At 48.5% G+C, this 40,529-nt stretch carries 36 protein-coding genes, 1 tRNA gene, 2 rRNA genes and 1 pseudogene (2 of these 40 only partly in view); 10 read left to right on the forward strand and 30 right to left on the reverse strand.

Annotated elements, in window-relative coordinates; all coding sequences use genetic code 11:
* The 10 genes from pepB to trmJ form a co-directional block, all read right to left on the reverse strand.
* Positions 1 to 1,106, reverse strand: partial view of an aminopeptidase PepB gene (gene pepB / locus R4537_RS15375; protein ID WP_071179605.1) — the 5' portion only. The gene continues 184 nt to the left of window position 1, outside the view; the window shows 1,106 of its 1,290 coding nt (coding positions 1-1,106); its start codon is at positions 1,104 to 1,106; its stop codon lies beyond the left edge, outside the window.
* A 219-nt stretch (positions 1,107 to 1,325) separates the two neighbouring features.
* Complete coding sequence (gene iscX, locus R4537_RS15380; protein ID WP_000872176.1) at positions 1,326 to 1,520, reverse strand: Fe-S cluster assembly protein IscX; 195 nt, start codon at positions 1,518 to 1,520, stop codon at positions 1,326 to 1,328.
* 48 nt (positions 1,521 to 1,568) lie between these two features.
* Positions 1,569 to 1,907: an ISC system 2Fe-2S type ferredoxin gene (gene fdx / locus R4537_RS15385; protein ID WP_001124189.1), complete on the reverse strand. Its 339-nt coding sequence runs from the start codon at positions 1,905 to 1,907 to the stop codon at positions 1,569 to 1,571.
* A 13-nt stretch (positions 1,908 to 1,920) separates the two neighbouring features.
* Positions 1,921 to 3,771, reverse strand: a complete 1,851-nt coding sequence (hscA, locus tag R4537_RS15390; protein ID WP_071179604.1) for a Fe-S protein assembly chaperone HscA — start codon at positions 3,769 to 3,771, stop codon at positions 1,921 to 1,923.
* 23 nt (positions 3,772 to 3,794) lie between these two features.
* Complete coding sequence (gene hscB / locus R4537_RS15395; protein ID WP_071179603.1) at positions 3,795 to 4,310, reverse strand: co-chaperone HscB; 516 nt, start codon at positions 4,308 to 4,310, stop codon at positions 3,795 to 3,797.
* Positions 4,311 to 4,358: 48 nt separating this feature from the next.
* Positions 4,359 to 4,682 (reverse strand): iron-sulfur cluster assembly protein IscA, encoded by a 324-nt coding sequence (iscA, locus tag R4537_RS15400; RefSeq protein ID WP_000301572.1) that lies wholly within the window; start codon positions 4,680 to 4,682, stop codon positions 4,359 to 4,361.
* 60 nt (positions 4,683 to 4,742) lie between these two features.
* On the reverse strand, positions 4,743 to 5,126 hold the full coding sequence (iscU, locus tag R4537_RS15405) for a Fe-S cluster assembly scaffold IscU (RefSeq protein WP_000331703.1): 384 nt from the start codon (positions 5,124 to 5,126) through the stop codon (positions 4,743 to 4,745).
* A 36-nt stretch (positions 5,127 to 5,162) separates the two neighbouring features.
* Positions 5,163 to 6,377 carry an IscS subfamily cysteine desulfurase gene (locus R4537_RS15410; RefSeq protein WP_071179602.1) on the reverse strand — a complete coding sequence of 405 codons (1,215 nt, stop codon included), beginning with the start codon at positions 6,375 to 6,377 and terminating at the stop codon, positions 5,163 to 5,165.
* A 26-nt stretch (positions 6,378 to 6,403) separates the two neighbouring features.
* Positions 6,404 to 6,925, reverse strand: a complete 522-nt coding sequence (gene iscR, locus R4537_RS15415; RefSeq protein ID WP_001918301.1) for a Fe-S cluster assembly transcriptional regulator IscR — start codon at positions 6,923 to 6,925, stop codon at positions 6,404 to 6,406.
* A gap of 114 nt (positions 6,926 to 7,039) precedes the next feature.
* Entirely contained in the window at positions 7,040 to 7,771 is a 732-nt protein-coding gene (trmJ, locus tag R4537_RS15420; protein ID WP_071179667.1) for a tRNA (cytosine(32)/uridine(32)-2'-O)-methyltransferase TrmJ, read from the reverse strand.
* Between the two features lie 181 nt (positions 7,772 to 7,952).
* Between trmJ and suhB the strand changes: the two genes are divergently transcribed.
* The gene (gene suhB / locus R4537_RS15425; RefSeq protein ID WP_000553439.1) at positions 7,953 to 8,756 is read left to right on the forward strand and encodes an inositol-1-monophosphatase; all 804 of its coding nucleotides are present in this window, start codon (positions 7,953 to 7,955) and stop codon (positions 8,754 to 8,756) included.
* Between the two features lie 168 nt (positions 8,757 to 8,924).
* Here suhB and secF read toward each other — a convergent pair whose 3' ends face one another.
* The 5 genes from secF to queA form a co-directional block, all read right to left on the reverse strand.
* Positions 8,925 to 9,872 carry a protein translocase subunit SecF gene (gene secF, locus R4537_RS15430; RefSeq protein WP_001924768.1) on the reverse strand — a complete coding sequence of 316 codons (948 nt, stop codon included), beginning with the start codon at positions 9,870 to 9,872 and terminating at the stop codon, positions 8,925 to 8,927.
* Between the two features lie 14 nt (positions 9,873 to 9,886).
* Complete coding sequence (gene secD / locus R4537_RS15435) at positions 9,887 to 11,740, reverse strand: protein translocase subunit SecD (protein ID WP_080483636.1); 1,854 nt, start codon at positions 11,738 to 11,740, stop codon at positions 9,887 to 9,889.
* Positions 11,741 to 11,761: 21 nt separating this feature from the next.
* Positions 11,762 to 12,094, reverse strand: a complete 333-nt coding sequence (yajC, locus tag R4537_RS15440; protein WP_071179600.1) for a preprotein translocase subunit YajC — start codon at positions 12,092 to 12,094, stop codon at positions 11,762 to 11,764.
* A gap of 104 nt (positions 12,095 to 12,198) precedes the next feature.
* Positions 12,199 to 13,338 carry a tRNA guanosine(34) transglycosylase Tgt gene (tgt, locus tag R4537_RS15445; protein WP_000768200.1) on the reverse strand — a complete coding sequence of 380 codons (1,140 nt, stop codon included), beginning with the start codon at positions 13,336 to 13,338 and terminating at the stop codon, positions 12,199 to 12,201.
* Between the two features lie 228 nt (positions 13,339 to 13,566).
* Positions 13,567 to 14,625 carry a tRNA preQ1(34) S-adenosylmethionine ribosyltransferase-isomerase QueA gene (gene queA / locus R4537_RS15450; protein ID WP_001198120.1) on the reverse strand — a complete coding sequence of 353 codons (1,059 nt, stop codon included), beginning with the start codon at positions 14,623 to 14,625 and terminating at the stop codon, positions 13,567 to 13,569.
* 303 nt (positions 14,626 to 14,928) lie between these two features.
* On the opposite strand from queA, the gene R4537_RS15455 reads away from it, so the two are divergent.
* Positions 14,929 to 15,378 carry a CBS domain-containing protein gene (locus tag R4537_RS15455; RefSeq protein ID WP_000598452.1) on the forward strand — a complete coding sequence of 150 codons (450 nt, stop codon included), beginning with the start codon at positions 14,929 to 14,931 and terminating at the stop codon, positions 15,376 to 15,378.
* Between the two features lie 152 nt (positions 15,379 to 15,530).
* On the opposite strand, the gene aceA is transcribed toward R4537_RS15455, so the two are convergent.
* The 3 genes from aceA to R4537_RS15470 all read right to left on the reverse strand — a co-directional run bounded on the left by aceA (position 15,531) and on the right by R4537_RS15470 (position 20,100).
* The gene (aceA, locus tag R4537_RS15460) at positions 15,531 to 16,844 is read right to left on the reverse strand and encodes an isocitrate lyase (RefSeq protein ID WP_071179599.1); all 1,314 of its coding nucleotides are present in this window, start codon (positions 16,842 to 16,844) and stop codon (positions 15,531 to 15,533) included.
* A gap of 129 nt (positions 16,845 to 16,973) precedes the next feature.
* Positions 16,974 to 18,611 carry a malate synthase A gene (aceB, locus tag R4537_RS15465; RefSeq protein ID WP_000026573.1) on the reverse strand — a complete coding sequence of 546 codons (1,638 nt, stop codon included), beginning with the start codon at positions 18,609 to 18,611 and terminating at the stop codon, positions 16,974 to 16,976.
* Positions 18,612 to 19,194: 583 nt separating this feature from the next.
* Entirely contained in the window at positions 19,195 to 20,100 is a 906-nt protein-coding gene (locus R4537_RS15470) for a hydrogen peroxide-inducible genes activator (protein ID WP_071179598.1), read from the reverse strand.
* A 221-nt stretch (positions 20,101 to 20,321) separates the two neighbouring features.
* Here R4537_RS15470 and R4537_RS15475 point away from each other — a divergent pair, with 221 nt between their 5' ends.
* The 3 genes from R4537_RS15475 to ppk2 all read left to right on the forward strand — a co-directional run bounded on the left by R4537_RS15475 (position 20,322) and on the right by ppk2 (position 23,029).
* Complete coding sequence (locus R4537_RS15475; protein WP_000244647.1) at positions 20,322 to 20,927, forward strand: peroxiredoxin C; 606 nt, start codon at positions 20,322 to 20,324, stop codon at positions 20,925 to 20,927.
* Positions 20,928 to 21,264: 337 nt separating this feature from the next.
* Entirely contained in the window at positions 21,265 to 22,029 is a 765-nt protein-coding gene (locus R4537_RS15480) for a copper homeostasis protein CutC (RefSeq protein ID WP_071179597.1), read from the forward strand.
* 223 nt (positions 22,030 to 22,252) lie between these two features.
* Positions 22,253 to 23,029: a polyphosphate kinase 2 gene (gene ppk2 / locus R4537_RS15485; RefSeq protein ID WP_001086039.1), complete on the forward strand. Its 777-nt coding sequence runs from the start codon at positions 22,253 to 22,255 to the stop codon at positions 23,027 to 23,029.
* 60 nt (positions 23,030 to 23,089) lie between these two features.
* On the opposite strand, the gene phoU is transcribed toward ppk2, so the two are convergent.
* The 4 genes from phoU to R4537_RS15505 are packed head-to-tail and all read right to left on the reverse strand — an operon-like array spanning position 23,090 to position 28,516.
* Positions 23,090 to 23,800, reverse strand: a complete 711-nt coding sequence (phoU, locus tag R4537_RS15490) for a phosphate signaling complex protein PhoU (RefSeq protein WP_000924201.1) — start codon at positions 23,798 to 23,800, stop codon at positions 23,090 to 23,092.
* A gap of 40 nt (positions 23,801 to 23,840) precedes the next feature.
* Positions 23,841 to 24,662 carry a phosphate ABC transporter ATP-binding protein PstB gene (pstB, locus tag R4537_RS15495; RefSeq protein WP_000286626.1) on the reverse strand — a complete coding sequence of 274 codons (822 nt, stop codon included), beginning with the start codon at positions 24,660 to 24,662 and terminating at the stop codon, positions 23,841 to 23,843.
* Between the two features lie 2 nt (positions 24,663 to 24,664).
* Positions 24,665 to 26,311, reverse strand: a complete 1,647-nt coding sequence (gene pstA, locus R4537_RS15500; RefSeq protein WP_071179596.1) for a phosphate ABC transporter permease PstA — start codon at positions 26,309 to 26,311, stop codon at positions 24,665 to 24,667.
* 9 nt (positions 26,312 to 26,320) lie between these two features.
* Positions 26,321 to 28,516 (reverse strand): ABC transporter permease subunit, encoded by a 2,196-nt coding sequence (locus R4537_RS15505; protein ID WP_071179595.1) that lies wholly within the window; start codon positions 28,514 to 28,516, stop codon positions 26,321 to 26,323.
* Between the two features lie 198 nt (positions 28,517 to 28,714).
* Here R4537_RS15505 and ppk1 point away from each other — a divergent pair, with 198 nt between their 5' ends.
* On the forward strand, positions 28,715 to 30,820 hold the full coding sequence (gene ppk1, locus R4537_RS15510; protein ID WP_071179594.1) for a polyphosphate kinase 1: 2,106 nt from the start codon (positions 28,715 to 28,717) through the stop codon (positions 30,818 to 30,820).
* Entirely contained in the window at positions 30,801 to 32,303 is a 1,503-nt protein-coding gene (ppx, locus tag R4537_RS15515) for an exopolyphosphatase (protein WP_071179593.1), read from the forward strand. Before ppk1 ends, ppx begins: the two co-directional genes overlap by 20 nt.
* A gap of 67 nt (positions 32,304 to 32,370) precedes the next feature.
* On the opposite strand, the gene R4537_RS15520 is transcribed toward ppx, so the two are convergent.
* Genes R4537_RS15520 through phoB form a run of 3 tightly spaced genes read right to left on the reverse strand, consistent with a single transcriptional unit; the run spans position 32,371 to position 35,357 of the window.
* The gene (locus R4537_RS15520; protein ID WP_113594488.1) at positions 32,371 to 33,339 is read right to left on the reverse strand and encodes a PstS family phosphate ABC transporter substrate-binding protein; all 969 of its coding nucleotides are present in this window, start codon (positions 33,337 to 33,339) and stop codon (positions 32,371 to 32,373) included.
* Positions 33,340 to 33,344: 5 nt separating this feature from the next.
* Positions 33,345 to 34,646, reverse strand: a complete 1,302-nt coding sequence (gene phoR / locus R4537_RS15525) for a phosphate regulon sensor histidine kinase PhoR (protein ID WP_000230249.1) — start codon at positions 34,644 to 34,646, stop codon at positions 33,345 to 33,347.
* Positions 34,647 to 34,667: 21 nt separating this feature from the next.
* Positions 34,668 to 35,357, reverse strand: coding sequence for a phosphate regulon transcriptional regulator PhoB (gene phoB / locus R4537_RS15530; RefSeq protein ID WP_000091117.1), 690 nt, complete (start codon positions 35,355 to 35,357; stop codon positions 34,668 to 34,670).
* Between the two features lie 235 nt (positions 35,358 to 35,592).
* Between phoB and rdgC the strand changes: the two genes are divergently transcribed.
* The 3 genes from rdgC to R4537_RS15545 all read left to right on the forward strand — a co-directional run bounded on the left by rdgC (position 35,593) and on the right by R4537_RS15545 (position 38,315).
* A complete protein-coding gene (gene rdgC, locus R4537_RS15535; protein ID WP_071179592.1) occupies positions 35,593 to 36,507 on the forward strand; it encodes a recombination-associated protein RdgC in 915 nt (304 codons plus the stop codon).
* Between the two features lie 150 nt (positions 36,508 to 36,657).
* Complete coding sequence (trhP, locus tag R4537_RS15540) at positions 36,658 to 38,058, forward strand: prephenate-dependent tRNA uridine(34) hydroxylase TrhP (RefSeq protein WP_000211022.1); 1,401 nt, start codon at positions 36,658 to 36,660, stop codon at positions 38,056 to 38,058.
* 2 nt (positions 38,059 to 38,060) lie between these two features.
* Entirely contained in the window at positions 38,061 to 38,315 is a 255-nt protein-coding gene (locus tag R4537_RS15545) for a YfhL family 4Fe-4S dicluster ferredoxin (protein WP_001196281.1), read from the forward strand.
* Between the two features lie 34 nt (positions 38,316 to 38,349).
* Here R4537_RS15545 and nfsA read toward each other — a convergent pair whose 3' ends face one another.
* From nfsA to R4537_RS15570, 5 genes and pseudogenes are all read right to left on the reverse strand, one after another.
* Complete coding sequence (gene nfsA, locus R4537_RS15550) at positions 38,350 to 39,072, reverse strand: oxygen-insensitive NADPH nitroreductase (protein WP_001070280.1); 723 nt, start codon at positions 39,070 to 39,072, stop codon at positions 38,350 to 38,352.
* A gap of 2 nt (positions 39,073 to 39,074) precedes the next feature.
* A pseudogene (locus R4537_RS15555) lies at positions 39,075 to 39,332 on the reverse strand (DUF1904 family protein); the annotation flags it as partial.
* A 196-nt stretch (positions 39,333 to 39,528) separates the two neighbouring features.
* Positions 39,529 to 39,605: transfer RNA gene (locus R4537_RS15560), tRNA-Asp, on the reverse strand.
* Between the two features lie 75 nt (positions 39,606 to 39,680).
* Positions 39,681 to 39,796 (reverse strand): 5S ribosomal RNA (rrf, locus tag R4537_RS15565).
* 129 nt (positions 39,797 to 39,925) lie between these two features.
* Positions 39,926 to 40,529, reverse strand: a 23S ribosomal RNA gene (locus R4537_RS15570) (it continues 2,283 nt past the right edge of the window).

A 40,529-nucleotide genomic window follows, 5' to 3' on the forward strand; every position in this document is an offset into this window, starting at 1 on the left:
TCACCATTACTGATGTTTGACAGATCCGCAAAGTTAGAAGGCAGCATTTCACGGTGGAACTCAGCTAAAGGTAGAGCCCACAGCGCTTCATTCTCTTCTTTTGCCGCAGCTAATGCTTGTTGGCTCAGCGACTCATCATAAGAAAGCAGTGCGTGGTAATCATTACCCAGCGCGTTTTTCGCCGCTCCGGTTAAGGTTGCACAGTCGATAATCAATTGCGGTTTCTGCTCACTGGCGTAGATAAGACCATCGGCCAGCACCAAACGACCTTCCGCATCAGTGTTCATGATTTCAACGGTTTTGCCGTTTTTGTAGGTAATGATGTCACCAAGCTTCAACGCACGGCCGGAAACCATGTTTTCCGCGCAGCATAGGATGAGTTTCACGCGCTTGTTGAAGCCGCGCATGATAGCCAACCCGAGCGCGCCAGTAATCATGCCTGAGCCGCCCATGTCCGCTTTCATCGCTGACATCATGTTGGAAGGTTTCAAGCTGTAACCACCCGAGTCAAAAGTGATGCCTTTACCAACCAAACACGCGAATACTGGTGCATTTTCATCGCCCGTTGGGTTGTAGTCGAGTTGCAGCATCGCCGACGTACGCTCAGAGCCACGGCCTACAGCGTAAATCCCTTCCCACCCTTCAGTGAGCAGATCTTTGTCTTTGACGATACGGTAAGAGACATGGTCAGGTGCAAGCGATTTGATGAATTCTGCTGCCATGGTCGCCAGTTGGCGTGGCGCGACTTCTTCCGCGCTTTTGTTGATGATATCGCGTGTCCAATCCGTCGCTTTAATGCGCGCTTCTAGCTCTGCTTGTTCAGCAGCCGCTAACGCTTTCCACTCGACGGTATTGCGCTTTTTCGCATCACGGTAGCCTTGATAGAAAGCCCAAATGCTCTCCAGATCCCAACCTTCTCCAGCCAGGAATGCCGTGCGGATACCTTGATTATCTAACTTACGAGCTGCGCGTTGGATCGCGCTGAAATCTTGTGTTTGTTGCAGGTGAATGGTTGCACCTTGCTCTGCAAAAGAAATGAGCGCTTTATCTCCCCACTGAGGCTGGGCAGTTTGAGTACTCAAAAATACAGACATCTGTGTAGACATGGTTTCTCCTTGTCTTAAATATTGGCTTTGCTTGTGCCATCTCATTAAATCGCCAAGATGTTAGCATTATGTCGAGGCAAAATGTCAACCGAATAAAAAAACGGACCAAGTGGTCCGCATTTTTTGCTAAGAAGTGTTAACTCTGTGGGGTTTCTCCCCCAGCTAAACAAAGCAAGCGTCATATTGACTGACCACTCACTTCATTTTGCATGAGATGAATTATTCGAATTCATCCATCCAGCACAGAATGACGGCTTCAAGGATTTTTTCATTGGAATGATTCGGATCATCTTCAAAATCTTCCAACTCCATGATCCAACGATGCAGATCGGTAAAACGTACGGTTTTGGGATCGACATCGGGAAACTTGTCACACAGCTCAATCGCGATATCGCGTGAATCTGTCCATTTCATGGTTAGCCTTCCTATTGGTTTTACCTCGGCAGCGACCGAGGCTAAGAATTAATGATCTTCGCTTGCGTGGTTTAGCGTGTATTTCGGGATCTCGACGACGAGATCTTCATCTGCGACTCGAGCCTGACAGCTAAGACGAGATTCTGGCTCCAGACCCCAAGCTTTATCCAGCATATCGTCTTCCAGCTCATCACTCTCTTGCAGTGAATCAAACCCTTCTCGAACGATACAGTGGCAAGTAGTACAAGCGCACGATTTCTCACACGCATGCTCAATAGCGATACCGTTTTTGAGTGCCACATCAAGAATCGTTTCCCCGGTTTGCGCTTCTAACACTGCGCCTTCCGGGCAAAGGGTTTCATGAGGCAAAACAATAATCTTAGGCATGTTGGTAATCTCTTCAAATCTCGTCAACGGAGTGGCCAGCCAGTGCGCTACGAATCGATTTATCCATTCGTCTTGACGCAAAGTCCTGGCTCGCTTTGTCTGTGTCTTTTATTCCTTGCTCAATGGCATCAGCATTATCGCCATTACGCAGTTCAATTAAGCGCTCGATCGCCTGTAATAAAGTTTGGCGCTCTTGCTCGCTCAGCAGTTCATCACCATCCGCTTGCAGGGCTGAAACTAAGCCTTCAATCACCCGATCAGCTTCTACACGCTGCTCTGCCAACGCACGCGCCAGCATATCCTCTTTAGCATAGGCCATGGAGTCTTTGAGCATCTGGGTGACTTCGTCATCGCTTAAACCATAAGATGGCTTAACTTGAATCTCTGCTTGTACACCGGTGCTTTTTTCCAAAGCCGTCACGGAAAGTAGACCATCCGCATCCACTTGATAAGTCACGCGAATATGCGCAGCACCTGCCGCCATCGGTGGTATACCTTTGAGTGAGAAGCGTGCCAGAGAGCGACAGTCATCGACCATTTCACGCTCCCCTTGTACCACATGCACACTCATCGCCGTTTGCCCATCTTTGAAAGTGGTAAACTCTTGCGCGCGAGCGACAGGAATGGTGGTGTTGCGTGGGATGATTTTTTCGACTAAACCGCCCATGGTTTCAATACCCAAAGAGAGTGGGATGACATCGAGCAGCAACATTTCTGCATCCGGCTTATTGCCGGCCAGAATGTCCGCCTGAATCGCCGCACCAATCGCGACCACTTCATCCGGGTTAATGCTGGTCAGTGGTGTGCGGCCAAAAAACTCACCCACTTGCTCGCGCACAAACGGTGTACGGGTTGAACCGCCTACCATCACGACTTCGAGCACCTCATCCGCTTCAACACCGGCATCTTTCAATGCGCGGCGGCAAGAAAGCAGCGTCTTTTTCAACAATGGTGCAATCAGGTTTTCCAACTCTTCACGAGTAAGCATACCTTGCCAGCCAAGCACATTCAGCTCAGCTGTCATTTGTTCAGTCAAATCGATTTTGGCTTGTGTCGCGGCGTTAATCAGCGCGCGCTGCTGCTCAGCTGTTAAGCTGGTGAGTCCGATTTGTGCTTGCAGGTGATCGGCGATCAGATGGTCAAAATCATCACCGCCCAGTGCAGAGTCACCACCGGTTGCGAGCACTTCAAACACGCCGCGTGAGAGGCGTAAAATCGAAATATCGAAGGTGCCGCCACCCAGATCATACACCGCGATCACCCCTTCTTGGCCTGAGTCCAAACCATAAGCAATCGCCGCTGCTGTGGGCTCATTGAGTAAACGCAGCACATGCAAGCCTGCTAACGCCGCAGCATCTTTGGTGGCAACCCGCTGCGCATCATCAAAATACGCAGGTACTGTGATGACCACTCCCGCCAATTCGCCACCTAAGGTGGCGGTGGCACGTTCTGCCAAGGCTTGCAAAATATCGGCAGAGATTTGAATGGGATTTTTATCCCCTTGCGCGGTTTGCACAATCGGCAAGCCTTTCTCACTCGCTTTGAAGCGGTAAGGCAGATGAGGATAACGCTGGTTGATGTCTTGCAGTGAACGTCCAAGCAGACGCTTTACCGAAATCACAGTGTTGTGCGGATCGCTTTCTGCTTGTTCACGAGCAGGATAGCCGACGCGAGTCGCATCAGCACCATAGTTCACCACAGAGGGGAGAATACTGCGCCCTTGGCTATCGACGAGTGTGCTTGCGGTTCCGCTCCGCACAGAAGCGACCAGTGAATTGGTGGTACCTAAATCAATACCCGCAGCCAACTTATGCTGGTGTGGTGCCGAACTTTGCCCCGGCTCTGCAATCTGAAGTAATGCCATCAGTTGTTCCTTTGAATCTTGAATTAGCCAAGCAGTTGGTCTTCGACTCGTTCTACTTCATTTTTGAGTTTGGCAATAAATTTGAGCTTTCTGACTTGATCAGCCGCCGCTAGCCACTCACTTTGGGCTAATTGGCCTTGTAGCTGTGCGAGATAATAACGCTGCATCGCGGTTACCTTAGTGTCAAAAGCGACTAAGGCAGCCTCAGGATCTGCACAAGCCGTCACAGACTCTAGCTCTTCACGTAGCTCCATCTGTTCCATCAGAAACATCGGATCTTGCAGCGTCTGCTGCTCAGCGTTCATCTCTATGCCCTGTAACGACAAAAGATATTCCGCGCGGCGGAGTGGATCTTTCAGTGTCTGATACGCATCGTTAATTTGCGCGGCTTGCTGCACTGCCATTAGGCGGTCACGCTCAGAAGCGGTAGCAAAATTATCCGGATGGAATCGTTTCTGCAACGCTCTGAACTGAGAAGAAAGAAGGCTACCATCCAGTTCAAACTGGATCGGCAGCCCAAATAATTCAAAATAATTCATCTTGATAGCGGTCCTGTGATCGAGAACAGTCTCGATGGTCAGTTACCGTTAAACGTTGAAGCTTTCACCACAACCACATTCGCTTTTGACATTTGGGTTGTTGAATTCAAAGCCTTCGTTTAACCCTTCTTTTTTGTAATCGAGTTGAGTGCCATCTAAATAGACCATGCTTTTGGTGTCAATGATCACCTTCACACCATGGCTTTCAAATACGTGGTCTTCTTCGTTGACGTCATCAACGAATTCGAGCACATACGCCATTCCCGAACACCCAGTTGTCTTGACACCAAGACGTAAACCGATGCCTTTTCCACGATTATCCAGAAAAGTTTTTACTCGGCTTGCTGCGGTTTCGCTAAGAGTGACGGCCATACTTCAACCTTATGATTTCAATAAATTAAAGGGTGGGAGCGCTCGACGCTCCCAAACGAATTAGTGTTGATGCTTTTTCTTGTAGTCCGCAACAGCGGCTTTGATGGCATCTTCGGCTAGGATTGAGCAGTGAATTTTCACCGGTGGCAATTCGAGCTCTTCGGCGATTTCGCTGTTCTTGATCGCTGCCGCTTCATCAATGCTCTTGCCTTTCACCCACTCAGTCACTAGCGAGCTAGAAGCAATTGCGCTACCACAGCCGTAAGTTTTGAATTTTGCATCTTCGATGATGCCTTCTGGTGATACTTTGATCTGCAAACGCATTACATCACCACACGCAGGTGCGCCAACCATGCCGCTACCTACAGAAGGATCTTCTTTATCAAATGAACCAACGTTACGTGGGTTCTCGTAATGGTCAATGACCTTTTCGCTGTATGCCATGTTCGTTACCTCGAATCCTTTATAACCTTGGAATGATTAGTGGTGTGCCCACTCAACCGTGTTCAGATCTACGCCGTCTTTGTACATGTCCCAAAGTGGAGACATCGCACGCAGTTTATCCACTGCTACGCGGATCAGTTCGATCGCATAATCAATCTCTGCCTCGGTCGTGAAACGACCAAAAGAGAAGCGAATTGAGCTGTGTGCCAGTTCATCGTTAAGACCCAGAGCACGCAATACGTAAGAAGGCTCAAGGCTGGCTGAAGTACATGCGCTGCCTGACGATACGGCCAGATCTTTCAGTGCCATCAGCAGAGATTCACCTTCTACAAACGCAAAACTGACGTTGAGATTGTGTGGTACACGCTGATCCAGATCACCGTTAATGGTCACAGCTTCCATATCTTTAATGCCATCAAGCAGACGGTTACGCAGCTTCAGTGCGTGATCGTAATCCTGCTGCAGCTCTTCCTTCGCGATACGGAACGCTTCACCCATACCCACAATTTGGTGAGTCGGCAGAGTACCAGAACGGAAACCACGTTCATGACCACCACCGTGCATTTGTGCTTCAAGACGAATACGTGGTTTACGGCGTACATACAAAGCACCAATACCTTTCGGACCGTAGGCTTTGTGCGCAGAAAGAGAAATCAGATCAACCTTCATCTCTTGTACATCAATCGCTACTTTACCCGCGGATTGCGCTGCATCAACATGGAATACCACTTTACGTGAACGGCACAGTTCGCCGATCGCTGCGATATCTTGCACCACGCCGATTTCGTTGTTCACGTGCATGATAGAAACCAAAATAGTGTCATCACGCATCGCGGCTTCAAGTTTAGCCAGATCAATCAAGCCATTGCTTTCTGGATCAAGATAAGTCACTTCAAAGCCTTCACGCTCCAATTGGCGCATGGTATCCAGTACCGCTTTGTGTTCGGTTTTACTGGTGATGATGTGCTTGCCTTGCTTGTTATAGAAGTGAGCAATACCTTTGATCGCGAGGTTGTCAGATTCAGTAGCACCCGAAGTGAACACAATTTCACGTGGGTCTGCATTCAGCAGGGCTGCGATTTGCTCACGCGCAGTGTCTACCGCTTCTTCTGCCTGCCAGCCATAACGGTGCGAGCGCGAAGCTGGGTTACCGAAGGTACCATCCATCGTCATGTACTGAACCATTTTTTCAGCTACGCGCGGATCAACCGGGCATGTCGCTGAATAATCTAGATAAATAGGCAGTTTCATTTTCTACTCCAGTGTAAACCTTGCCGCTATGAGCGAACATTAATACCAAAAGGCGCAGCACCAATGGTGACTGTGTTTGAGTTGTTTTGCGAAACCCTTTGGCTGACCGCAAGATGAAGATCTTGACGATCTGAAACTTCGAGAACTTCGTTATCCATCATCAGCTCACCGAGCGTGATGTTGTTGAGAAAATCCGTAATGCGTGAGCTGAGATCACGCCACAGTGTGTGAGTCAGGCATCGAGTCCCACCCTGACAATCCCCTTTCCCGTTGCATTTGGTCGCATCGACCGATTCATCAACCGCGGCAATCACAGTACCAATAGAAATGGCGTATGAGTCCATTCCTAAGCGATAACCGCCGCCCGGACCGCGCACACTGGCGACTAAGCCCGCTTTACGTAACTTAGAAAAAAGCTGCTCTAAGTACGAGAGAGAAATGCCTTGGCGCTCAGAAATGTCCGCCAACGGTACTGGGTTTTGTTGCGAATGCAGAGCCACATCTAACATGGCTGTTACCGCATATCTTCCTTTAGATGTCAGTCTCATAATCACACCGTATCCACACTGTTTATGTGGCTGGAAGTTTTCCATACTTGACTCTTTTGGTCAAGTATTTATTTGACTAATTTAGTCAGGTATTTAACCCTAAAGCTTATAAGCTTATTCTTTGCGTGAGATTGATCTTTGTACTGACGTTAAGATACCACGCAAGATATTGATTTCTTGAGCTTCTGGCCGAGCGCGCGTAAACACGCGGCGCAGTTTATTCATCACCTGCCCCGGCTGCTGCGCAGAAATAAACTCGGTTTGCATGATCACTTGTTCAAGATGGGCATAAAAACGCTCCAACTCTTGATGACGCGGATACTCTTCCTGCAATGTGCTGCTTTGCGAGCTCTGCTGCAAAGCAAGATAGGCCATCCGCACTTCATAACTCAGCAGTTGTACCGCCATTGCTAAATTGAGTGAGCTGTATTCTGGATTCGCTGGCACGCATACGTGGTAGTGACACAATTGCAGCTCATCATTGGTCAAGCCAGTGCGTTCACGACCAAACACCATAGCAACACTATGTTGGTTGGCTTCACTGATGAGCTTTTCTCCGCACTCGCGTGGCTCAAGCATTGGCCATTCAAGGGTGCGTGAACGCGCACTGGTGCCCACGACTAACCCACAATCGGCAACGGCGGCCTCCAGCGTTGGATAAATTTGCGCGTTGAGTGCAATTTCACTTGCCCCCGCGGCTAACGCGATCGCTTGAGCATCAACCTGACACTGCGGATCGACCAGCACCATCTGGCTCAGCCCCATGACTTTCATCGCCCGAGCGGCCGAACCAATATTTCCAGAGTGAGTTGTGCCGACCAATACGACTTTCACGCGTTCTAACATCATTTGCTAAAATGTACTCCAAACAAAGCCGCGGGATATTAACACAAACCTGACCAAAATGGTCAGACCCTTTACCTTGACGGGTAACTAAGCGAACAAAAAATAACCACTTCCTTTTTTGATTTGTTTTGGTATACTGCCGCCCGCTTTTTCGTTCTTTAACATCCGTTGGGAAACTCGTATGCATCCAATGCTAAATATCGCTATTCGCGCCGCGCGAAAAGCAGGTAACCATATTGCCAAATCTCTAGAAAACGTAGAGAAGATTCAAACTACTCAGAAAGGCAGCAACGACTTTGTGACTAACGTCGACAAAGAAGCAGAAGCGATTATCGTTTCAACCATCAAAAGCTCTTACCCTGAGCACTGCATCATTGCAGAAGAAGGCGGTCTTATCGAAGGTAAAGATAAGGAAGTGCAATGGATCATCGACCCACTGGATGGCACCACTAACTTTGTAAAAGGTTTCCCTCACTTCGCTGTTTCTATCGCGGTACGCTTTAGAGGCAAAACTGAAGTTGCTTGTGTTTACGACCCAATGACTAACGAACTGTTCACTGCCCAACGTGGTTCAGGTGCACAGCTCAACAACGCTCGTATTCGCGTTCAGCCAATCAAAGATCTGCAAGGCGCAGTGTTGGCCACCGCATTCCCATTCAAACAAAAACAGCACTCAGAATCTTTCATGAAGATCCTTTCTGCAATGTTTGTTGAATGCGCAGATTTCCGTCGCACTGGTTCAGCAGCTCTGGATCTGTGCTACCTAGCGGCAAACCGTGTTGATGGCTACTTTGAGCTTGGCCTAAAACCTTGGGATATGGCTGCAGGTGAACTGATTGCTCGTGAAGCTGGTGCCATCGTGACCGATTTTGCTGGCGGCACCGATTACATGCAATCGGGCAACATCGTGGCATCAAGCCCACGTGGTGTGAAAGCGATTCTGCAGCACATCCGTGAAAACGGTAACAGCGCAATTTTGAAATAATATCAGCTCCGTCACAGCTGATATCGCCCTGCCATTATGGCAGGGCTTTTTTTTGTTCTATCAACCGATCGCCTACTGCTTCATGATCAATCAGGTCATAGCTAACCAAGCTTGATAAAAAAACCGCTGACTTAGCAGCGGTTTTTTATTTATGGACGAGAGAGATGCCTACGGCATTTCATCCAACTCTGCGCCTTCTTTCTCTACTTGTGGAGGCAACAAGTGCTCACGGGTGATCCCGAGTTTCAGCGCCAGTGCTGATGCCACATAGATAGAAGAATAAGTACCAACGGTAATACCCAGCAACAAGGCCAGCGCAAAACCGTGGATCATCGCTCCACCTTGAGTGAAGAGGGCAATCACCACAAACAAGGTGGTACCTGAGGTGATCAAGGTACGGCTCAAGGTTTGTGTGATTGAGCTATTCATGATCTCTGCGGGGTCTTCTTTGCGCATCTTACGGAAGTTTTCACGGATCCGGTCAAACACCACGATGGTATCGTTGAGTGAGTAACCCACAACCGTCAGCAATGCCGCAACAATCGTGAGATCCACTTCAATCTGTAAGATAGAGAAGATACCTAAGGTAATGATGACGTCATGTGCCAATGCCAGCACCGCACCTGCGGCCAAACGCCATTCAAAGCGTACTGACACGTAAAGCAAGATACACAGCAAAGAAACCAGAATCGCCAGACCGCCCGCTTCAGTGAGCTCATCACCCACGTTTGGACCGACGAATTCGATACGGCGCATTTCAACGCTTACGCCAGTCTCTTCTTTGATGGCGGAAAGAATCTGATTACCTAGAGCCTCTCCTGCAACCCCTTCGCGTGGCCGCAGGCGAACCATGACATCACGCGCAGAACCAAAGTTTTGCACGGTAGCATCACCAAAGCCTTTCGCTTCAAGGGCGCTACGGATTTGCTCCAGATTGGCAGGCTGCTCAAAGCCCACTTCAATCAATGTACCGCCCGTGAAATCTAGCCCCCAGTTGAGCCATTTGGTAGACAGAGTAAAAATCGATGCGGCAATCATCACCAGCGACAATGCGAAGGCGAATTTCGACCAACGCATAAAGTCGATCATTTTGTCTGCTTTTAGGATTTGAAACATAACTTACCCCAGCCTCAGATCGACAGTTTGTTGATACGTTTGCCGCCATAAATTAGATTCACGATACAACGTGTTCCAATAATGGCAGTAAACATCGAGGTTAAAATACCGATAGACAGCGTCACTGCGAAGCCTTTAATCGCCCCTGTACCAACGGCAAACAGAATGATTGCCGTAATTAAGGTAGTGATGTTGGCATCAGCAATGGTACTGAATGCGTTAGCGTAACCTTGGTGAATCGCTTGCTGCGGATTTTTGCCTTCGCGTAGCTCTTCTCGGATACGCTCGAAAATCAGTACGTTGGCATCGACTGCCATACCGACCGTCAGCACGATACCAGCAATCCCCGGCAAGGTCATGGTTGCGCCCGGAATCATCGACATCACGCCAATGATCAGTACCAAGTTTGCCATCAGAGCGATGTTGGCAATCATACCAAACTTACGATAGTAGAGCAGTGTAAACAGCATTACTGCCACCATGCCCCAAATACAGGCCTTAATACCCATATCGATATTCTGCTGACCCATTGATGGACCAATGGTGCGCTCTTCGACGATAGAAATTGGCGCAATCAAAGCACCTGCACGCAATAGCAGAGCAAGGTTATGCGCTTCCGCCGGTGAATCAATCCCAGTAATACGGAAGTTACGTCCCAATGCCGACTGAATCGTCGCTTGGTTAATGACTTCTTCATGCTTGGTCAGAATGACTTTCCCTTCAGGAGAACGCTTACCGCTGTCTTTGTATTCGGCAAACACCGTCGCCATGAGCTTGCCAATGTTCTTTTTCGAGAACGCTGACATCTTGTTGCCGCCTTCGCTATCGAGCGAAATGTTCACCTGTGGACGACCATATTCGTCAGCACTTGAGCTAGCATCGGTAATGCTTGAACCACCCAGAATCACGCGCTTTTTCAGCACCACAGGACGACCATTACGATCGAACTTGATTTCGCTGCCAGCAGGCGCACGTCCTGCTGCCGCAGCGGCAAGGTCGGCTTTATCGTCCACTTCACGAAACTCAAGGGTTGCGGTCGCACCTAAGATTTCTTTAGCACGAGCTGTGTCTTGTACACCTGGCAGCTCCACCACAATGCGTGTCGCACCTTGACGTTGAACCAGAGGCTCAGCCACACCCAGTTCGTTCACCCGGTTACGCAAAATAGTGATGTTCTGCTCAACGGCGTAGTTGCGAATTTCCTGTAAGCGAGCTTCGGTAAACTTAGCCACGAGCACAAAACGGCCATCGGATTCTGCAGTCGTAAAGGTCATATCACGGTGTTTCGACTCCAGAAGCAGCTTAGTTTGCGCAAGCTGCTCAGCATCACGTAGGGTCACTTCAACCGCATCAGATAATGGACGGATCGCGCGGTAACGAATTTTCTCGTCACGCAAATCACTGCGGAAAGCTTCTTCTTGTTGGCTTACCAATTTTTCCATCGCGGCATCCATATCCACTTCCATCAGGAAGTGCACACCACCACGCAGATCAAGGCCGAGTTTCATTGGCGCACCACCAATTGACTCAAGCCAATTTGGCGTTGAAGGAGCGAGGTTTAACGCGACGATTTTATCCTTACCTAACGCTTCACTGATGATATCTCGGGCGCTGATTTGCGTATCCGTATCATTGAAACGAACAAGGATTGAGCCATTTTCAAGAGCAATGGATTTTTGGGAGAGTTGCGCTTTATTGAGCGCATCGGTGACAGCATCCAGCGTTGACATATCAACAGAGGCGCCGCGCGCCCCTGTTATTTGGATAGCTGGATCTTCACCGTAGATATTTGGAAGTGCATACAAGGCTGCAACGGCGATGGTTAACATCACCATCAGATACTTCCATAACGGATAACGGTTTAGCACAGCGAGGATCCTATGGCTGTTTTAAAGAGATTTCAGCGTACCTTTTGGCAGCACTGCAGTCACGAAGTCCTTCTTAATCACAACTTCGTTGTTAGTGTTCAACTCGATTGTGATGTAAGCGTTGTCTTCGGCAATCTTGGTGATACGACCCACTAGACCACCAGTGGTCAGCACTTCATCACCTTTTGCCATAGCCGCCATCAAATTTTTGTGTTCTTTGACACGTTTAGCTTGTGGACGGTAGATCATGAAATAGAAGATCACTGCGAACATCGCGAGCATGATGATCATTTCAAAACCGCCACCTTGTGGGGTACCTTCGCCTGCGGCATGTGCTACAGAAATTAAACTCATTGAGAAACGTCCTCTAAGTTATTGTTGTTTAATGTTGATTTTATTGGGATGCACAGGGGTGAATTCAAGCGGCTTACCACGCAAATCCAACCCAGTGCACGAAATCAGGCTTTGTCTTTTTGTAGTGGTGGCACTTCGCGGTTACGACGCGCGTAGAACTCAGCTACAAATTGGTCAAAACGGTCTTCATCTATCGCTTTACGAATGCTTTCCATCAAGCGTTGGTAGTAACGCAGGTTATGGATGGTATTCAAGCGTGCACCGAGGATTTCGTTACAGCGATCCAAATGATGCAGGTATGACTTCGAATAATTTTTGCAAGTGTAACAGTCGCAATGCGGATCCAGTGGTGTTGTATCGGTTTTATGTGCTGCATTACGGATCTTGATCACACCTCCCGTCACAAACAGGTGACCGTTACGTGCGTTACGCGTTGGCATCACACAGTCAAACATGTCGATACCACGACGCACACCTTCCACCAAGTCTTCCGGTTTACCGACGCCCATCAGATAACGTGGCTTGTCTTCAGGCAGTTGTGGACAGGTATGTTCCAGTACGCGATGCATATCTTCTTTCGGCTCACCTACCGCAAGACCACCCACAGCATAACCATCAAAACCGATTTCCGTCAGGCCTTTTACCGATACATCACGCAAATCTTCATACACACCACCTTGCACGATACCAAACAAGTTGTTCGGGTTTTCGAGCTTGTCGAAGTGGTCACGCGAGCGTTTTGCCCAACGCAGTGACATTTCCATCGATTTTTTCGCTTCATCGTGGGTCGCCGGGTATGGCGTACACTCGTCGAAAATCATCACGATGTCAGAACCCAAATCTTTTTGGATTTCCATCGACTTCTCGGCATCCATAAAGATTTTGTCGCCGTTTACTGGGTTGCGGAAATGCACGCCTTCTTCGGTGATCTTACGGATATCACCTAAGCTGAATACCTGAAAACCGCCAGAGTCAGTCAGGATAGGACCTTGCCAGTTCATGAAATCGTGCAAGTCACCGTGCATTTTCATCACTTCTTGGCCAGGGCGCAGCCAGAGGTGGAAAGTGTTACCGAGCAGAATTTGCGCGCCGGTTTCTTTCACTTCTTCAGGGGTCATCCCTTTTACCGTGCCGTAAGTACCCACGGGCATAAACGCAGGGGTTTGCACTGTGCCGCGTTCAAAAATCAATTGACCACGACGGGCATTACCGTTTTTCTTTTTCAGTTCAAATTTTAATTTCACGAAGCCTCCAATGTCAGAGAAACAGTCTGACCATTTTTACCCACCTAATCGCGCGAACTTACGCTATCAGCAGGTCGATAATTCAAGCCTTATTGCCAGCAACAAGGCTCTTTGCGGAGCGGTCGCGTTTCCCTGCGAAAAAGGTCTGCACCTTTTCTGGCTACTGCCAGCACTCGTTTTCGTTATCCCTTGCCACCTGAAGTGACCACTCCAAGTGATTAGGGATCATTACGCTTTAGTCGTCTGCTTACGAATAAACATCGCATCGCCGTAACTAAAGAAGCGATATTGCTCTTTGACCGCATGTTCATAAGCGGCCATGGTGTGCTCATAACCTGCAAACGCACTCACCAGCATGATCAAGGTCGATTCAGGCAAGTGGAAATTGGTGATCAAGCAATCCACCAACTGGTATTGATACCCCGGGAAGATGAAGATTTCGGTATCACCAAAAAATGGCTTTAACTCGGTGCCTTTTTGCAGCGCATCTTGCGCCGCACTTTCGAGTGAACGTACTGAGGTGGTACCCACAGCAACCACTCGACCACCACGCGCTTTGGTCGCCGCAATCGCATCCACCACTTCTTGCGGCACTTCAACGTATTCCGCATGCATATGGTGATCGTGAATATTTTCTACCCGCACAGGCTGGAAGGTTCCCGCGCCAACATGCAGTGTCACATACGCCAACTCGACGCCTTTGGCTTGGATCTGCTCAAGCAGCGCTTGGTCAAAATGCAAACCCGCGGTTGGGGCTGCTACCGCACCCGGCTTTTGGTTGTACACCGTTTGATAACGCTCTTTATCCGTCTCTTCATCAGGACGGTCGATGTAAGGTGGCAACGGCATGTGACCAATTTGATTGAGAATATCCAATACCACGGTTTCTGCAGTAAAACGGATTTCAAACAACGCATCGTGACGCGCCTGCATCACGGCATGAAACTCATCGTTCTCGCCTAAATAAAGTTCAGTACCCGGTTTGGGCGGTTTTGATGAACGAACGTGCGCTAAAATCGTGTGCTCATCGAGCATACGCTCTACCAACACTTCTAATTTGCCACCGCTGGCTTTGCGCCCAAACATACGTGCTGGGATCACTCGCGTGTTGTTAAACACCAGCAGATCTCCCGGTTCAACCAGTTCGAGGACATCTTTAAAGGTGCCATCCACCAGTTGACCACTGTTGCCGTCAAGCTGTAGCAAGCGGCTCGCGGTACGTTCTGCTTTTGGGTAGCGAGCAATCAGCTCGTCTGGGAGTTCAAAATGAAAATCTGAAACTTGCATGGCTCTTTCTTGATTAAGTGATCAGTATCGTCGCCCGATTTCGCGGCGCGCCAGTATATACCTAAGTGCGCTCAAGATACAGGAATGCTGCGTGGTGATACACCTCTCGCAAGGTAACCTTTTGTAAAGAGCCATCAGGTTCGCCAACGGATTCAACAATCCGCATATTTCGGTTTCACTTCGCAGAAGTTGCTGGCCAATCACACTATAGTTAAATAAGAAAGAGTTTATGAGAAAGCGTTAATGGGGAAAGGGGTTAGAGACCCCAGATCTGATGATTCTCTGCGCAGAAAGGAGTTGGCTATGATCAAAGTTGAAGACATGATGACGCGTCACCCGCACACCTTATTGCGGACTCACACGCTCAACGATGCGAAACATCTTATGGAGGCGCTGGATATTCGCCACGTACCGATTGTGGATGCGAATAAAAAGCTGCTGGGTATCGTCAGCCAACGCGATTTGTTGGCGGCTCAGGAATCCAGCTTACAGCGCAGTGCCCAAGGCGATTCTCTCGCCTTCGAAACTCCGCTGTTTGAGGTGATGCACACCGATGTTACGAGCGTCGCGCCGCAAGCGGGGCTCAAAGAAAGCGCAATTTACATGCAAAAACACAAAATTGGCTGTTTGCCTGTCGTCGCCAAAGACGTGTTAGTTGGGATCATTACCGACAGTGATTTCGTGACAATTGCGATCAATCTGCTTGAGCTTCAGGAAGAGAGTGAACCCGATGAATTGGATGAGGAGCAATAAGCCAAGCCATCACCCGATTCATTCTCGGCTCGGCTAAGCGATTTGCAGCGGCATGTAGGAATGGGATAGCCATACTCAAACAGAGTAAACGCTCACCCTAAAAAAGGCGGCCATTCGGCCGCCAAGGTTCGCACAGAATGGTGGATTATCGATTAGTGAAATTGATCTTCTTCGGTTGAGCCCTTCAGAGCTGTCACTGAACTGCTACCGCCTTGAATGGTGTTGGTCATCTTATCGAAGTAACCCGTCCCCACTTCTTGTTGGTGCGCCACGAAGGTATAACCTTTGGATGCTGCTTCAAATTCGCGACGCTGTACCATTTCGACATAGTGACGCATACCTTCGCCTTGCGCGTAAGCGTGCGCTAACTCAAACATGTTGAACCACATGTTGTGAATGCCCGCTAACGTGATGAACTGGTACTTGTAACCCATATCCGATAGCGCTTGCTGGAAATGGGCGATGGTTTTCGCATCGAGATTCTTTTCCCAGTTGAACGAAGGTGAGCAGTTGTAAGCCAACAGTTGATCTGGGTATTGTGCATGAATCGCTTCTGCGAATTTACGCGCTTCTTCCAGATCCGGCTTCGCGGTTTCACACCACACCAAATCTGCGTAAGGTGCGTAAGCCAAGCCGCGAGAAATCGCTTGGTCAATGCCCGCGCGTACACGGTAGAAACCTTCGGAAGTACGCTCACCGGTCACGAAATCGGCATCGTACGGATCGCTGTCTGAAGTGAGCAAATCGGCGGCGTTAGCATCGGTGCGAGCAATCACTAACGTAGTCGTGCCTGCAACATCTGCAGCCAAACGTGCTGCAATCAGTTTTTGCACCGCTTCTTGAGTCGGGACTAACACTTTGCCGCCCATGTGGCCACATTTTTTCACCGAAGCCAATTGGTCTTCAAAGTGAACGCCAGCGGCGCCCGCTTCAATCATGGATTTCATCAACTCATAAGCGTTGAGTACGCCACCAAAACCGGCTTCGGCATCCGCCACAATCGGTAGGAAATAATCAATTCCGCCTTCATCTTGTGGTGATTTGCCGTTTGACCACTGAATCTGGTCAGCGCGACGAAACGCATTATTGATGCGGCGTACCACTGAAGGTACTGAATCGACTGGATAGAGAGATTGGTCTGGGTACATGGTGCCTGCGGTGTTGTTATCTGCCGCAACTTGCCAGCCAGAGAGATAAATCGCTTCAATGCCCGCCTTGGCTTGTTGCACCGCTTGGCCGCCAGTGAGTGCGCCCAAACAGTTCACATACCCTTTTTTCGCGGAACCATTCACCAGTTCCCACAGTTTGTCTGCACCACGTTGGGCGATGGTATTGGCTGGTACAACCGAGCCGCGCAAACTCACCACTTCTTCAGCGGTGTAAGTGCGTTTCACATTTTTCCAGCGTGGGTTGGTTGCCCAATCTTTTTCTAGTGCTTCAATTTGTTGGCGACGAGTCAGTGTCATAATCTATCCCTCTTGTATATTGGTTGCCTGTTGGCAGCTCGATTCCTTGTTCGATCAGTACTGCGCTCGCTGATCGTAAAGTGGTTTCACGTTACTGGTGTTTTTTCACCTTACTGGTGTTATAGAGGTCTACGGCAAGTAGTCGTAGCCCGGTATGGTTAAGAAATTCGGTAGCTCTTGGCTGGTCGTTAAGCGCTCCATCAATTCGGCCGCTTCAGTAAAACGCCCTTGTGCAAAACGGGACTCACCCACTTCACTTTTCACCACCTCAATCTCTTGTTTGAGGTAGTCGCGAAACAGTTCGTTAGTGACCACTTGCCCGTTATCTAACGTTTTACCGTGTTGGATCCATTGCCAAATCGAAGCGCGTGAAATCTCCGCTGTCGCCGCATCTTCCATCAAGCCGTAGATCGGCACACAACCGTTACCAGAAATCCATGCTTCGATGTATTGCAACGCAACGCGAATGTTGTGGCGCATGCCATGCTCAGAGCGTGACCCATCGCAAGGTGCCAATAGCTCGGCCGCGGTTATCGGAGCATCGGCCATCCGGCTCACATTGAGTTGGTTTTTGCGCTCACCAAGCACTTCGTTAAACACCGCCATCGCGGTATCCGCTAAACCGGGGTGAGCAACCCAAGTGCCATCGTGGCCATTGGTCGCTTCAAGCATTTTGTCGCCGCGAATTTTTTGTAGCACTTGCTCATTGACCGCAGGATCTTTGGCTGGAATAAACGCCGCCATCCCGCCCATCGCAAACGCGCCGCGTTTATGGCAGGTGTAAATCAACAAACGGGAATATGCATTGAGGAAAGGCTTCTCCATGGTCACCACTTGGCGATCCGGCAATACGCGGTCGGGATGCTTTTTCAAGGTTTTGATGTAGCTGAAAATATAATCCCAGCGTCCACAGTTCAGACCGACAATGTGCTCTTTGAGTGAGAAGAGGATCTCATCCATCTGAAATACCGCAGGCAGAGTTTCAATCAACACCGTTGCTTTGATGGTGCCTGTGTCTAAGCCAAAATAATCTTCCGTGAAATGGAACACGTCACTCCACCACTGCGCCTCTTGATAAGCTTGCAGCTTAGGTAGGTAGAAATAAGGGCCACTGCCTTTTTTCAATAGTGCGCGATGGTTGTTGTAAAAATAGAGCGCAAAATCGAACAGTGAACCGGGAATCGCCAAGCCGTTGTAGGTGACATGTTTTTCTTTGAGATGCAGACCGCGCACGCGGCAGATAAGCACCGCTGGGTTGGCATTGAGCTCATAACGCTTGCCATTGTCTGGATTGGTATAGCTTATGCTCCCCAGAATCGCATCACGCAGGTTGATCTGCCCATCCAGCACCTTATCCCACGCGGGCGACATCGAATCTTCAAAGTCAGCCATAAAGACTTTCACATTCGCGTTCAGTGCATTAATTACCATTTTGCGATCGGTTGGCCCCGTGATCTCTACGCGGCGATCTTGCAGATCGTCTGGAATGCCGAGAATCTTCCAGCTTCCTTCACGGATATCTTTGGTTTCGGGAAGAAAATCAGGTAGCTGGCCTTGGTCGATAAGCGTTTGTTTTTGTTCACGCAAGGTCAGTAATTCATCAACTCGCGGTGCAAAGCGCTCACAGAGTTGCTGTAAAAAAGTTTGGGCTTCGACAGGGAAAATCGCTTGATGTTCGGGTGAAAGGGTACCCACCACAGCAAGCTTGCTTTGGGTGATTTGGGTTTCCGTGGTGTGTTGGGTTAATTCAGCAGTATTGATTGACATAAATTCCTTCCTTGAAACACTCACCAAGAACATTTGTAACTTTAAAACTACAAATTTTCATTATTCAGTTGGCTTATCCGTTGTGATTTAAAGTCACTTAAATTGCGCACTTTTGCAAGACTCCGAGCACTAGACATAAGTCTTAACAACGCCAATAAACCTTAACCTACAAAGCACCAACAAGAAAGGGTAAAAGTTAACCCCAGGTTAAATTCGAAGTTTTATTCGGTTGCCACCTCCATACAAATCACACACCAAAATCCGTAAGTTATTACGTAATTTAATTACACTAAACTTGACATTAAAAATAGCACTTAAACAAGTGTTTAAATTTATCCTTACGGTATAAAAGGTCGGAATGACTGGCTTAGAGCGGAACCCATCGTCTGTAATTAAAACAGCGTTATGGTCAGCATATGTAAAATTCACATTGTGAATATTTGCAATTTTATGAAAGCCCCACCAATTTTGACTTGTGAAATTTCACAATTAAAAAATCACTAACCGCATAAAATGCTAAAAAGCGCATCGTTGACAATGCGCTTTCACTAGTCCATAGCGGAATTATCACTACGACCAATCGCTATAACAGCTCAGCCACTATCTCAGCTAACTGGCGAAAAGTGTGAATTCGGGAAGAACTTGGACGCCACACTAGGCCGATTTCTCGGTAAGCTTTTTGTCCAGGAGGGTCGATCACCACCAGATTTTGGTTATCTAGCAAACCGTGGTCGATGGCCATTTGCGGAATAAAAGTGGTACCTAAGCCATTGGCCACCATTTGCACTAAGGTATGCAAACTGGTCGCGGTAAATGGATTAATCTTCTCTTTATCGGTGAGCTTACAAGCCGATACGGCATGTTCAGTTAAACAGTGCTCGTTTTCGAGTAGGAACACCGACTCGTCGGGCAGATCGGCGTAACGAATCGGCACCCGGATCTGATTGACTTGGTTACGGCTAATCACCATACGAAACGGATCTTGCCCCACCACATAACTCTCCATGTTGCCAATATCGACGGGCAAGGCGAGGATCAACACATCCAACTCACCACTGCGCAAGGCGGAGAGCAGATTTGCCGTAGTATCTTCGCGCAGCAATAAGTGTAATTTGGGATAACGCTGGTTAATCTCTTGGACTAAATCACACAACAAAAAGGGCGCAATGGTTGGAATGCAACCCAAACGCAATTGCCCTTCCATAGTGCCACCTTGGCAAAGTTTGCCAAGTTCCACTAAATCTTGTCCCTTGGCGAGCAATTCTCGTCCCTGCTCAACCACCAACTCTCCGACTCGAGTAAATACCAGAGGACTTTTCTTATCTTGCTTTTCATACAAGGAGCAGCCGATCAACTCTTCAAGGTTTTGAATGCCTTTACTTAAGGTCGATTGACTGACAAAGCAGCGCTCAGCCGCCTCACTAAAATGGCGGGTTTCATAAAGTGTCACCAAATAAGATAACTGCTTGAGGCTTGGCCATTTATTCATACAACTTCCATCCTCTCATCAAAAAATGCGTCTAAAACATCATGCCTCCTAGGCGTGACTGACCTTACCAAGGTTTATCGCTTTTTTCGATTAACTTAATCTAATTAATTCATTTTTTACTTTGTCTATTTTGTACTATACTTTCCCCCGTTATTCACGGACTGAATTATGAACTCAACGCACATAGTTCAGTACTTACAAAATTGCTTAGGAGCAAAAAAATGGTACTAGTTGGTCGCAAAGCCCCTGATTTTACTGCAGCTGCTGTTCTTGGTAACGGTGAAATCGTTGATAACTTCAACTTCGCAGAATTTACAAAAGGTAAGAAAGCGGTTGTTTTCTTCTACCCACTAGACTTCACTTTCGTTTGCCCATCTGAACTGATTGCCTTCGACAACCGTTACGAAGACTTCCTTGCTAAAGGTGTAGAAGTGATCGGTGTTTCTATCGACTCTCAGTTCTCTCACAACGCATGGCGTAACACTGCTGTTGAAAACGGCGGTATCGGTCAAGTGAAATACCCACTGGTTGCAGACGTTAAACACGAAATCTGTAAAGCTTACGATGTAGAGCACCCAGAAGCTGGCGTGGCTTTCCGTGGTTCATTCCTGATCGACGAAGAAGGCATGGTTCGTCACCAAGTAGTGAACGATCTGCCACTGGGTCGTAACATCGACGAAATGCTACGTATGGTTGACGCACTGAACTTCCACCAAACTCACGGTGAAGTGTGCCCAGCACAATGGGAAGCAGGCAAAGCAGGTATGGAAGCATCTCCAAAAGGCGTTGCAGCATTCCTGTCTCAATACTCAGCTGACCTAAAATAAGACTCTTAACCCCGCGCTCAACACGGGTGGTTGGAAATAATAAAGCGAAAACGCTACGCCAATCAGTTAAGAAGTAAAGTCATCAAAAGCCCAAAGCACTGCTTTGGGCTTTTTCTATTCTTCATTTCACCGAATCTGTCACACACTTAAACGAGATGACTTGCTATGTAGTGGCCGCTAAGCAGCAGCAGGAATGGGATATCCCTCCTGCAGCTTCAAGTAGGAAGGGGATAAATAGGTAATCTGGGTCTTAAACTTTACCCCTATTCTTGTGCATTCTGCGCGATGTCTGCTGCTATGATACTGCCATTTCCTTTATCCAACCGGAGTTAACCTGATGAAATATCAAGTTGAAGTCTGTATCGACAATATTGAATCCCTGCATAACGCCATCGCGGGAGGCGCAACCCGTATTGAGCTTTGTTCATCCCTTGCGCTAGGTGGATTAACCCCTAGCGCCGGGTTGATGTACAGCGCAGGTAGAGTGTCACCGATTCCGGTTTACGCCATGATAAGACCAAGAGAAGGGGATTTTTTCTATCATGATGATGAACTCAGCATCATGGCGCAGGATATTCGCATGGCGCATCAAGCAAACTTACAAGGTGTGGTACTAGGGTTACTCAATGCCGATGGTACGATTGATGTGAAACGCAGCAAACCTTTAGTCGAACTTGCCCACTCCCTCGGGTTAGGCGTGACGTTTCACCGCGCATTTGACCACTGTGTAAACCCTGAACACGCGTTAGAAGAGATCATTGCGCTCGGTTGTGAACGCATTTTGACCTCAGGCTTGGCGCGCAACGCTTATCTGGGTATTGAACGTTTAGCGCAACTGGTCAAACAGAGTGCTGGGCGCATTTCAATCATGGCAGGCGCAGGAGTCAATGCGCAGAATGTGGCTGAAATTGCGTTAGCCACCGGGGTCAGTGAGCTGCATTTATCCGCAAAAACCACGCGTCCGAGCGAGATGCAGTTTATTCGCTCGGAGAGCAAAATGGGCGCGGCGGACTGTGATGATTTTATTATCCCTGTTACCAGCCGCGATGCGTTACAGCAAACCGTACACGCTCTGGCGGCACTCAATTCTGTCCTACATTAATGATGTATACCCAAACGACTTGGCGTTGCAGGTAGGCGGCCAAATTTACTGTACCACTACAAAGTGCGTTCCCACCCATAAGCATAGATAAACACTGTGATTGGGGTGAACGAACGTAGCCAACACCGCTGCAGCTTCAACTAGGAAGGGGAAAATACGATCATCCGCCACGGAACTTCGCCGCTCTCACTGCTATGCTTAACCTAGCAAAGGAGAGAATGCGATGGCGAAATTGGATAAGAAAGTCTACGAACGTGAATTAGAGCTGCTGCAAATTGAGCTAGTCAAACTGCAAGAGTGGGTAAAACAAGAAAAGCTCAAACTAGTGGTCATTTTTGAAGGACGCGATGCCGCGGGAAAAGGTGGGGTGATCAAAACCATCACCGAGAAACTCAATCCGCGGGTCTGCCGCATAGCCGCACTGCCAGCGCCAACTGAAAAAGAGAAAACTCAGTGGTATTTTCAGCGCTACGTCGCCCATCTTCCGGCCGCTGGTGAAATAGTCTTGTTTGACCGCAGTTGGTACAACCGTGCCGGAGTCGAAAAGGTGATGGGCTTTTGCAGCGATGAAGAGTATCAAGAATTTCTGCGCTCTTGCCCTGAATTTGAACGCATGCTGCAACGTTCTGGGATCATCTTACTCAAATACTGGTTTTCAGTATCAGATGAAGAGCAAGAGCGACGCTTTATCGAGCGGATCAATACACCACTCAAACGCTGGAAATTCAGCCCAATGGATCTCGAGTCTCGTCAGCGTTGGGCCGCCTATTCGCGAGCTAAAGATGAGATGTTTGCTTACACCGATACCAAGCACTGTCCTTGGTGGGTAGTGCCTTCAGATGATAAAAAGCGCGCTCGCCTCAACTGCATCAGCCACCTACTCAGTAGTGTTGAGTATCAAGAGATTGAGCATGCACCGATCACTCTACCGGAAATCAATAAACAGGGTTACGTACGGCCACCGATTGAAGATCAATCCTTTGTCCCGCAACGTTACTAAGAACCTATATACTCAACGAACTTGCCGCTCTAAGCGGCAAGTTGACGCATAGTGCCGCGTTTACAAACTCGGCTTTTTTAGCACATCGTCGATCCCTTGATCGCCAAGATGGCGCACATCCTTACCTTTAACAAAGTAGATGATGTATTCGCAGATGTTTTGACAGCGATCGCCAACTCGCTCAATCGCACGCGCCGACCAGATAACTTGCAGAATATGTGGAATGTTTTTCGGATCTTCCATCATGTAGGTCATCAGCTGCCGCACTACAGCCTCATACTCTTTATCTAGTCGGTCATCTTGCTTGTAGATATCTGCAGCCGCTTCCACATCCATCCGTGCAAAGGCATCGAGCACTTGATGTAGCATACCGATGGCTTGACGGCACAAAGGCTCAAGCGAGACCTGAAACTGCTGCTGCTTAGCTGGAGGACGCTCAATCGCGATATAAGCCATCTTAGTCGCAGAATCCCCAATCCGTTCCAGATCGGTAATGGTTTTGATGATCGCCATAATTAGGCGCAAGTCTTTAGCGGTTGGTTGGCGCTTGGCGATAATCCGAGTACAGGCTTCATCAATCGAGACTTCCATCGCATTGACTTTGTGATCGTCGGCAATCACACGGCGCGCCAGTTTTTCATCATCTTCATGCAAAGCTTGCATGGCTAAGGTCAGTTGCTGCTCAACTAAGCCGCCCATGGTCAATACTTGATTACGAATTGATTCTAGCTCAACGTTAAATTGACCAGAAATATGTCTGCCTAACAACATGATAAATCCTTATTCCAAAAGGAACAGAAAGCCAAAACGGTTAACCGTAACGCCCTGTAATGTAGTCTTCGGTTTGTTTTTTTAATGGTGAAGTAAAAATAGAATCCGTATCTGCATATTCAATTAGCTTGCCCATATGGATAAAAGCCGTATGGTCACTCACGCGCGCCGCTTGCTGCATGTTATGTGTAACGATAACCACAGTATATTTGGTTTTAAGCTCATGAATCAGCTCTTCAATGGTCAAGGTCGAGATAGGATCAAGCGCTGAGGTTGGCTCATCAAGAAGCAAGACTTCAGGTTCAATCGCAATCGCTCGGGCAATCACCAAACGTTGTTGCTGCCCACCCGATAAACCAAATGCATTTTCGTGCAAACGATGTTTAACTTCATCCCATAACGCTGCTGCACGCAGAGATTGCTCCGCCGCATCATCTAACGCACGACTATTTTTAATCCCCTGCAAACGCAGTCCATACACCACGTTTTCATAAATCGATTTCGGAAAGGGATTCGGGCGCTGAAACACCATCCCGACTCGGCGGCGCAGCGTTGGCACATCCACATCCGGATGATAGATGTTTTTGCCATGCAATTTCACCTCACCTTCAACACGCGTTCCTTCCACCAGATCGTTCATCCGGTTAATGCAGCGCAAAAGCGTCGATTTACCACAGCCGGAGGGGCCGATAAACGCCGTAACCTGACCTTTGGGGATACGCATGGAAATATCACTCAAGGCACGACTTTGCTGGTAATACAGGCTTAAGTGCTCAATCGAAATCGCCGTCTGCTGATCGGTAAGATTATTCACGTCCAGCGGCGGTACATAGTAGCCCAAAGTAGGATTGGCGGAGTACATAACTAGTCTTGCCCCAAAGTTCGGTATTTTTCGCGTAAGTTATTACGAATACTGATCGCAGTTAAGTTGAGCGCCACAATCACAGTGACCAATAAAAATGAAGTGGCGTACACCAGTGGCCGCGCCGCTTCAATATTGTTGGTTTGAAAACCGATATCGTAAATGTGGAAACCCAAGTGCATAAATTTGCGTTCAAGATGGATGAAGGGAAATTCCCCGTCCACAGGCAAACTGGAAGCCAATTTCACCGCACCGACCAGCATCAGCGGAGCCACTTCACCGGCTGCGCGGGCGATCGCCAAAATCAATCCGGTGATGATCGCAGGGCTTGCCATCGGTAGCACAATACGCCAAATGGTTTCAAACTGGGTAGCGCCTAGTGCTAATGATCCATGACGCACCGAAATAGGAATGCGCGATAACCCTTCTTCCGTCGCCACAATCACCACAGGCAGCGTCAACACGGCTAACGTCAGAGCAGACCACAGCAACCCAGGAGTCCCGAAGGTCGGAGTCGGCAAACGCTCAGCATAAAAAAGGTTATCGACTGAAGCGCCTATGGTGTAAACAAAAAAGCCGAGGCCAAACACCCCATATACGATGGAGGGCACGCCCGCCAAGTTGATCACCGCCACCCGAATAATCCGCGTGAACGCGCCCTCTTGTGCGTATTCATGCAGATAGATAGCCGCAATCACGCCTAAAGGCATGACGATGATCGACATGATGATCACCAGAAACACCGTACCAAAAATGGCCGGAAACACGCCCCCTTCCGAGTTTGACTCCCGTGGTGATTCCGATAAAAAACGCCACGCTTGCTTGCCCCACTCCGCGAGTTTTTGAGCAAAATTCATATCATTGGGATACCAGAAATCCAAGATTTCACTCAGCGGGACGGAGACGGTCTCTCCTTGCATATCAACAAGATATAAAAACTGCTTTTCTAAAGGCGCACGGAGCGCATCTAACTCAGTTTGAACCTGTGCGAGCTCTTTCTCTAAACGGCTTTTACTTAACACGTAGTGTTGTAAAAACTCATCACTGAGCTGGTTATTCAATTGCTTACGGCGTTTTTCCAAGCGCAACTTTTCTAACTGGCTACTGATCACCCGCACCTGCTGTTCAACCATCGTATCCACTTGACCGCGAATGGCTTCAGCCTCTAACAATGCTTGACGCAAATGGCGTTCTAGCGGCAGATCCAGCTCGCCAGTCGCAGAATCGAAGCGAAGCGGTTTACCAAACAGTTGCCCTCCCCGACTGCGTTCAATCACCGCCCAACCTTGTGGCGCGCCTTTAAATTCGGTTTCAAACTCAAGTAAAGCAATAAAATCAGACCCATATAGATCTCGATTAGCGACTTTGATATTAAGCCGTGTCGCCAACCCTGCCGCTTGCACTTTTTCTGGTAGCGGTAAATTCATCTCTTTTAAATGGCTAACCGGCACACTTTCACGAGCGTACAGTTGACCCACCACGGTTTTTCCATCGGGGGTTTGCCATTGAAGCAAGGGCGCTGGCCAGAAATAGGTTAAGCCACGCCAACCAATCACCAGTAATAGGCCAAGTACAGCAATCAAGCTGACGCTGACGGCTCCTCCTGTCAGCCAGATCCACGGAGCACCGGATTTAAACCAATTCAACATATTGCTCCATCATAAAGAACGGTATTTTTCTCGTAGCCGTTGGCGTACCCATTCCGCTAGGGAATTCACTGCAAACGTAAAGGTCAGCAGCAGCAGTGCGGCCAAAAATAGGACACGGAAATGGGCGCTTTGCACTTCCGATTCCGGCAGTTCAACGGCAATCGTTGCCGATAAGGTTCGCATGCCTTCAAAAATATTCCAATCCAACAACGGGGTATTGCCCGTGGCCATCAGCACTATCATGGTCTCACCGACGGCACGCCCAAGCCCCATCATGATCGCCGAAAATATCCCAGGGCTTGCCGTAAGCAGCACCACATAAATCAAGGTCTGCCATGGTGTCGCCCCTAGCGCCAAAGAGCCATCTGACAGATGTTTCGGCACTGAGAAAATCGCATCTTCCGCAATGGTAAAAATGGTTGGGATCACCGCAAACCCCATCGCAAAACCAACAACAAGCGCATTGCGCTGATCGTAACCGATACCGTGCTGCGCTAAATACACGCGCAGATCACCCGCAAACAGAGCGTTTTCCAGCTCACCACTGTAATACAGAATCAGGGCTGATATACCAATCAACACTGGGATTAAAATCAGCGCATGCCAACCACTGGGGATACGGCGCAGCAAAGCTTTGGGTAAGCGCGACCAAATGAACCCGAGCACTATGGTTGAAGGCGGTAACAAAATCATCAGCGCCAATACCGCTGGCAAATGGCTCTCCACAAACGGTGCAAACCATAGCCCCGCAAGAAAACCGATAATCACCGTGGGTAGGGCTTCCATCAATTCAATGGTCGGTTTCACCACGCGCCGCATCGAAGGCGTCATAAAATAGGCGGTATAAATCGCCCCTAAGACCGCAATCGGCATCGCAAACAACATGGCAAAGGCAGCGGCTTTTAAGGTGCCAAAAGCAATCGGCACTAAACTAAACTTAGCTTCAAAATCGTCCGTTGCTGCAGTAGATTGCCAAACAAACTCTGGCTCTGGGTAACTTTCGTACCACACTTTTTGCCATAACGCAGAAAAGGAGACTTCAGGGTTTCGGTTTTCCACCTGCGCTAACCGAATTTTCCCTTGGTCATAACTCGCCAAATACGCTTGATTCTCTGACATCGCCACCAACTGTGGCGCTCGTTGATAAGCACGCTCAAACAGCACCAACTTTTCACTCGTGGTGTAATGGCTTTGCAAAGTGCCATTGCGATAGAAGCTGTAGAAACCTTTCGTGTTGGTGTCGGGCAACAAAAACTGCACTTCTGAGGCGAGCTTAAAATTGCGGATATGGGTTAAATGACGCTGACCATCGCGCAGCACATCAAACCATTGTGACACCAGACCATCTTCGTGCACCGCCAGTAAAGAGAACGCCCCTGATAACAAATAGAGTTGCGTGACTTGATGACGGTTATCTCCTTCATTGAGATCGACGATTTCGCGGATCTGATAACCCTGCTTATCCAGTAATGCGACGACGAGCTCTGATTGGGTACGTAAATACAGAGTCTTACCATCCGGAGTGAGCAGTAACTGGCTGAGATTGCTGAACGGGACACTCAAACTCAGACGGCTACTCTCTTGTTGCGTCGCGCGATCCAAACGCAAAATCTGGATCTGCTGCGCATTATCGTACGTGGCAAAAATCAGTTCTTCCGCAGTCAAGGCAAAAGCGAATTGTTGCAGAGGCTGCTCACTTAAGCGGAACGCTTCCGGCAAGGCTAAACGTTCTAAGCTCGGGGTGAACTCACGCCCCTGCGTTGTCATTGAATGGGAGAGCTGCGGATGCACAACAGCCACTTGGTTATCCTGACCTACCAAGGCAAACCAGCCTTGAGCAGCGGGTGTTTGTGCCCACAATACAGGCGTAAAGCCTAACGATTGGGTCTGAATAGGTTGATCGCTGGCGGATCGTAATGACCAAAACTGCCCAACTCCGTCATTCGACATCAAAAACGCATTTTCACCGTAAGCACCAACTGCCATAAACAGCGGAGTTGGTATCGAGATCGGCTTAACCACAATATCGCCACGCCATTTCGCATCGCCAAACAGTGGCACCACAACCATGGATAAATAGATAAAAATCAATACCAAAGCCCCCAACACACTGACGCCACCACAAGTCACTGCAAAACGCACCACACGGTCTTTCACTAACCGCGCGCGATCACGTTCTTTCAATGAAAATGGCTGTCTGACCATGCTTGGGATTACCTATAGTTTTGGGGAGTGTCATAATATTGCGGTTGGGTGACAATTATATTACAGATCGCAATAAATTACTGAAATCAAAACAACTCTATGACACTAAAGGCACTGCAATAAAAGTGTCACAAAAATCACTTAGTTTGCAGCTCTTTAATGATGAAAACGTCAACTCAAAACGGCATAAGGTAAAGTATGAGTGCGGATAAGCTGTACATCGACAAGGAACTCAGTTGGCTCTCATTTAACGAGCGCGTACTACAAGAAGCGGCGGATAAAACCGTACCGCTGATTGAGCGGATTCGTTTTTTGGGGATATTTTCCAATAACCTCGATGAGTTTTATAAGGTGAGATTCTCTGACGTAAAACGACAAATCTTGATCAATCGAGAACGGGGTGGCAATGATATCTCCAAACACCTCCTCTCACGCATGCAAAACAAAGCCCTCAAACTCAACCAAGACTTCGATAACCTCTACAACGAATTGATTTTAGAAATGGCCAGACGGCGCATTTTCTTAGTCAACGAAACGCAACTCGATGAAATCCAACTCAAGTGGGTGAAAAAGTATTTCCACAAAGAAGTGCTGCCGCATGTCACCCCTATCATGCTGCGTGATGACATTGATGTCATGCAGTTTTTAAAAGACGAATACGCTTACATTGCGGTCGAAATGTGCAGTGGCGATGAATTTAAATACGCGCTGATCGAGATCCCAACCGACCAGTTGCCGCGCTTTGTCATGCTGCCTGAGCAAAAAGGCAAACGGCGTAAAACCATTATTCTGCTCGATAACATTATTCGTCTCTGTCTGGATGAGATTTTCCGCGGTTTTTACGACTACGATACACTCAACGGTTACGCGATGAAAATGACCCGCGATGCCGAGTACGATTTGCGCCACGAAGTCGAATACAGCTTGCTTGAGCAGATGTCAGAAGGCTTAAGCCAGCGCTTAACCGCTCTTCCGGTGCGCTTTGTGTATGAGCGCGACATGCCTGAAGCCATGCTCAAATTCTTATGCTACAAGCTGAAAATTTCTCACTATGACAGCTTGATCCCCGGCGGGCGTTACCACAATTTTAAAGACTTTATTTTTTTCCCCAATGTCGGCCGAGATTATTTAGAAAACAAACCCTTGCCTCCGATGACTTGTGCTGACTTTGAAGGCTATGCCAATGCATTTGATGCGATTCGCGCGCAAGATATTTTACTGCACTACCCTTATCACAGCTTTGAGCACATGACGGAACTTGTGCGCCAAGCCTCTTTTGATCCGAAAGTCGTCAGCATCAAAATCAACATTTACCGCGTAGCCAAAGACTCCAAATTGATGAACTCGCTGGTCGATGCGGTGCATAACGGCAAACGTGTGGTGGTGGTGGTTGAGCTGCAAGCTCGTTTTGATGAAGAGGCCAATATCGAGTGGTCACGCATTCTGACCGATGCGGGCGTACACGTTATTTTCGGTGTGCCGGGAATGAAGATTCACGCCAAGCTTCTGCTTATTACCCGTAAAGAAGGGGATGAATTCGTTCGTTACGCGCACATTGGTACCGGCAACTTCCACGAACGTACGGCGCGCATTTACACCGACTTTGCCCTGCTCACCGCCAACCAAGAGCTCGCCGCCGAGGTCCGTGCCGTATTTGGTTACATTGAAAACCCATTCCGCCCCGTCAAGTTTAGCCACCTGATCGTATCGCCGCGTAACTCACGTACCCAAATTTATCGTTTACTGGATAGTGAAATCGCCAACGCCAAGGCGGGTAAAAAAGCCGCCATCACCCTTAAAGTGAACAATCTCGTTGATAAGGGATTGATCAATAAGCTGTATGGTGCGAGTGCCGCAGGAGTCAAAATCCGTATGATCATTCGCGGTATGTGCTCTTTAGTCCCCGGTGTGGAAGGCGTCAGTGACAATATTGAGATCATCAGTATTATTGACCGCTTCCTCGAACACCCTCGAGTATTAGTGGTGCATAATGATGGCAATCCACAGGTCTTTATCTCATCGGCAGACTGGATGGAGCGCAATATAGATCACCGAATTGAGGTCATGGCTCCAATTCGTGACGAACGACTCAAACAGCGTATCATTGATATCCTTAATATTCAGTTCATTGATACGGTCAAAGCGCGTCGCATCGACAAAGAGATGAGTAATCAGTACGTAGAGCGCGGTAATCGCAGAAAAGTACGCTCTCAGATTGCCATTTACGACTATCTTAAGAATGTCGAGAAGCAGACTCGTAAAGCAAAAGGGCAACAAGAAACGAATGACAACAGTAGTCAGTAACGCAAGAGAAATCGCTGCCATTGATCTGGGTTCGAACAGTTTTCATATGGTGGTCGCCAAGGTGGTCGATCAAGATCTCCAATTGATTAGCCGCCATAAGCAGCGTGTTCGTCTTGCTGCGGGCTTGGATGAACAAAAAAATCTCGATGAAGAGTCGATCCAACGAGGTTTAGAGTGTTTGGCGATGTTTGCTGAACGCTTACAAGGCTTTGAGCCGTGTAATGTACGTATTGCCGCAACCCATACTCTGCGCCAAGCAAAAAATGCCAATCTGTTCATTCAACGCGCTCTCGAAGTGTTGCCTTTTCCAATTGAAATCATTCCGGGCTCTGAAGAAGCCCGGTTGATTTATCTGGGGGTTGCCCATACCCAACCCCAAGCGGACTCTATGCTGGTAGTGGATATTGGCGGCGGCAGCACGGAAATGATCATCGGCAAAGGCTTTGAAGCAGAGCTGCTCAACAGTAAGCAGATGGGCTGCGTCAACTTTACCGAGCGTTACTTTGCCAACGGCAAGCTATCACGCAAAAACTTTGCCCAAGCGATTGTCGCCAGTGAGCAAAAATTAGAATCCATTGCCAGCAAATACCGTAAGAAAGGTTGGCAAATGGCGTTTGGTTCTTCCGGTACCATCAAAGCGATTCATGAAGTGTTAATCGGACAAGGTCATGAAGATGGACTCATCACCTTTGAGCGCCTGAGCAAGTTAATTGAAAAGCTGTGTGAATGGGACAGCATTGATGATTTACAACTGCCCGGCTTAACCGATGATCGTAAACCCGTGTTTGCTGCGGGTGTTGCCATTCTTTCCGCGATCTTCCATGGTTTAAACATCAAAGAGATGCATTTTTCGGATGGCGCTTTGCGCGAAGGTCTGCTGTATGAGATGGAAGATCGCTTCAAGTATTCCGATATCCGTTTGCGCACCACTGAAAATCTGGCCGCCAAACATCTGGTCGATTTAGAGCATGCCGCCAAAGTCAAAGGTCACGCGCGTGAATTCTTGGCGCAAGTCGCCAATGAGTTGGGATTACCAGAAGGCAGTGAGCTGTGTGACCTGCTCGAATGGGGCGCTTTACTACATGAAGTAGGGCTGAGCATTAACTTACAAGGCTTTCATCGTCACTCCGCGTATATTTTGCGTCATAACAACATGGCAGGTTTCAACAGCGAACAACAACTCGTGCTCTCCAATTTGGCTCGTTTCCAACGAAAATCACTGAAATTGAATGAGCTGGATGACTTTAGCCTGTTTAAGAAAAAGCACATTATTGGCTTAATTCGAGTCCTACGACTGGCGATTGTGGTTAATGGACAACGCAACGACGATCCTTTACCACCATTGACCCTATCCGCCAAAGATGATGAGTGGAGATTGGAGTGTGAACAGCCAGATTGGCTGGAAAACAATAAGTTGTTGCATGCTGACTTACAAACAGAGCAAGAATACTGGCGTGAAGTCGGCTGGCAACTGCTGTTTTAAGCCAGCCTAGTCACTGCAATTCGATGAAAAACGCCCAACTCAAGTTGGGCGTTTTTCATTTCATCACTCAGTCGATGATGGGCTCAATGCCAACTTTGGCTAACTCTTGCTCTGCCACCAGCGCCGTAATCGGCAAATAGCCATCTTTCGCAACCAAGGCCTGTCCCTGCCGTGAAAACATAAAGCGAATAAATTCGCGCTCAATCGGCGACAAATCTCGGTTAGGATTTTTATTCACATACACGTATAAATAACGCGATAACGGGTACGCTCCCGACAGAATATTGGCTTGAGTTGGCTCAACATAGTCATTCCCTTCACGCGCAATCGGCAGCAGCTTCACCCCAGAAACACGATAACCCACCCCTGAATAACCGAGCGTATTGATTGAAGAGGCAACCGACTGCACCACCGAAGCCGAGCCCGGCTGCTCATTGACTCGGTTCTGGAAATCCCCTTGGCACAGCGCGTTTTGCTTAAAATAGCCGTAGGTACCGGATACCGAGTTGCGACCAAACAGTTGAATATTGCGCTTTGCCCAATCATAAGGCAGACCAAGCTGCGACCAAGTGACAATCGGCTGAGTGGCACCACAGCGCAATGTGGCGGAAAAAATCGCATCCAGTTGCTGGAAGTTCAGCCCCTTGATCGGATTATCTCGATGCACAAAAATCCCGACCGCATCAATCGCCACACGCAATGCGGTTGGCTTGTAGCCGTGCATAGCTTCAAACGCGGCAATTTCACTGCTGCGCATTGGGCGGCTCATCGGGCCAAACTGCGCCGTGCTTTCTGATAACGCGGGCGGCGCAGTTGCCGAACCCGAGGCTTGCACTTGCGCATTGACTGCAGGGTAATAGGCTTGAAACTCCTCCACCCACAGCGTGGTCATGCCCGCCAGCGTATCCGAGCCGACCGACAATAGGCTGCCCGAAATACCGCTGACTTTTTCATAGTGTGGCAGCGCTTCATCCAAGGCCCAAGCGGTAGATGAAACCAAAACCAATGAACTCAACCAACCAACGCGACTTAGCATGCGGCTCATCCTTTCGCCACCAACCGCTTAGGTAAAACAAACGAAAACTTACTGCCGACACCGACTTTACTGTAGATATCCAAATGCGTGTCATGGTGTGCAAGCGCGTGTTTCACGATCGCGAGTCCCAAACCACTACCGCCCGTATCACGAGAGCGGGCTTTATCGACGCGATAGAAACGCTCCGTTAAACGGTGTAAGTGTTGCGGCTCGATCCCCTCGCCTTTATCTTCCACTTCGAGGCAAGCGCCTTTGCCAGTGCGATACCAACGCACATCAATTTGCGCGCCCGGCGGGGTATATTTAACCGCGTTATACACCAGATTCGAAATCGCGCTGCGCAGCTGATCTTCATCCGCCAAAACCTTAAGGCTCTTATCCACCTCAAAATGCAGCTTATGCTGCGCCTCACCACTAAGGCTCACTGCTTCTTTTTCTAACACTTCTAACATGGCTGGCACATCGACGACTTGATCGAGTTCGACCATCGGTGATGCTTCAATTTTCGAGAGCGTCAGCAGTTGGTTCACCAAGCTATTCATCCGGTTGAGCTGCTCGGTCATCACACCATGGGCTTTACTCCACATCGGGCCCGCGAGCACATCCGGATCTTCGGTCATTTCCAGATAACCTTGCAGCACCGTCATCGGTGTACGCAGTTCATGGGAGACGTTAGCAAAGAAATTACGGCGCATGCCTTCGAGCTGTTTAAGCTGAGTGACATCACGCACCACCATCAGGTGTTCACCCTCGGTGTACGGCACAATCCGCAGTTCCAGCATGCGATCGCTATTGAGCGGCGAACGCATTTCGAGCGGATCCGTAAAGTCATCTTTTTTGAGGTATTTGATAAAGTCCGGCGTACGCAGCAGGTTCGAGATAGGCTGCCCAGCATCGTCAGGCCAACGAAAACCCAGCAAATGCTGCGCAAGGCGGTTACACCAGACGATATTGCCTTCGCTGCGAAACACCACCACCGCATCGGGAAGCGATTCCGCACCATTACGGAAACGGCGAATAAGATTGGTCAGTTCTTTGCGTTTTTTACGATGGCGCTGCTGCAAGCGATAAATGCCATTGAACAGCGACTCCCAATTCCCGGTTCCAGAAGGTGGGGTGAGACGTTTTTCATCCCACAACCAAGCGGAAAGGCGAATTTGATGATTCAAATGCCAGAAAAGCTGCAAAGCCGTCGCTGCCAACAGCAGCCACGGCATGCTTCCGAAAATCCATCCCACCACAACCCATGGCAAGTAAAAAAAAGCCAGCTCCCAAGCCAGCTTTTTCCATGTTAAACGTTCAACCATACTGATTTGTTCTACACCCTCTTAGGCTTTGGTTGAAAAACGATACCCCGCGCCGCGCACCGTCTGGATCAGCTTATCATGTCCAGCGTCTTCTAAGGCTTTACGTAGACGACGAATGTGGACGTCTACCGTGCGATCTTCCACATACACGTTGGTGCCCCAAACATTATTGAGTAGCTGCTCTCGGCTATACACACGCTCTTGGTGTGTCATGAAGAAGTGTAACATCTTGAACTCAGTCGGTCCCATGTCCAACGGCTGATCGTTAGCGGTCACACGGTGTGAAACCGGATCTAACTTCAAACCTTGAACATCAATCACATCCTCCAACGCCGTCGGAGTGACACGGCGGATCACCGCTTTTAAACGGGCAACCAACTCTTTAGGTGAAAACGGTTTGGTAATGTAATCATCCGCGCCCACTTCTAAGCCGCGAACTTTATCTTCTTCTTCACCACGGGCAGTGAGCATCACAACAGGAATGTTGCGCGTCATCTCTTCGCGCTTCATATGCTTGATGAGGTTGATGCCACTACCACCAGGCAACATCCAGTCAAGCAGGACGAGATCAGGAAAAGGCTCAGCCAGCTTACTCATCGCCGAATCATAATCTTCAGCCTCAACCGCCTGATAGCCCTTTTGTTCAAGCACGAAACACAACATTTCACGAATCGGTGCTTCGTCTTCAACAACCAGAATCCTTCTAGACATAATTGATTAACCTTTGTTTTTCACCAACGCCATGCATTATGGGAAATGTTTATGACACTTTTGTGACCTTTGCAAACAAATTTTCATATAAGGTTCAGGCGAAATTCATATATCCAAACCTCTTAAGCAAAGCAAAGTAACAACTGGAAGATGTGCCTCTTTTTTGCATTCGGGGTAAGACTTTCTCAGCATCTTCCCCTATCATGTCTGGCTTTCTAACCAAGGGAAAACAACAATGTGGTTTAAAAACTGTATGGTGTATCGCGTTAATCGCGAGGTTAACTTCAATGCCGATCAGCTGGAAAAACAGCTGGCCGAATTTCGTTTTACGCCTTGCGGCAGTCAAGATAAACAGAAGTTTGGCTGGGTTTCCGCACTGGGTAAACACGGCGACATGATGACCCACGTCAGTGAAAACCGCATTTTAGCCTGTGCGAAACGTGAAGAAAAAATGCTCCCCGCTTCGGTGATCAAAGATTCGCTCAATGCCAAAGTCGAAGCGATGGAAGCCGAAGAAGGCCGCCCACTGAAGAAAAAAGAAAAAGACGCGCTGAAAGAAGACATCGTCATCGATTTACTGCCACGCGCCTTCAGCAAAAGCCAACTCACGTTTGTGCTGATCATGCCAACCGAAGGCTTAATTCTAGTCGATGCAGGCAGCTACAAAAAAGCCGAAGATGTGCTCGCGCTACTGCGTAAAACCATGGGTAGCTTGCCAGTGGTGCCTGCTATTCCTGAAATAGCGGTCGAAACGACGCTGACGCAATGGGTTAAAGATGGCAATCTGCCCCAAGGCTTTAGCCTGATGGAAGAAGCAGAGCTCAAATCGTTACTCGATGATGGCGCCACCATTCGCTGCAAAAAACAAGAGCTGAGCAGCGATGAAATCCTGAGCCACATTCAAGCCAATAAAGTGGTCACCAAGCTGGCGATCAACTGGCAAGACCGAATTCGTTTTGTCCTCGCGGAAGATTGCAGCATCAAGCGCCTAGCGTACAGCGATGAACTTAAAGAGCAGAATGATGATATCCCACGCGAAGATCGCGCGGCGCGTCTTGATGCCGATTTCTCCCTGCTGTGCGGAGAAATGTCGGTCTTCCTACCTGATCTATTCAATGCATTAGGTGGCCTGCCTCACCCTGAAACCTAAGCGTGGACTCAATTTCACCACCTCGGCGTAAATGAGGTGGTGAGAGTTTCACTATGCAGAGTAGGGTTTTTGACGTAAAATTTGCGCCCTTTCCAATACCATCAGGTGGTATTGGCCTGACTTGAGATCAGATTGTAAGAGAAGCAAGCAATGACAACGCCAAAAACCTTTGTTCCAGAACTCCTTTCACCTGCGGGCAGCCTGAAGAATATGCGCTACGCTTTTGCCTACGGGGCAGATGCGGTATATGCCGGCCAACCTCGTTACAGCCTGCGCGTGCGTAACAATGAGTTCAACCACGAAAACCTACAAATCGGCATTAATGAAGCCCACGCACTGGGAAAAAAATTCTATGTCGTGTGTAACATTCAGCCGCACAACTCTAAGCTGAAAACCTTTATCCGCGACCTTAAGCCAGTGATTGATATGGGGCCTGATGCGCTCATCATGTCTGACCCTGGCCTTATCATGATGGTTCGTGAAGAGTTCCCGCACATGCCGATCCACCTGTCGGTACAAGCGAATGCCGTGAACTGGGCAACGGTGAAATTCTGGGCTTCACAAGGCGTTGAGCGTGTAATTGTTTCTCGTGAGCTCTCTTTAGAAGAGATCGAAGAGATCCGCGAAAAATGCCCGAATACCGAAATTGAAGTGTTCGTACATGGCGCTCTATGTATGGCTTATTCCGGCCGTTGCTTACTGTCTGGTTACATCAACAAGCGCGATCCAAACCAAGGTACTTGCACTAACGCATGCCGTTGGGAATACAAAGTTGAAGCAGCAAAAGAAGATGAAGCAGGTCAGATCGTTGAACAGTTTGACCCTAATGCTGCGCAAGCCATCGAAGTTCAAAATGAACGTCCAGACACCACCATTGGGGCCGGCAAACCGATTGATGATGTCGTACTGCTTTCTGAGAGCCATCGTCCTGATGAGAAAATGGCCGCCTTTGAAGATGAGCACGGCACCTACATCATGAACTCCAAAGATCTGCGTGCAGTACAGCATGTTGAGCGCCTAACTCAAATGGGTGTGCACTCACTGAAAATCGAAGGCCGTACCAAATCTTTCTACTACTGCGCACGTACCGCGCAAGTGTACCGTAAAGCGATTGATGATGCGGTAGCGGGCAAGCCATTCGATGATAGCCTGATGACTACCCTAGAAAGCTTGGCGCACCGTGGCTATACCGAAGGTTTCTTACGTCGCCATACGCACGATGCTTACCAAAACTACGACTACGGCTACTCGGTTTCCGACACTCAACAGTTTGTGGGTGAATTTACCGGTAAACGCCGCGGCGCAATGGCCGAAGTGGAAGTAAAAAACAAATTTATACTTGGCGATAGCCTTGAGCTGATGACGCCAAAAGGCAATGTCATCTTCACTTTAGAAGCGATGGAAAACCGCAAAGGTGAAGCAACAGATGATGCCAAAGGCAACGGTCACTTTGTTTACATTCCAGTTCCGGAAGAATTGGATCTCAGCTACGCACTACTGATGCGTAACCTAGTACAAGGGCAGGATACCCGTAATCCAACAGGCAAGTAATTATGGCGCTACTGATTACCGCCAAATGCACCAACTGTGATATGTGTGAGCCAGAGTGCCCAAACAGTGCGATTTCAATGGGTGATAAGATCTATGAGATCAATCCCGATTTATGCACTGAATGTAAAGGGCATTATGACAAACCGACGTGTCAGTCGGTTTGTCCCATCAGCAACTGCATCATCACCGATCCTGCCCATCGCGAAACCGAAGAGCAACTACTCGAAAAGTTCGTGGTAATTCAGGGGCTCGCGTAAATCGAAAATCCCAGCCAAGTGCTGGGATTCTTTATTACTTCAGAGCTAATCCTTTACGCTGCAAATAGCTGAGCATAAATGGCCGAGACTCTTCAGAAAGCTTAGCGGTAATTTGTTCAGACCATCCCTGCTGTTTAGGATTACCGGAACGTTTTTGGTAATACTCAACCATGGTACGGTCATATTCTGCGACATCCTCTTTATTCAAAGGCTGGTAGTGGTTTTCATGCAAGATCACCTTCGGAGCCAAGCGCGGTTTTAACTCAGGATCCTGCGCTGGATGTCCCAAGCACATACCAAACAATACGGCGGTATAAGGGGGCAGGTTAAGCAAAGCATCGACTTCATTCGGTGAATTACGTAAACCACCAATGTAGACACCACCCAACCCCATCGACTCTGCCGCTAACAAACAGTTTTGCGCCATAATCCCCGCATCCACAGCACCGATTAGAGTGAGCTCCATGAATTCAGGTTTTACATTTGGGTTCAATGCATAGTGCCGCTGATAATCAATGCAAAACACTAAGAACTCAGCCGCACTCACCACATAAGCTTGATTGCCAGCAAGCTTTGCTAATTGCTCACGCATACTGCCATCGGTCACTCGGATCACCGAGATCACTTGCAGTAAGCTGGATGACGAAGCTGCAATACCAGAAGCAATGATCGTCTCAAGTTGCGTTGCAGAAATAGGCTCTTGGGTAAAAGCACGAATAGAACGATGGCTAAGTATGGTATCAATAACAGGATTCATGCGGCCTCCTCAGAAAGTAACTGACGTATCTGATCAGTAATCACCTGTGCAATCTGATCCTGAGTCTGCTGTTCTCTTCCAAACCACAATACTTCCACCATGGGATAAATCTCTCCTTCGGCGAAATACTGGGTATTAATCAATTCAAAGGTAAAAGTATTTCGAGAAGTACTGAGTAGAGAGGAAAGCTCATTGAGTAAGGTAGGGACTAGCGATTCAACGATATGCGTTTCTACTGCGCGAAAACGTAAATGAGGCATGACTGATTTTCTCCTTTTTTGCCATCATAACAGCCAGCATGGAGAGGTGCGAGTCATACAAAAAACAAAGGATAAACCATTGTTCTAAGGGCTCAAGAAGCAGAATAAGAGAGTTAGAAGGTTTGAATAACCGAGATAACGGAACTTTTATCTACAAAGCAAAAAACCCAGTCCTAAGACTGGGTTTCGTAATAAGTGGCGGAGCGGACGGGACTCGAACCCGCGACCCCCGGCGTGACAGGCCGGTATTCTAACCGACTGAACTACCGCTCCGCTGTCTGGTTAGACATTTCGTCTACTTTTTTTGCCTTTAGATTTTTCTTAAACATCTAAAAACAACAAGTTAAAGCCTGGCGATGTTCTACTCTCACATGGGGAGACCCCACACTACCATCGACGCTGTTTCGTTTCACTTCTGAGTTCGGGATGGAGTCAGGTGGGTCCAAAACGCTATGGTCGCCAAGCAAAATTCTTTTTGATTTCACTTTTTCTTAAAAAGTGATAACCAACAATTCTGGAAAGCTGTCTTCGTTCTCTCAACACATTCTTATGCGCTTAGCTTTGAGTCCACTACAAAACCCCTTGGGTGTTGTATGGTTAAGCCTCACGGGCAATTAGTACAGGTTAGCTCAACGCCTCACAACGCTTACACACCCTGCCTATCAACGTTCTAGTCTCGAACAACCCTTTAGGACGGTTAAACCGTCAGGGAAGACTCATCTCAGGGCTCGCTTCGCGCTTAGATGCTTTCAGCGCTTATCAATTCCGAACTTAGCTACCGGGCAATGCGTCTGGCGACACAACCCGAACACCAGAGGTTCGTCCACTCCGGTCCTCTCGTACTAGGAGCAGCCCCCTTCAATCTTCCAACGCCCACGGCAGATAGGGACCGAACTGTCTCACGACGTTCTAAACCCAGCTCGCGTACCACTTTAAATGGCGAACAGCCATACCCTTGGGACCGACTTCAGCCCCAGGATGTGATGAGCCGACATCGAGGTGCCAAACACCGCCGTCGATATGAACTCTTGGGCGGTATCAGCCTGTTATCCCCGGAGTACCTTTTATCCGTTGAGCGATGGCCCTTCCATACAGAACCACCGGATCACTATGACCTGCTTTCGCACCTGCTCGAACCGTCATTCTCGCAGTTAAGCGGGCTTATGCCATTGCACTAACCTCACGATGTCCAACCGT

This window comes from Vibrio paracholerae (genome assembly GCF_037672085.1).
Lineage (GTDB): Bacteria > Pseudomonadota > Gammaproteobacteria > Enterobacterales > Vibrionaceae > Vibrio > Vibrio cholerae.

Coding starts and splice junctions, on each gene's coding strand:
- trmJ (WP_071179667.1), bottom strand. CDS start 7,771: ATGTTAGAACGCGTGAAAGTCGTATTGGTCGGCACAACTCACTCTGGA.
- trhP (WP_000211022.1), top strand. CDS start 36,658: ATGACAACGCCAAAAACCTTTGTTCCAGAACTCCTTTCACCTGCGGGC.
- ppx (WP_071179593.1), top strand. CDS start 30,801: ATGACAACAGTAGTCAGTAACGCAAGAGAAATCGCTGCCATTGATCTG.
- yajC (WP_071179600.1), bottom strand. CDS start 12,094: ATGAGTTTAATTTCTGTAGCACATGCCGCAGGCGAAGGTACCCCACAA.
- R4537_RS15475 (WP_000244647.1), top strand. CDS start 20,322: ATGGTACTAGTTGGTCGCAAAGCCCCTGATTTTACTGCAGCTGCTGTT.
- R4537_RS15545 (WP_001196281.1), top strand. CDS start 38,061: ATGGCGCTACTGATTACCGCCAAATGCACCAACTGTGATATGTGTGAG.
- R4537_RS15520 (WP_113594488.1), bottom strand. CDS start 33,339: ATGCTAAGTCGCGTTGGTTGGTTGAGTTCATTGGTTTTGGTTTCATCT.
- phoB (WP_000091117.1), bottom strand. CDS start 35,357: ATGTCTAGAAGGATTCTGGTTGTTGAAGACGAAGCACCGATTCGTGAA.
- R4537_RS15505 (WP_071179595.1), bottom strand. CDS start 28,516: ATGGTCAGACAGCCATTTTCATTGAAAGAACGTGATCGCGCGCGGTTA.
- queA (WP_001198120.1), bottom strand. CDS start 14,625: ATGCAAGTTTCAGATTTTCATTTTGAACTCCCAGACGAGCTGATTGCT.
- fdx (WP_001124189.1), bottom strand. CDS start 1,907: ATGCCTAAGATTATTGTTTTGCCTCATGAAACCCTTTGCCCGGAAGGC.
- hscA (WP_071179604.1), bottom strand. CDS start 3,771: ATGGCATTACTTCAGATTGCAGAGCCGGGGCAAAGTTCGGCACCACAC.
- aceA (WP_071179599.1), bottom strand. CDS start 16,844: ATGACACTGACTCGTCGCCAACAAATTGAAGCACTAGAAAAAGATTGG.
- iscR (WP_001918301.1), bottom strand. CDS start 6,925: ATGAGACTGACATCTAAAGGAAGATATGCGGTAACAGCCATGTTAGAT.
- hscB (WP_071179603.1), bottom strand. CDS start 4,310: ATGAATTATTTTGAATTATTTGGGCTGCCGATCCAGTTTGAACTGGAT.
- phoR (WP_000230249.1), bottom strand. CDS start 34,646: ATGGTTGAACGTTTAACATGGAAAAAGCTGGCTTGGGAGCTGGCTTTT.
- ppk2 (WP_001086039.1), top strand. CDS start 22,253: ATGGCGAAATTGGATAAGAAAGTCTACGAACGTGAATTAGAGCTGCTG.
- suhB (WP_000553439.1), top strand. CDS start 7,953: ATGCATCCAATGCTAAATATCGCTATTCGCGCCGCGCGAAAAGCAGGT.
- R4537_RS15455 (WP_000598452.1), top strand. CDS start 14,929: ATGATCAAAGTTGAAGACATGATGACGCGTCACCCGCACACCTTATTG.
- pstA (WP_071179596.1), bottom strand. CDS start 26,311: ATGTTGAATTGGTTTAAATCCGGTGCTCCGTGGATCTGGCTGACAGGA.
- iscU (WP_000331703.1), bottom strand. CDS start 5,126: ATGGCATACAGCGAAAAGGTCATTGACCATTACGAGAACCCACGTAAC.
- R4537_RS15480 (WP_071179597.1), top strand. CDS start 21,265: ATGAAATATCAAGTTGAAGTCTGTATCGACAATATTGAATCCCTGCAT.
- iscA (WP_000301572.1), bottom strand. CDS start 4,682: ATGGCCGTCACTCTTAGCGAAACCGCAGCAAGCCGAGTAAAAACTTTT.
- secF (WP_001924768.1), bottom strand. CDS start 9,872: ATGTTTCAAATCCTAAAAGCAGACAAAATGATCGACTTTATGCGTTGG.
- nfsA (WP_001070280.1), bottom strand. CDS start 39,072: ATGAATCCTGTTATTGATACCATACTTAGCCATCGTTCTATTCGTGCT.
- R4537_RS15410 (WP_071179602.1), bottom strand. CDS start 6,377: ATGAAACTGCCTATTTATCTAGATTATTCAGCGACATGCCCGGTTGAT.
- aceB (WP_000026573.1), bottom strand. CDS start 18,611: ATGTCAATCAATACTGCTGAATTAACCCAACACACCACGGAAACCCAA.
- iscX (WP_000872176.1), bottom strand. CDS start 1,520: ATGAAATGGACAGATTCACGCGATATCGCGATTGAGCTGTGTGACAAG.
- R4537_RS15470 (WP_071179598.1), bottom strand. CDS start 20,100: ATGAATAAATGGCCAAGCCTCAAGCAGTTATCTTATTTGGTGACACTT.
- ppk1 (WP_071179594.1), top strand. CDS start 28,715: ATGAGTGCGGATAAGCTGTACATCGACAAGGAACTCAGTTGGCTCTCA.
- rdgC (WP_071179592.1), top strand. CDS start 35,593: ATGTGGTTTAAAAACTGTATGGTGTATCGCGTTAATCGCGAGGTTAAC.
- pstB (WP_000286626.1), bottom strand. CDS start 24,662: ATGTACTCCGCCAATCCTACTTTGGGCTACTATGTACCGCCGCTGGAC.
- phoU (WP_000924201.1), bottom strand. CDS start 23,800: ATGTTGTTAGGCAGACATATTTCTGGTCAATTTAACGTTGAGCTAGAA.